Genomic DNA, 57,671 nt, shown 5'->3' on the forward strand with positions numbered 1-57,671 from the left:
CTTTTTGGTAGTGTCTAGTTGCGGTGGCTAGGGGCTCGTGGTCACAAGCCAATCCGTCCAGAAGGTCAAAAGAACGACCTTCTAGCCGGCTCGTCTTGTGCCTGTCGCCCCTGAACAAGCCGTCTCCGCTTTTCGTTTTACCAATTATCATCCTCAGATACTGGTTTATAAAGCTTAAAGTTGCCCGATGAATGGCGTTGGTTGGTTTTTTCGGTAATCCGCTCCTCGCAAGGCTTACACATATATGTGTGAATTGGCCGATTTCTCAAACGTTTAGCCAATGGTGAAAAGTCATCGATCGATTCTATTTTATCGCAAATAAAGCATTTCACTCTCATTCTGACACCTCAATTCTGTAATCAAGTCATGTTCTTTGCTACTCTATTTATTATATTATAATATACTAACAGTGAATGGTCGATAATGGTAATAGGTTAATACGTTAAAGTTGATGTAAAAATGGGAAAGTAGTAAGATGATGGTAAATAAGGAGGAATTGAAATGGTAAATCAAGTAGAAGCAAAACTGATTAAACCCCTTTATGATCAATTGCAAAGTGAACGTTTTTCCACTCTGGCGACAATTGATTTTGAAACTGGCGGGCCAAATGTCAGTGCGATTTCTTGGGTACTTGCTGCAAATCAAGACGCTATCTTGTTTGCTGTGGATAACCGTTCAAGAATTATCCAAAATATTAATCAAAACGGCAAAGTGGTACTTAATATTATCGCTAACGAGTCCACCTATTCAATTGCCGGAGAAGCAAGTGTCATTCAAGAAAAATTGGCGGATGTGCCTCTAAAGCTTGCTCTTGTGGAAATAAAGATTAATGAAGTAAGAGATGTCATGTTTTATGGCTCTAAAATTAGTGTCGAGCCACAATATGACAAAACCTATGATAAAGTCGCTGCGGCAAAATTGGACAATCAAGTGATGGATGCAATGCGAAACGCTGCAAGCACGCTATAAAAAAGAGACTATCCTTAGTAGGATAGTCTTATTTAGTCTAATCTTTGTGATGCTTAGACTGATCATCTTGTTCTTTTTCAAGTTGCTTGGAATCTTGTTTATCCATTTCCTTTTTCGGGTTTTCTGTTGCGTTTTTACCATTTTTCGCTCTTGGCTCAATCATGTCAGCTGGAACCTCAGGCATTAGTCGTCCGGAAATATCTGATAGCTCATTCATAATTCCGGAAATGGGGTTACCTGCGCGGACGTCTGCTGCCACTTCCTTTAAACGGGCTGTGAGGTCAGGGTCCGCAATGACAACAGCCTTTGCACCATGAGGGTCATTTTTTAAGCTTTCTGCTACTGAGTATTTGATTGACCCTACCTGAGAACGATCAATATTTTGATCCACATCAATACCTACAACCGCATAGTTCCCTATAACGACCGCCGTTGCATCACGAACGTTTGGTACACTCGTTGCAAGGTCGACTAGATGTTTGGAGACCTTTTGACCAGTCTCTCTATCAACATCCTGAATTGTACTATTTTTTACTTTAACTAAATTTTGTCTTTCGTCATTGGCAGCATTATTTTGTGCACCGCAGCCGACTAAGATAATGGCTATCACAATTAATGGAAATAAGCCTTTCATTTAATCAATCACTCCTCAACTTAGATTGAGTTAGTTAGTATCCATTAAGTCTACTCATGATTTTTTAAAAAATAATAACTAGTACCTCATACGATTATTGTGCAAAACTTCTTCTATCTTTATGCAGTGAAACATATATTTTATCAAAGTCCCATCTGACAAGCGGTTCGTTCGAGGATGAACGGGTAGAACAAGTAGAGCGGGAGGCGTGCGATTGAGTAAAATATATGTATTAGATACAAATGTCTTGTTACAAGATCCCTACTCCATTTTCTCTTTTGAAGATAATGAGGTTGTCATTCCAGCCGTCGTTCTAGAAGAAGTCGACTCCAAAAAGAGATATATGGATGAAATAGGAAGAAATGCAAGACAGGTTTCACGTCTAATTGACAGCTTAAGAGAATCAGGAAAGCTTCATGAAAAAATTCCCCTAGAAAATGGCGGAAACTTACGAATTGAGTTAAATCACCGTTCATTTCACCAATTACAGGAAATTTTTGTTGAAAAGACAAATGATAATCGCATATTGGCTGTTGCCAAAAATTTATTTTTAGAAGAACAAACAAAGGAAAATGGACGACCGGTCATACTTGTAAGTAAGGATACGCTCGTCCGAGTAAAAGCGGATGCAATTGGTCTTTTGGCCGAGGATTTTTTGAGTGACCGTGTAGTGGATTTAGACCATATTTATATGGGTTTTCTTGAAAGGTTTGTAGATGTGGCCATTATTAGTTCTTTTTATGAGAAAAATGAAATCTTAGTATCGGAAATATCTAATTATCCATACTACCCCCATCAGTTTGTAGTATTGAAGGATGCTTTAGGGGGATCGGCGTCTGCAGTAGGTGTTGTCGATCACCAAAGGAAAAAATTAAAAAAATTAGTCTTTGATCATGATCATGTTTGGGGTATCCGTCCTCGAAATGTCCAACAAACGATGGCAATTGAATTGCTATTGCGTAAAGATATATCATTGGTAACGTTGATAGGAAAAGCTGGAACTGGGAAAACCTTATTAGCGCTAGCATCAGGGTTATTACAAACCGAGGATTTGGGGTATTATAAGAAGCTTTTAGTGGCCAGGCCGATTGTTCCGGTTGGCAAAGACTTAGGCTTTTTACCGGGGGAAAAGCAGGAGAAGCTTAGACCTTGGATGCAACCAATTTACGATAATCTTGAGTATTTATTTAATGCTAAAAAACCTGGTGAATTAGATGCAATCTTAGCAGGAATGGGTTCAATTGAAGTCGAGGCACTTACTTATATTCGTGGTAGGAGTATCCCAGATCAATTTATCATAATTGACGAGGCTCAAAATTTAACGAAGCATGAAGTGAAAACGATTTTAACACGGGTTGGCGAGGGAAGTAAAATTGTTCTCATGGGAGACCCCGAGCAAATAGATCATCCGTATTTAGATGCCTACAACAATGGTCTTACATATGTTGTAGAAAAATTTAAAGATCAAAAAATAGCGGGGCACGTCAAACTAATCAAAGGCGAAAGAAGTAACCTCGCCCAATTAGCGGCGGATCTCCTATAGAGTTATTTAATGAAAAAAGGGGTCGTTTTGACCCCTTCTGAGCGGATTAGATTACCCGCATTTCTATAACATTTGTAATCGGCTTGTTCTGATTTGAGCCGTCGCCGTAATAAACGTGGATCGGACCATCTTCCCTTAGTGGTTTGCCATTAAGTGAAAAACCAAGCAAGAGTTTAAATGCCTCATCAATTGGGATTTCAACTTCACTATCACTTGTTTTTATGATTAGCGCTTTTGCATTTTCGCCTACTTCAGCATTTTTTAAAAAAGGCTTGAATGGAATAGCAAAAGTACCGTTCAGCAATTTTTCTTTTTCAAATAAAGGCTTTGTTGAACTAGTCGGAGGAATTGTAGCACCCTCTGTTATTTCACGGTCCCACTGTTTGGAAATATCTTTTTTATATTTTGCTAACTCATCGTCTTGTTCTTGATGATCTTCAAGAAAATACGTTGTTAGATCGACTTTTCGATCATCAAATATCCATACTCCTGGATCCATAGTAATTGAAAACTTAACGTTTCCTTTAATTTGTATGATGTTTTCCATAAAAAATGTCCTCCTCAGCTTGCAATCATTATTTAGTATAGCGATAATTCTGATAAATGTCATGGTAAAGCTACTTTTCAATTTGTTTGACGTTTTTATTATTGGAATGTTCATTAGCGTTTTTTGTTGCAATTTGTCCATTATAAATGTAAAATTTAAAGAAGTATACGTAATCGCTCGGAAACGGGGGGATCAATGTTGGCGTCAGAAATGGTCGTCGATCATCGAGAAAGAGCAAATGCCTTATTAAAGGCGGACGCTGATAAGATATTAAAGCTTATTAAGGTGCAAATGGACAACCTTACAATGCCTCAATGCCCTTTATATGAAGAGGTTTTAGATACACAAATGTTTGGATTGTCCCGTGAAATAGATTTTGCAGTCCGCTTGGGTCTTGTCGATGAAAAGATAGGAAAAGATATTTTAGAACAACTTGAACGAGAGCTTTCAGCCTTACATGAAGCCTCTCAAAAAAAATAGACAAATAAAACTCAAACAGACAGATTGTTTGGGTTTTTTTGTTCCGTTTTTTCGATTGGTGCAACTGGAGAAATTTTTTGAGTAAGCGCTTCCGCTTTTGAATAATTTTAGAATATTAAAATTTAAATAAAAATTTTGATGATAAAATTGATATTTAGTATAGGAACTCAGATGTTATTATGCTAAAATAATTCTATCTTTTCTTCCTCCATAAGCAGGATATCGAGTAGAATGATAGAATAACTAAAACAACCTAGAAGATGAGGAAGAGGTTGAATGCTGAAAAAAATCATAAAATCATATGATTATTCATTAATTATTGTGCTAGTGCTTTTGTCATTATTTGGTTTGGTCATGATTTATAGCTCGAGTATGGTGTCAGCTGTACAACGCTATGACGTTAGCAGCGATTTCTTTTATCAAAAGCAAAAGCTTCATTTAATTGCAGGCTTGTTTGTTTTTATCTTTATGGCCATATTTCCCTATAAAATCATGAAAAGCAATAAAATTCTAGGCATCATTGTTGTTGGCTCGCTTTTAGGACTCTCGGCCTTGTTTATTTTTGGACATGTTGCCGGTAACGCACAAAGCTGGTTTCAAGTTGGCAGCAGAAGTATTCAGCCATCTGAATTTGTAAAAATTGGCGTCATTATTTATTTATCGGCAGTATATGCCAAAAAACAATCCTATATTAACGAATTTAACCACGGCGTTGTACCACCAGTTATTTATCTCGTATTCGTCTGTGTATTGGTAGCAGTTCAACCGGATTTTGGTACAGCAGCAATTATTTTTGCAATAGCTGCTATGATAATAATTGCTTCTGGGATGAATATTAAAAATATCATGAAGCTAATCCTCATCGGTGCGTCGCTTGTTTTACCAATTGTGCTTATCTTTAACGACGAAATTTTTTCTGAAACGAGATTAAACAGATTTGCGGCATTTAACGATCCTTTTGCAGTTGAGGATGGTCCTGGTTATCAGCTTGTGAATTCCTTCTTGGCTTTAGGGTCCGGTGGAGTAAATGGCTTGGGGCTCGGACAGAGTGTACAAAAGCTAGGGTATTTACCAGAATCCCATACTGATTTTATCATGGCGGTTATTGCTGAAGAATTAGGAATTTGGGGGGTAGCTTTTGTTATATTATCATTAGGTTTTATTGTGTTAAAGGGAATTTACACTGCGCTAAAATGTAAGGATCCATTTGGTACACTTTTAGCGGTAGGAATTTCTAGCATGATAGGAATACAATCCTTTACCAATCTTGCTGGTATTTCGGGATTGATTCCATTAACTGGTGTCCCACTTCCGTTTGTAAGCTATGGAGGTTCATCTATTCTGCAGCTCTCATTTGCAATGGGGATTTTAGTCAATGTATCAATGTTCGTAAATTACGAACAAAAATATAAACAAAAGGAAAGTGAGAAACAGTCAGTTCTTTCAAAAAAGAAAATTACTGGATCAATCAATTTTCCTTCATGAGCGCGAGGGGTTAACCCCTTCGCGCTTTTGTAAAATACAGATAAATGGAGTGATTCGAAAAATGCAACGACGTATTACTAAAGTATTGGTTGCCAATCGTGGCGAGATTGCAATCAGGGTTTTTCGGGCTTGTAATGAGTTAAATATTCGAACTGTTGCGATTTATTCAAAAGAAGATTCGAGTACTTACCATCGTTATAAAGCGGATGAAGCTTATTTAATCGGCGAAGGTAAAAAACCGATTGATGCTTATTTGGACATCGAGGGAATCATTGCCATTGCTAAACATAGCGAGGTTGATGCGATTCATCCTGGTTATGGATTTTTATCTGAAAACATTGAATTCGCCCGCCGATGTGAGCAAGAAGGGATCATTTTCATCGGACCAGAATCTCGACATCTTGATATGTTTGGAGATAAGGTAAAAGCACGTTCTCAAGCTGAGCTTGCAAATATCCCGATTATCCCTGGAAGTGACGGCCCTGTAAAAGATGCAAATGAAGTGAGTGAATTTGCTGAGAAGCATGGCTTCCCAATTATTATTAAAGCAGCATTAGGTGGCGGCGGACGCGGAATGCGGATTGTCAATAATAAGGACGAGCTCGAGGAAGCGTATTCTCGTGCTAAATCGGAAGCAAAAGCCGCTTTTGGTAGTGACGAGGTTTATGTAGAAAAACTAATTCTAAATCCAAAGCATATTGAAGTACAAATTTTAGGTGACCAACATCAAAATATTGTTCATTTATATGAGCGTGACTGCTCGGTTCAAAGACGTCATCAAAAGGTTGTTGAAGTTGCACCAAGTGTTTCCGTATCGAATGATTTACGCGAAAGAATCTGTCAGGCTGCAGTCCAGTTGATGAAAAATGTTGATTACGTGAATGCCGGAACAGTGGAATTTTTAGTATCAGGTGATGATTTTTATTTTATCGAGGTCAATCCGCGAATCCAGGTTGAGCATACAGTTACAGAAATGGTCACTGGGGTCGATATTGTTATTTCGCAAATATTAATCGCCGAAGGTCATCCTTTACACGGTGAAGTGGTTGGTATTCCGACGCAGGCAGACATTAAAGTACATGGTTATGCCATTCAATCACGTGTTACAACTGAAGACCCGTTGAATAATTTTATGCCTGACACAGGAAAAATTATGGCATATCGTTCAGGTGGAGGATTTGGCGTTCGTTTGGATGCGGGTAATGCCTTTACAGGTTCGGTCATCACACCTTTCTATGATTCGTTATTAGTAAAAGTAACCACATTTGGTCCATCATTTGAATTAGCGGCCGCTAAAATGATCCGCAATTTAAGAGAATTCCGTATTCGTGGAATCAAAACAAACATTCCTTTCCTTGAGAATGTAGTTAAGCATCCAAAATTCCAAAAAGGTGAATATGATACTTCGTTTATTGATACAACACCAGAATTATTTGAATTCACACCAAGTAAAGACCGTGGAACGAAAATGCTTTCCTACATCGCTAATGTCACTGTTAATGGATTCCCAGGAATCGAAAAGAAAAAACAACCTGTGTTTGATAAACCAAGAATTCCAAAGTTAAATTATGATTTTGAATACCAGAATGGAACAAAACAAATTCTTGATGCCCACGGTCCAGAAGGACTAGTTAACTGGATTAAACAGCAAAATAATGTTTTGTTAACAGATACAACTTTCCGAGATGCACACCAATCGCTGTTGGCTACTCGAGTGAGATCAACAGATATTAAACATATCGCTGAGCCAACCGCAAAGCTTTTACCAGAGATGTTTTCATTTGAAATGTGGGGCGGTGCGACATTTGACGTGGCATACCGTTTCTTAAATGAAGATCCTTGGATTAGACTAAAGGAATTAAGAAAAGAAATCCCAAACGTTCTGTTCCAAATGCTACTACGTGCATCTAACGCAGTCGGTTATACCAACTATCCAGACAATGTGATTCGTGAATTTGTTAAGAAGTCTGCTGAAACCGGAATCGATGTGTTTAGAATATTCGATAGCTTAAACTGGGTTCGTGGAATGGAAGTAGCGATTGATGCTGTTCGTCAAAACGGCAAAATCGCCGAAGCGGCAATTTGTTATACAGGTGATATTGATGATCCAACAAGAACGAAATACAATCTACAATATTACAAAGATCTTGCTAAAGAATTAGAGCAACAAGGTGCTCATATTCTAGGTATTAAAGATATGGCTGGATTATTAAAACCGCAGGCAGCGTATCGGTTAGTTTCTGAGCTTAAAGAAACAATTGATATTCCAATTCATCTTCATACCCATGATACAAGCGGAAATGGAATTTACACATACGCTCGGGCGATAGAAGCTGGAGTCGATATCGTTGATGTAGCATTGAGTACAATGGCTGGCTTAACCTCTCAACCAAGCGCTAATACACTTTATTATGCACTTGAAGGAACAGAACGAAAGCCAATTGTAAACATCGAAGCCCTTGAACAGTTGTCACATTATTGGGAAGATGTTCGGAAATATTATGCTGACTTTGAGTCAGGTATGGTGGCACCACATACAGAGGTATACCAACACGAAATGCCTGGAGGCCAATATAGCAATCTTCAACAGCAAGCCAAGGGTGTAGGCCTCGGCGATAAATGGGACGATGTAAAACGCATGTACGCTCGTGTGAACCAATTATTCGGTGATGTCGTAAAGGTAACTCCATCATCAAAAATTGTTGGTGATATGGCGTTATTCATGGTTCAAAATGATTTATCGGAAGAGGATGTTTTAACAAAGGGTGCTGTCCTTGACTTCCCTGATTCAGTTGTAGAATTCTTCGAGGGGTATTTGGGGCAGCCGTATGGCGGATTCCCAGAAGAGCTTCAAAAGGTGATTCTAAAGGATAAAAAGCCACTTACTGTTCGTCCTGGTGAACTGCTTGAGCCCGTTGATTTTGAGGCTTTAAAGCAGAAGCTGTCAGGTGAGATTGGCAGAACAGCCACTGACTTTGATGTGCTTTCTTACGCATTATATCCGAAAGTTTTCGTGGATTACACGAAGAAATTGGATATGTTTGGGAATATTTCTGTTCTTGATACACCAACCTTCTTCTATGGACTTCGTCTCGGTGAGGAAATTGAAGTTGAAATTGAAAAAGGGAAAACGCTGATTGTAAAACTTATTTCAATTGGACAAGCTCAGGCTGATGGAACTAGAATTGTCTACTTTGAATTGAACGGGCAACCTCGTGAAATTGTTGTGAAGGATGACAGTATTAAAACGACGGTTGTTGCAAAAATTAAGGCAGATCCAAGCGATGAAAGCCATATCGCAGCAACTATGCCGGGTACGGTTATTAAAGTGGTTGTTGAAAAGGGTGAAAAGGTTAATCGTGGGGACCACCTCATTATTACAGAAGCAATGAAAATGGAAACGACCGTTCAAGCACCGTTTACCGGCGTTATCAAAGACATTTATGTAAAAAATGGAGAAGCGATCCAAACAGGTGACCTATTAATCGAGTTAGTTAAATAAATAAAAAAAGGTCTGAACCGCTGCATCTAGCGCTGGTTCAGACCTTTTTTTATAAGCTTGTTGTTTTACTATTTGTGAATGTAGAATTGGCTTCAAGCATCTGTGCGTTTTTCTTACTTCTCGATGTCAATAACAAGAAGTAACATAACAACCCAAATAAACAAGAAATAAAGAAAGCATGTGCAAGTGCGATATAAAGATTTAATTTTGTAAAAATAATAAGCGCTCCGGCAATTACTTGTAGGCAAACAAGAATAAATGAAATAATCCAACCCCAATATATTACCTTCTGATGCCGATAATGTTTAATCGCTAAAAAGGCGATATAGCCTATCCAAATAAAAATAAGACCTGCAAACAAACGGTGACCCATTTGGACCCATTCATTTAGATTAGTGGGAAGTAGTGCTGTTTCATTATTACAAAAAGGCCAATCAGAACAAACCAAGCTTGCTTTTTTATGACGTACAAGTGCTCCAGTGTAAACAACGATATAACTATAAATTGTGACACCAATTGTATGCATTTGCATCCGTTTGTCAATAATTAACTTTTCTGCATCAAATTTCTTATCTACTTCAAAAATAAGTAATGTCAGTAGTAAAACGGAAGCGAAAGAGATAAGAGAGATTCCGAAATGCAGTGCCAGTACAAAGCTGTTTTGTTGCCATACGACAGCGGCTGCACCAATTAAACCCTGTAGGACCAAAAAGAAAAATGAAAGAAATGAGAGGAATTTCGTTTCCCTAATATGACCTATTGCTTTCCACGTCCAGACAGAAAGAGCCAATACCATGATTCCAACCGATCCAGAAACTAGCCGATGAGCTAACTCAATAATAAGCTCAGGGGTTATATTTGTTGGAACAAATTCTCCATTACATAGCGGCCAAGAGCGTCCACAACCTAATCCAGATCCCGTTTTGGTTACTAGAGCTCCACCGATTAACACAAATAACATCCCGATTGTCGTTAAAACGGCCAAAGCTTTTAAAGACCTTTGCAAAAATATCACATCCTATAAAGTTTAAAAAAATGTCATAATTTCGTGTTGACGTGTATAATGAATGAAACAAATTTCGATAAAATCGATATGATGACTATTCGATAGTACACAATAAAGCATATTATTACAACTATTAGAATCTTTCTTTTATAATATAAATTATAACTTGTTATGCTTTCAATTAATATAATAATATTATTTGAAAAATTAGGTAAGATAGCTTGTGGTTGAAAAAAATAAGCCAAAAACTAACTAATAATTTTGATATTTTTGTTAACTTTCTGTAAAAAAAATAAAAAATGTTCAAAAAAACTTCACAAAAAACATCGAAAGTGTGATTTAATATACAGTGAGAATTGAAATAGTTTTGGTATAGGTGAATAATTAATATTATTATTAAGTTGTAAATAGTGTTAATTAAAACTCCCTATTATTGATAAAAATCCGCCCTAAACTTAAGGGAACAAAATTACGGGTTTCTACAGTTGAAGGGAAGAGGAGGAAGGAATCATGTCGAATCCAAAAGGCTTTGGTGGGGCTGCAATAGAACCTAGTCAAACAGAAATTCCGCATACATCAGTGTTAAAGGATTTCTTAGCATTGATTAAAATAGGTATCGTTAATTCAAATCTCATTACTACATTTACAGGAATTTGGCTGGCTCTTCATTTTACAGACCAACGTTTCCTTGATCATTTGGACATCGTCCTATTTACATTAATAGGGTCATCATTAATTATTGCCGGTTCTTGTGTTATCAATAATGTTTACGATCGTGATATCGATCATTTAATGCAAAGAACAAAAAATAGACCTACCGTAACAGGTAGAGTAAATCCATATTGGGTCATTGTCTTAGGATTAGCATTTATCGTAATTGGGCTATTATTTTTACTACTTACTACTGTGTCAGCTGCAATTATTGGATTAGTTGGTGTGATAAGCTATGTTGGACTTTATACTATGTGGTCTAAACGGCTTTATGTTTCAAATACAATTGTTGGAAGTATTTCTGGAGCAGTTCCGCCATTAATTGGCTGGGCAGCTGTAGATGCAAATCTAGATATTATTGCATGGATATTATTCTTTATTATGTTTGCTTGGCAACCTCCTCATTTCTATGCACTAGCAATGAGAAGAGTGGAGGAGTATCGCGCCGCAGGAATACCCATGCTCCCAGTGGTAAAAGGTTTTAAGACAACGAAAAAACATATTATCCTTTGGATTATTGCCTTAATGCCACTACCATTTTTCTTAACATCACTTGGTATCCCATTTTTAATTCTATCTACACTACTGAATGTAGGTTGGTTAGCTTTAGGAATTATTGGAAATAAAAAATTCGATGATATTAAATGGGCCAAGTTAATGTTTGTCTATTCGCTTCAATATTTAACAATCATGTTTGTAGCGATGGTCATTGTGACACTTATTTAATTTTGTAGGAAATCCTTTCCTTATTTAAAGGGGAAATAAGGAAAGGATTTATCCATATTTTTTTAGAAATTTTTATTTATTTTACGAAAGAGGGGTTTGGTAAAGCAATGAAAAGGCTCGCAAAGTGGCATCTCATTTCATTATTTTCCGTCTTAGTACTCATGCTTTCCGGCTGTGGCGAACCATTTTTGTCTGCGTTAACGCCGGCAGGTGAAGTTGCTGAAACGCAATACAACCTAATGAAGCTAAGTACGGGAATCATGGTAGGGGTAATTGTCGTTGTTACAATCATTTTCTTAATTGTAATGACTAGATTCCGACGTAAGGATGATCGCATTCCGAAGCAGGTTGAAGGTAGCCATACTTTGGAAATTTTGTGGACAGTTATCCCTATTGTCCTGTTGCTTATATTGGCAGTTCCGACTGTTGCAGCAACATTTAAGTTTGCTGATGTGGCTCAAATGGACAAGAAGAATGATGGTTCAGAAGGTAAACTAGTTGTTAATGTAAGAGCAAGTTTATACTGGTGGGAATTTGAATATCCTGATTTAGGTATTGTTACTGGACAAGAATTAGTCGTTCCAACTGATGAAAAGGTATATTTCAATTTAAAAGCATCTGATGTTAAACACTCATTCTGGATTCCTCCAGCTGGCGGAAAGATGGATACGAATGTTGATAACGTCAATAAGTTTTGGTTAAAGTTTGATGATAAAAAAGCGGATGAAGCTGGGAATTTATTCTACGGTAAATGTGCCGAACTATGTGGTCCGTCACATGCTTTAATGGATTTCAAAGTGAAAGCCGTTTCACGTGCAGAATTTGATCAATGGGTTAAAGATATGAAGAAAGTTAAAGAACCTGAAAAAGCAGATACTGCTTTAGCGCAAGAAGGTCAGGAAATCTTTAATAACAGCTGTATCGGCTGTCACGCTGTAACTCCATCCAATGCAACACCAGAAGCAGCTCGTATGGCACCGAACTTAACAAACTTTGGTGAACGTTCTCGTATTGCTGGTATTTTAGAACATGATGAAGAATCATTGAAAAAATGGATTAAAGACCCTGAAAGCTATAAGCCTGCAAACACGATGACTGGCACATATGGACAATTAACAGACGAGCAGATTGATGCTTTGGCTGCATACTTAATGGGCTTAAAGGTTCAGGATTAATAGGGGATCTTTGGTGAAAAAGGAGGTAAAACAGTGAGTACCTACGCTCAAAAAAAGGGGTTTGGAGCAACAGTTTGGGATTACTTAACAACTGTTGACCATAAGAAAATTGCGGTATTATATTTAATCGCCGGTGGACTTTTCTTTGTTATCGGTGGTCTTGAAGCAATGTTTATCCGCATCCAGCTAGCGGTTCCAAATAATGATTTTGTAAGTGCTGGATTATTCAATGAGTTATTAACAATGCATGGTACAACCATGATATTCCTGGCAGCGATGCCGTTGGTGTTTGCGTTTATGAATGCGGTTATGCCTTTGCAAATTGGGGCACGTGACGTCGCGTTCCCATTCTTAAATGCATTAGGATTTTGGTTATTTTTATTCGGTGGTATTTTCTTAAACTGCTCATGGTTCCTTGGTGGAGCACCTGATGCTGGTTGGACGTCATATGCGTCACTATCATTAGCTTCTGAAGGCCATGGTATTGATTTTTATGCATTAGGTTTGCAAATATCTGGTGCTGGGACAATCATCGGGGGTATTAACTTCCTTGTAACAATTATTACGATGAGAGCACCTGGTATGACATACATGCGTATGCCAATGTTCACTTGGACAACTTTTGTTACATCTGCTTTAATTCTATTTGCAATGCCACCATTAACAGTTGGTTTATTCTTATTGATTTTTGACCGTTTGTTTGGTGCAAATTTCTTTGATATTGCTAACGGTGGTAACACAATTATCTGGGAACATTTCTTCTGGATCTTCGGGCATCCTGAAGTTTACATTTTAATTTTACCTGCATTTGGTATTTTCTCAGAAATTATTCCAATTTTCTCAAGAAAGAGATTGTTCGGATATTCTTCAATGGTATTTGCGACTGTGTTAATCGGTTTCTTAGGCTTCATGGTTTGGGCTCACCATATGTTTACAACTGGTATGGGTCCAGTTGCGAACGCAATCTTTGCGGTTGCGACTATGGCTATCGCTGTACCAACAGGGATTAAGATCTTTAACTGGTTATTTACACTATGGGGTGGAAGCATCAAGTTTACAGCTGCTATGCATTATGCAGTGGCGTTTATTCCATCTTTCGTAGCTGGTGGGGTAACTGGGGTAATGCTTTCATCTGCAGCACAAGATTATCAATTCCATGATACTTACTTCGTAGTAGCTCACTTCCACTACGTAATCGTTGGTGGGGTTGTATTGGCATTATTAGGTGGAGCACACCTTTACTGGCCGAAAATGTTTGGAACTATTTTAAATGAAACATTAGGAAAAATTACTTTCTGGTTATTCTTAATCGGTTTCCACTTAACATTCTTTGTACAACATTTCTTAGGTTTAATGGGTATGCCTCGTCGTATCTTTACATTCCTTCCAGGGCAAGGACTTGAAACTGGAAACTTTGTAAGTACAATCGGTGCATTCTTGATGGCAGTAGCTGTTACATTATTATTAATAAACGTTGTGATTACAACTGTGAAAAACAAACGTGTTGGTAACGACCCATGGGGAGACGGACGTACGCTCGAATGGTCAATTCCATCTCCACCACCTTACTACAACTTCAAGCAACTTCCACTTGTTCGTGGTTTAGATGCTTACTGGATCGAAAAAATGAATGGTAAAACGGAAATGACTCCTGCAGAACCACTTGGAGATATCCATATGCCTAATAACTCATTCGTTCCATTTATGATTTCTTTCGGATTATTTGTAGCTGCTTTTGGTGCAATGTACCGTACAGATTATAGTTGGGGTCTTCCAGTACTAATTGCTGGATTCGTGATTACATTTGGTTCAATGTTCATCCGTTCAATTAAGGATGATCATGGATATCATATTCATAAAGAAGAATTAGAAAACGAAGATAAGGGGGTTAAGGCATAATGGCTGCTCATGAAACAAAAATGACGTTGGAAAACTGGCCTGCTTCGCCTGAAAAAGCCACCCTTGAAGGCAAAAATAAATTCCTAGGCTTTTGGTTCTTCCTTGGTGGAGAAACTGTGTTATTCGCATCACTATTTGCAACATATTTAGCGTTAAAAGATAAAGTACCTAGTGCAGACCACGCATTAGCAAAAGACTTATTTGAAATTCCGCTTACTTTAGCAGCAACAATGCTACTACTATTTAGCTCGTTGACAAGTGTATACGCTATGTATCATATGAAGAACTTTGAATTCAAAAAAATGCAGCTTTGGTTAGGAGTAACTGTACTATTAGGAGCTTCTTTCCTTGGACTAGAAATTTATGAATTTAATCATTATGTGCATGAGTTCCATCATACCTTTACAAGTAGCGCATTTGGTTCAGCTTTCTACACGCTAGTTGGCTTCCATGGCGGACACGTTGCATTTGGTTTAGGTTGGATTATCACATTAATGATTCGAAATTCTGGTAGAGGTTTAAGTCTTTATAACGCACCTAAGTTTTATTTAGCAAGCCTTTACTGGCACTTCATTGACGTTGTATGGATCTTTATCTTTTCTGTAGTATATTTAATGGGAATGGTGGGATAACTGATGGCAAATCAACAAAATTCAGCGAACCCTAGAGTTGACATTGAATATCGTCGCAAGAAAAATGCCGAGGAAATGAAGTACCAGGTTATTTCATTCGCATTAATGATCTTCTTAACTTTATTGGCCTTTGCAGCAGTTGCGTACGATGGTTTTTCAAGCTGGTTCACGGTTCCGTTTATTATTTTATTAGCCGTTGTTCAATTGATTTTTCAATTATATTACTTCATGCATATGAGTCATAAAGGTCACGAAGCACCATCACTATTCCTATACTCAGGAGCATTAATTGGTGCAATTACAGTTCTAGCTTTCGTAACAATCGTTTGGTGGTAATTTGAAATGTAAAAAAGAGGAAATCGGTTTTTATGCCGATTTCCTTTTTGAAATTATGTTAACGGCACTCCGAGATTAAGAACCTGTCAATTCCACTACTGACTGTGGATTAATAATTAGAGGTGAGATTTATGCCAGTACTTGATGTTTTTGGTTTTCGTGCTCTATGGAGTCCTTATTTTCTATTAGCCTTAATCGTAATGATGATTGGATTTTTCCTTATAACTGTAAAATTTCAACATCGATTTTCAAACAGTGAAAAGCTAACAAAAAAAGAAGCTTTTCTTTTCATAACCGCAATGGTGCTATTATATGTGATAAAAGGCTCCCCGCTAGATTTAATGGGACATTTAATGTTTTATGCACATATGATTCAGATGGCGATGCTATATTTGGTGGTAGCGCCCTTATTTGTTGTTGGAATCCCAAAATGGGTTTGGCGTAAGGTGTTAAACTTGCGTATCGTGAAACCTGTTTTTCATTTTTTTACAAGACCATTAATTGCTCTAATCCTATTTAATGGGATGTTTTCGTTTTATCATGTTCCGCTTATTTTTGATGTGATTAAAACAGATATGTGGATGCATGCAGGCTATACCTCGATATTATTTATCGTTTCTATTTTTATGTGGTGGCCGCTAGTAAACGAACTAGAAGAGTATCAAAACCTAAGTGGGCTCAAAAAGGTTGGATATATTTTTGCAGATGGGATATTGATTACACCTGCATGTGCATTAATTATTTTTGCAGAAGATCCAATGTATGCGACATTCTCTGATCCTAACTCATGGCTCCAGGCTTTACAGCTATGTGTCCCTACTACTACATTAGCCTCGCTTGATTTAAGTGGTCCTGAAATGTTCAATTCATTATCGTTGATTGATGACCAACAACTCGGTGGCGTTTTAATGAAGATTATTCAGGAGATTGTTTATGGAGTTGTATTGGCTCAGGTATTCTTTAGTTGGTACCGTAAGGATAAACAAGACAATGTAGACGAAGAAGGAAATCCAGCACTCTATCCAAACTTAGCTGAATACTAACAATAAGGCGCCTATAACAGGTGCCTTTATCTTTTTTTGTTCCTGTTTGTTATGGATAAAATGAAGTGATAATAGAGGAAACGAACAATTTGAATTTCGTAATGGAAACATTTTTCGTGTTGATAAATGAAGAAAAAAGTAGATATTCGTTGAAATATATAGAATATTACCATAAAATTGTTTAGTAATAGTTATTTTATTGGAGGGGTTATTAATGAATTCAGTGCCATGGTTACCTACAATTAGTACGTCGTTTATTGTACTTAGTGCGATTACTGTTGCAATTGGCTGGTTCCAAATCAAACAACGAAAACGCGATGCACACAGAAAAACAATGAGTTTAGCCGCTATTTTTGCAATTATTTTCTTTTTAATTTATGCAAGTAGAACCATTTTTATTGGGAATACAGCATTTGGTGGTCCTGATGATGTTAAGATTTACTATACTATCTTCCTAATTTTTCATATAACCTTAGCAACAATTGGTGCTGTTTTAGGAATTATTTCTCTTATTAGTGGCTATAAGAATAATCTATCATTACATAGAAAGCTTGGCCCAGTTACGAGTATTGTTTGGTTTTCTACAGGAATAACTGGTGTAGCAGTTTACTTATTACTATATGTTATTTATCAAGGTGGCGACACCACTTCAGTTATAAAGGCAATCTTAGGATTTTAATGAATATGTACAAAGTAAAAGAGCGGATGAAAATCCGCTCTTTTAAATTTTGGCTGTGTTAATGCACAATGTTGATTTTTGTAAGGTTGATCTTCGCTGCAGGCACGTAGACTCCTATGGGAGTAGCTGGCATGGGAGACCCCACAGGCGCAAAGCGCCGAGGAGGCTCCCAGTTAGCCCCATGGAAAGCGAAGTGTCTGCAGCGGAATTCAACATTCAAATTTAACACAGCTTAAATTTTAAAATTAATTTGGATAATACCTGCCTCTTTTGCTGAATAAAAGATCACAAGGATTAACGGTCCGATGATAATGCCATACAGACCAATAATTTTAAAGCCTAGATACATGACTACTAGTGTTGCAAGTGGGGAGAGACCAAACTTGCTTCCTAATAGCCTTGGTTTAATGATCTTTTTAACGGTAAGTATACAAACTACCAACAGAGCTAAAGCCAATCCAATTGCCATATCACTGGTAAGGATGTGAAAAATGGCCCATGGAGCCAATATAATAAAGGATCCAAAAATAGGAATGAAATCAAGAACCCAAATGATCAGTGTCATATAAAAGGCAATTTCCGGGGCAATGAACCGTAGTGAAATAAGCGTCAAAATGAAAACGATGATACTGATTAAAAATTGAGCTTTAATATAGTTGAAAATAATAAACGATAGTCTTGATGTCATATATTTTACTTTTCGAGAAGTCTTATCAGTTAAATGAGAATAGAAATTTTCCACCAATCTTGGCAAATCGATGAGAAAAAGAAAAAGTGAAACTAAATAAATAATAAAACTCACCAAATAACTTGGAATGTTTGTTAATATCGCTTTCAAATTATTAATGTTTACATAAGCGAGTATGCTGTCTTTAGCTGTTGTTAAAAACTGCTGTATTTGTGACGTGAATTGTTGAACTACAACTCGAGGTAAATCGCTCGCCATTGAAACTAATTTTGTTTCAGCTTTAAACCACATTTTTGAAAGGTCATTAACATACGTAGGTGACTTTTCGATCAGTTGAATAACCTCGGTAATAACCTTTGTGGTAATAAAGAAGCTGCATAAGGCTATAAAACAAATATATAGTATAAAAACGATAATGACGGATAGATGGCGCTTTCCCTTTAAAGCATTCGATATGAATGCAACAATTGGCTCAAGCAATAATGCAGTTATAAATGCTAATATTAGCGGGACGGAAACTGGGATAATTAGATAGGCCAGAAATGCCACAATTATTATGCCTAGTGCAATGAAAAGCTTTCGTTTATTTATGAATTTTATCAATGTTGTCCTCCTTTCCATTACTCAATGCTTGAATTGCTTTACCTTCCTACTTAGTTAAATTATAGTATGGAAACACAAAAATAACCAACTTAAATAAAAACAAAAAAACGTATGGAGTATCCATACGTTTTTGGAAAAACCAATTTATTTTGCGATTGCGCTAATTTGGCTCTTTAGTTCAGCTAAGGTTTTTTCACATTGAGAAACTAATGATGCCGGGAAGTCTTCACCTTCACCGTATTCTACACCATGTGGGAAATAATATTTACCAAGTAATGGTGTGATTAAACGAATTTCAGCTCTGTGAGCACCAACATCACCTTCAGCATAACCTTGAACACGAAGGTAAAAAACGCCTTCTTTTAATTCGAACTTTTTGTCGTATGTAACGCGGTCGTAATCCCATGTTGCTTCACGGACTAAACCTTGTGATAGCATAACCTCATCCAGACGTTTTAATTCGACTTTTGCATTTTCAAGACCAGTATTTTCAAATTTCATTTTTGTCCCTCCCCAGACTTTACAAAAACCGTTGCAAAGATAATTAACACGATATCCATGCAACTTTACTCATTCTAATAATAGTAGAAAAAGGATGAAGTTGCAATTTAAAAAAAGGGTATTTTACTATATTTTCTGATTTTATTTAGGGAGTTAGGAGAAACTATTGTGTATAGCAATCCAAGGAGGACTAGGAATGAAGCAGAGGATCGTAGCCATATTTTTTTTTAGTGCGTTTCTCACCTTTCTTTTCGTTCGCCCCAATCAATTATTTGCGATGTCAAAGTACAAGGTAAAGCCAGGCGATACGATGTGGAAAATTAGCTTACAGAACGAGGTTGATTTCAATGCATTATTACGTATAAATAAGCATATTGCCCACCCTGAACTCATCTATCCGGGGCAAACGATTTTCTTACCTGGTCAGGCAAATATAAAGCAGCAACTTCAAACTGACTATCAGAAAAAAATGCTGTTATTAATTAATAATGAGCGCCACAAATTAAACCTTAGCCCATTATCATTTCATCCTGAACTAAGTCAAATAGCTGAAATAAAATCAAAGGACATGTTGATTCATAAATATGTAGCGCATAAATCTCCTACTTACGGTAATCCTACTGATATGTTGGAAACATTCAATGTTCAAGTAAAGTCCATACAAGAAACTGTTGGTGCTGGGCCAAGTACCTCGCAAGAAATGTTCGAAACTTGGTTAAATTCTCAGGAGAATCGTCGTTATATTCTCTCGAAACAAGCAACAACTATTGGAGTTGGTTGTGCAAAGGGTGGCTTGCATCAGTATTATTGGACATTACTAATCGCTGATAATGAAAAGGAGTGAATCAAATGGGAACTATTAAGGATATTATGTCTACAAATGTGGAAACCTGTTCCTTGCTGGATAATGTTTTTGAAGTGGCAGTAAAAATGAAGGAATGGAATGTCGGTGCTATACCAATTGTCGACAATGACAAGCTTTGTGGAATGATAACAGACAGGGATATCGTTATCCGTGGTGTTGCAGAAAAACACCCTGGCTCTACGAAGGTCGAAGATATTATGAGTAAGGACATGATAACGATTAAATCAGATTGTTCAACGCAGAAGGCAGCAAAAATTATGGCGGACAACCAAATACGTCGTTTGCCTGTTGTCGAGGGAGACCGGTTAGTTGGGATTGTTTCGTTAGGTGATTTCGCAATCCATGAATTAACCGATGATCAAGCGAAGATTGCCTTGACGGAGATATCTGAACCAAGTCAATCGCAAGTTCAACATTAATATAAGATTCAAATGAGGATAGCGCCCCTGTTATCCTCGTTTTTTATTTTATTAAAATAATTTTTAGTTAGGTTTTTAACTAAATAGTTCATGTGTGAGCATCAAGTTACTGTATAATGATATTAATGCAATAATAATGGCTCAATTTCGTCATACAATACGAGAGAGAACGTCTAGAAGGGGGAACTAGACCTGGCTGCATTAATTAGGATTTTAATATTAGTAGTGATTGTATTATTGATAGGATATTATATTCTCGATGAAAACAATAATCAATCAGATATATTATATATGGAAGAAACGGCGCTTGAGGAATTAGACCAACCTAATGTATCGAGTCCCGAGGAGCAGGGGAGTGCGAAATTAAATCGTCCAGAAACAGGCTTGTCTGTTTATATGGGTAAACCAGTAGATACTATTAGAAATGAATTCGGGGAACCGAATCGAATTGACCCTTCTAGCTATGGCTATGAATGGTGGATTTACAATAAAAGCAGCAAACAATACATGCAGGTTGGCGTACAAAGCGGAAAGATTGTAACTATCTATGCGCTTGGAGAAAAAGTTGATATCCTACCGTTTAAAATCGGTGAAACAATCGAAGAAATCTTTTCAACTGTATTAATCCAAACTGATATTCATTTTAATTATGAAGGTACAACTTATAAATTTGAGCTTTCTGAAGAGGATATGAATTCTAGGCCGTTAATTCAAATGGGTGACATTTTTGTTCAGCTCAATATTGATGAATTTACTGGTACATTATCAAGTGTTAGGTACTTAGATGTTAGGACATTAATTGCCCAAAGACCATATGAACTAATGTATCGCGGTGTGTTAATCGAACCAAATCCTATCCAAGAGGAGGCGTGGGCTCAAATTGAGCTTAGCCATCAAAAGCAAATTTATGAAATTACTAATATCCTTCGCAAAAGATATAATGTTAGCCCATTGACTTGGGATGAAGAGGTCGCCAATGTAGCTTTACTTCATAGCAAAGACATGTATGATACCAATACGATTTCACACACCTCGGAACAATTTGGTGAACTAAATGATCGTCTGAATGCTGCCAATATTCCTTATAATAAAGCGGGAGAAATTATTGCGGCTAACTATATTGATGCACCAGCTGTAATGGAAGGCTGGTTGAATAGTGAACATCATCGTGAAACCTTTCTAGATGAACATTTCACGCACACTGGTATCGGAGTTTATCGAAAACATTACACCCAAAACCTCATTGAAAGAAAAGAGGAAAAATAGTTATTATTCCTCTAAATAAAAAACAAGGCGGATTGTCCACCTTGTTTTTTGTTTACTGTTTAGGAATAATAAAAAAGCTTCCGCTTGCTGTGGCAACTTTTTTGTTGTCAGGGCGATAAACGGTTGCCGTTAATACCATTGTTTTAGTACCTTGGTGTTCACAATGGGCAACACATCGTAGAGATTCTCCTATTCCAGGGGCGATATAATGAATATTCATTTGAGTTGTCACAGCCCCGAATCCTTCGGGTAGCAAGGAATTAGCTAGTGTCCCCATAGCCGAATCAATTAATGTGGCGGTCACACCACCGTGGACAATCCCTAATCCATTATTGACCATCGGGTTAAGCGGAATGGTTATTTCACAAGTTTGACCTGTAATTTTTCGCTCCATTTGCAATATTTTCCCGATGAAGCCTACATCCTTTGTATCCGCATTTTGATTAAGGAGACCGTGCAGTAGTTCCTTTACATTATCAAAATCCTTACTGTTTGCCACTTTAATGATTTCGTCAAGCAAATCGTGCATTTCTTTCATGTCATATACCTCTTTCAAAAAAATCTAGTTTCATTATACCACTATCCTGATGTGTATCGAGTTTTAAAAAATCGCTTAAATCCTCACCAATTTAGCCTTTAAACATATCGTATTATAGGCATTGTAATCAATTTGGGGTGGGAAAATTGGAAAATAATCAGCTTCATCCTTCTGTTGAAAGCTTCAAAAATTTTGTCAAAGGTAATCCAAAGCTCATTGATGCCGTAAAAAAAGGAACGTTTTCTTGGCAAGAATTATATGAAGATTGGTATTTGCTTGGTGAAGATGACCCCCGTTTTGCACCTTATCTTGCAAAGCACATTCAAAAAAGTACCGATAAAGATGAAACACCAAAACCAGTAGCTGAAGATGGATCAAAAAAGGATTGGGTTGGCCAATTTATTGAAACGGTTAAGAACATGGATGCACAACAGCTCAGTTTACATGTGAATCAATTAAGTCAAACACTCTCAGCTATCCAGGGGGTGCTTTCACAATTTCAAGGGAACCAATCGCCACCGCCACCGCAGACTAAAAACCAACCATCACACCCATTTCAATTTCGAAAGGATTAATGAAGGGGATTTACAATGAGACAGGAAATTATTGACTACTTAAATCAAAATGCTGAAATTCAAAAATTTGTACGTGAACAGCCAATATGGTATCGAAAGCTTTCGAGAAATCCACGGGACCTGCAAAAACTCGAAATTTCCTCATTGCATTATTATAAGAAAACGATACCACATCAAGTGGAAAAGTTTTCTCAAGGTGTGCAAATGGCATCAATGATGGTGAGTATGTTTCAAATGATGAATTCTCAGTGATAGAGACAAATTCGAGTGAAATCGAATGGTCTCTATTTTTTTGTAATTAAAAATCTTTACAAGGTAAACAATATTATCAAAAGGAGTGAGAGATGATGTGGAGAGAAAAAATGGTATTACTCTTAATAGTTATAGTGTTAGCAGGGTGTCAACGGGATATTCCTGAACCGGAATCAAAGCATGATAAAAGCACCGTAAAAATAGTAAAAGCAGCAGTTGCTAAAGATGTTATGGCATCTCCACAGTCATCCTCATTTGAGGTTCGGCATCAGATAAACGGGGAAAATGTACTTGTTGAGTGCAAGCTTCAGGATATTTCATTCCGGAAAAATCATCCAAATAAACAGGTCGGCAAAATGATTGTATCCATCGATGGAAAGAAAAAGGAGGAGGTGGATTCTCCTGTATTTATTATTAAAGGGTTAACACCTGGGAAGCATACGATTACATTACAGGTGGTTAACTTAGCCAATCAACCTTATCCCTTAAAGAAAGAGTTGGAGGTCGTCATTCTAAAGCAGTAAGCATGATTCGCTTTCCGTAATAATTCATGTTAGAATATGAAAACGGAGGTGAGCTCTTTGTATAATACTACTTTAGAAAAAATTCAACTCTTAGATAAAACCGACCAGCTTGCCGCGATGATTTTACAGTCAGAAGTTGCAGAGCATTATCGTCAATGCTTTTACAATATGCAAAATAATCACGAGTCACAGCGTAAAATAAAAGAATTTCTTAACCTTAAAGACCAATATGAGGAAGTTCAAAGGTTTGGAAAGTACCATCCAAATTATAAGCCTGTGAAGAGCAAGATTCGCGAGGTTAAACGTGAGATGGATCTTGACCCATATGTCGCTGCTTATAAAGTGGCAGAGAACGACCTTCAGGCGTTGCTCGATGAAATCAGTGTGATTATCGGTCATTCTGTATCAAAGAGCATAAAGGTTCCTACTGGGAATCCATATTTTGATACGCTCTCAGGCTGTGGTGGTGGCTGTGGAACGGGCGGAAGCTGTGGTTGTTCAACGAAGTAAGTCAACATTGCGATGAAGGCATTTTTTTGCTATTCTTATTTAAAAAGACATAAGGGGAATATTGCATGTTTGGTTCTCGTCAAGGAATTATCGTATGGCTATACTCTTTAAAACAGGCAAAAATGCTCAGAAAATTTGGCAATGTTCACTTTGTTTCAAAAAAATTAAAATATGTTGTTTTATACTGTAATCAAGAGGATGTAGATGATTTAACAGCAAAATTACAGGCATATTCTTTTGTAAAAAAAGTTGAACCGTCCTATAAGCCGTTTTTGCGGATGGAATTCGAAAACGCAAAGCCGGATAAAGCCAAGGAATACGATTATAAAATGGGTATATAAAAACAAGGTGAAGAATTTCTCACCTTGTTTTTTTGTGATTTTCGCTCCTAGGCAAGTCAACTATGCTATTCTAGCTACCAACTGGTTGACATTACAGGCAGATAACGGTTCATTCTGAGAATTCCAATTAGGTATTGGTAAAATAATTCCTTATCTGCGAATTCATTTGAAGGTTTAATTACTAACTCAATAATATCCTTATTTTGCGATTGGGCGGCTTCTACAAATAAATCATACCGCTTATTAGGCGTTACATGAGGGTTCGCTATGCCTTCTCTGCAAAAATAGATTGGTTGAAAGTCGCCTGATTTAGTCGGCTCTAAAATGACAGCTAGTGAGGTGACGTCCTTGCCATCTTTTACGGCGTGGAATGCGAGCATTCTGGCTAATCGGTGTTGATTGGCTTGGACGATTTCTAATAACTCAAATAAATCAGAATATCCTTCACCTAGCTCAATAAATCTCTGGATCATATTATTCCTCCAATTACTACTTATGTTCGATATTAATGTAACATGCTCTATCTGAAAACTGAAGGAAAACAATCAAATACAATTGCTAAAATAGGCAAAGAAAAAACCCTGCATATCCATGCAGGGTCCTTCTATATCCTTTTTAAAGGATAGAAGGCAAAGGGAGAGGAGAAACCGGAGGAAGAACTTATGGGGAAACGTAAGTCTTCTCCGCGGTTGGCAACAACATCCTCGATTAGATGCTGTTAATTACATTATTTCCACAATAAACGTCAATATACATCATTTTAGGATATTTATTATTGAGTAGAGAAATGCTGGGATTGGAATGAAAACCGATGTATGTTAGGATATAAAAAAATATCGAATATGAATAAGTAGTGGTGAATAAAGTGAGAGTTGTATCAGGTACCTGTAAAGGTAAAGCGCTAAAGGCAGTACCCGGAAATTCAACAAGACCAACGACAGACAAAGTAAAAGAAGCCATTTTTAACATGATTGGACCGTATTTTTCAGGTGGGCTTGGGTTAGATTTGTTTGCGGGCAGTGGGGGCTTAGGTATAGAAGCGCTTAGCAGAGGATTAGATCGGGTCATTTTTGTTGACAGAGATGGAAAAGCCATTCAAACTATAAAAGAAAATATTTCTGTATGCAATTTTGGGGAATATGCAGAAATATATCGAAATGATGCAAATAGAGCATTGAAAGCAGTAATTAAACGGGAGCTTAAGTTTGATATTATTTTCTTGGATCCACCATATAAAAAGCAGCAGTTGCTTGATATTTTAACAGAGTTGGAGCAAAAGGAAGTATTAACTGAAAACGGAGTTATCGTTTGTGAGCATGGCCATGATGTTGAATTACCAGCGCGGATTGGCAGATTAGAGAGAACAAAACGGGAGCAATATGGGATCATCAACATTACAATTTTTCAAAATGATTTAGTCGAATAGGGGGGGAACACTTTGCCGTGCATTGCAGTTTGTCCAGGGAGCTTTGACCCATTAACAAATGGACATTTAGACATTATTATTCGTGGTGCAAAAATTTTTGACGAAATTTATGTAAGTGTACTTAATAATTCCACGAAGACACCACTTTTTACAGTGGAGGAACGTTTAAGATTAATTAGAGAAGTGACGAAGGATATCCCCAATGTTAAGGTTGATGCCTTTGACGGTTTATTAGTTGATTACGCCAAAAGGGTTAATGCCAATTCAATCATCCGTGGTCTAAGGGCTGTGTCTGATTTTGAATATGAAATGCAAAATGCATCGATGAACCGTGTTTTAGACAATGATGTCGAAACGTTTTTCATTATGACCAATAACCAATACTCCTTTCTAAGCTCGAGTATTGTTAAAGAGGTTGCAAAATATGGTGGAGATATTCACGAGCTCGTGCCACCTATTGTAGCAAAGGAATTAAAACAAAAGTTTGCTTTTAGAAAAAAATAATGACAGAAAGGCTGAAACAATCATGTGGTGAGTGACCATATTGATTGTTTCAGCCTTATTTTATATATTTTTTTGCAAAAAGAACGATATAAGCCGATAGAGCCAGTAATGTAATGATTGGACCGATACTAATTAACCAATCAAAATATTGATATAAATAGCTGCCTTCATCAATGAAAAATACGGGGATGGCATTCGAAGGCTGTTCCGATTGGTAAAGCTGCTTATAAAGCGGATTCCAAAGTAAAAAAGTAAATATGCCTGCAAACATACCATGAAAGAATCGGGCGATGAAAAAAGGCTGAAAGCGTATATCAGTTTGTGCCAGTATGCTTGCGACTTGCGCCTGAACGCTTAATCCGCTAAAGGCGAGAATAAAGCTTGTAATGATTGCTTGCTGTAATAGTGTGGCATCTTGAACCTGACTTGTCAGTTGGCTACCTTGAGTTATTTCAAATAATCCAGATATAAACGGAATACTTAAAGCATCTGGTAGTGCAAATAGCCCAAACAGTATTTCGAGCATTTTTGCTAGATAGCTAGTGATTTGGAGATGAAATAGGATTTTATTGACGACGGAAAAAAGGATGATAAAACCACCTATCATTAACAAGGTTTGGATTGAAGACATCACCGCATCACCCAAAAGCTTTCCGATAGGCCGTTTATCTTTAAGTCGTGTTTGATGGAGCTGTGAAAAAGCTAGACGAAGCATTGACTGCTTCGTTTTTTTTACTTCAACCACTTCTTCTGATTTTCCATAAAACCTCATGAGGATTCCGACACATATATTACCCAAATAATGGGAGAGAGCGAGAATGACACCAAGCTTCGGATTATAAAAAAAGCCAACGGAAACAGCTCCAAAAATAAATAACGGATTGGATGAGTTTGTAAAGGAAACAAGTCTTTCAGCTTCCGTTCTAGTTAGCTGGCCTTCCTGCCTTAGTCGCGCTGTTAACTTTGCTCCAGCAGGATAGCCTGAAGCAAGTCCCATTGCCCAAACAAATCCCCCAACACCAGGTACTTTAAAAATCGGTCGCATCAACGGCTCAAGTAGGACGCCAATAAAGCGAACAACGCCAAAGCCAATTAACATTTCACTGATGATAAAAAATGGCAATAAGGAAGGAAAGACAATTTCCCACCACATATCTAGTCCTCGTATTGAGGCGTCAACTGATTCCTGGGGGAATGAAATAATCGATATGGCCATGATTGTTACAGTACTTGCAAGGAACAGAGTTTTAAGTTTTGAACGATTCACCACCATAGCCTCCTACAAGGATTATTACTGTGCAACCCAAATAAACAGTGATAAAATATTAAACATTATATGTTTTTTTAACCTTGTCCCGTCTAAAACAATATACTCATAGAAAAGTAATTTAGACCATAAGAATGAAACTGACATCTTTATTCAGTTTATTGAAAAGGAGGAAATCTTTTGCCTCGTCCGAAAATTGGTTTGGCACTCGGGTCGGGTGGAGCGCGGGGATTTGCCCATTTAGGGGTAATGAAGGTATTAAAGGAAGAGCGCATTCCCATCGATTTTTTATCTGGGAGCAGTATGGGAGCTTTAATTGCCTGCTTCTATGCAACAGGATTAGATATGGATCAGCTTTATAAAATTTCCAGCGCTTTTAAACGAAAATACTATCTTGATTTTACCGTACCAAAAATGGGATTTGTGGCAGGTAAACGAGTAAAGGATTTAATTAGAATCTTCACTCATGGTAAAAATATTGAAGAACTGAACATTCCAGTCGCAGTTGTCGCAACAGACCTTATGTCAGGAAAGAAGGTTGTATTTACAGAAGGGCCTATTGCTGATGCCGTTAGAGCCAGCATTTCCATACCAGGGATATTTGTACCTGAAAAAATCAATGGACGCTTACTCGTCGATGGTGGAGTTGTTGACCGAATCCCTGTTTCGGTTGTAAAGGATATGGGCGCAGAACTGGTGATAGCAGTGGATGTTAGCCATGTAAAGACGAATACTGAAATAACCTCCATTTATGATGTTATTATGCAGAGCATCGATATTATGCAAATGGAGCTCGTTGATCATCGTATGGTTGCTTCGGATATCATGATTCGCCCTCGTGTTGAAAAGTATAATTCCAGAGCTTTTACCAACATCGAGGAAATTATCAATATCGGGGAAGAAGCGGCAAGAAAACAGATTGATGAAATTAAAAAAAGGATTGAACAATGGAAGGGGACTTCAACCTAATGAGGAAATATCGTTCGCTCATTTTCCTCATCATTGCCGGACTTTTATTTGTTGCAAGCTCATTTTATTATTTGCCCTATTACGTTTCAAAACCGGGAATGGCGAAAGAGCTCGAACCAATAATTGAAGTAGAAAATGGTTATGATGAAGAAGGCAATTTTATGTTAACAACGATTCGGATGGGCAAAGCCAATATTTACGCCTATGCCATTGCAAAAATGAGTAAATATCAAGAAATCTATCCGGTTGAAGCGGTTAGAAGTAAAAACGAAAGCGATGAGGAATATAATGTTAGGCAGCTTCACATGATGGATGGATCAAAAACGAATGCCATAGAGGTAGCCTATAAAAAAGCCAATCTCCCTATCAATTATGAATTCAAGGGAGTTTATGTTTTAAATATCATTGAAGATATGCCTGCTGATGGAATGTTAAAGCCAGGTGATCGGATTATCAAAATTGATGGAAATCGATTTAATTCAATGGATAAATTTATTGATTACATCAATGGAAAAAAAGCTGGGGATAAGCTCTCGGTTACGTATGAGCGAAATGAAAAATCGAAAACTGTTTCAATTGAGATTGCGCAATTCCCGCAGGACAAGAATAAGGTGGGTATCGGGATTGGCCTTGTAGACGATAAAGAGATTGTCGTCGAACCCGAGGTCCACATCAACACTGAAGAAATTGGCGGTCCTTCTGCGGGGCTAATGTTTACGCTTGAAATTTATAATCAATTGACCAAATCCGATTTAACAAGAGGCTATCAAATTGCCGGAACAGGTACGATTGCCTCGGATGGAACAGTCGGCAGAATCGGCGGAATTGAACAAAAGGTCGTTGCTGCGGATAAAGCAGGTGCAGAAATCTTCCTTGCTCCAAATGAGAAGGGAGCAAAGGACTCAAATTATAAAATGGCGGTCAAAACCGCTAAAGACATTGATACAAAAATGAAAATCGTACCAATTGACAATTTTGACGATGCAGTTCAATACCTAGAGAAACTTAAGGAGAAAAAATAGGTGTTCTTAAGAAGGAGGGCGCGACTCTGAGCTTGCGTCCTCCTTTTCATATTTAATTTTTGGCTGTGTTAATGCACAATGTTGATTTTTGCCAGGTTGATCTTCGCTGCAGGCACGTAGACTCCTATGGGAGTAGCTGGCATGGGAGACCCCACAGGCGCAAAGCGCCGAGGAGGCTCCCAGTTAGCCCCATGAACCGCACGTGCCTGGAGCGGAAATCAACATTCAAATTTAGCACAGCTAAATTTAAAAGGAGCGATAACAAAACGGAACTGACATGATTTAAGTCAGTTCCGTTTGTTTTATATAAATCGGTGTTTCTTTATATTCTTGATCTTGGTTATGTGGCAGAACCATATTGTACAATTTAGCGGCTCGAATATCGAGGTTAATTTCGGTCCCATTATAAGCGGAAAGTTTTGAAATGACCGGAACAGATAACTGCTTTTTCATCTTGTTTAAATACTTTCGACCTGCTTCAGTCATTCCCAATAACCGCAAATAAGGAACAGGCTTGTCGGCAACGTTCATTTCATTCTTTTTAGTGTTGGTTAGAATATGCAAGCAAATTCGCTGCAGTCTAGTCCATGTATACCGTTTCGTTTTAATTTGAGTCATAAAATCAGCAAATGAATGAGCTTCACTGACATGAGCAATCAAGCGATTTTCAATTCCTTCTTCAATCTCATATATGTCCCTTAATTCATTAGGGCTGCTAGAAAGAAGTTTATATTTTAGAAATGGCCAATATCGCTCCCAGTCATGAAAAAGCCCAAAGTGTTGTTTGTATTCTTTTAATAAATCATAGGTTGTATTTGGCACATAGCTTGCTATTTCGGTTATTTCAGGTTGATTTTTGGAAAATAAAGCAGACCTAATACTCGTGGCGCTGGCGATCGTTTTTGAGGCAAAATGCTCATCATGATAGCCTGCGTTTTTACGTGGAACAGTTAACACTTGAATGGGTTGATCCAGCATTTTTGCTGCTTTTAAATATTGATAACCTAAAATATTATTTGGTTGTGACAAGTCAATCATATTTGCCTCGGGCTCTAAAGCTTGAAATGACATGGATAGTGCTTTTGGATAACTAACCCCTTCTTGCATATATTGATTGATTTTTGCCTGGAAGTCGGCCTCTCGCTTAACCAGGAAGTCATATGTATTGTGAAACGCGTCAATTTCTCCCGATTCACTACCAAAACAAATCGTTTGACAACCGGCAGCCTGAAGTAGGGAAACACCACCATAGGCAAAGAATTCAGCCTGTTGGGTCGCGTATTGATACGGAAGCTCAAACACAATATCTACCCCGGCCATCAATGCCATTTTGGCTCTCGTCCATTTTGAGACAAGGGCAGGTTCACCACGTTGTAGAAAGTTCCCGCTCATTGCTGCAATAACAATATTGGCTCCGCTTATCTTTTTGGATTCTGCTAAGTGTAGTGCATGTCCGTTATGAAACGGATTGTATTCAACAATTAGTCCGACAGCTTTCATTCACGCGCCTCCTTTTTTCTCATAACAATAATGAATCCAAACCATGTTTTCAAGTTTTTTTGATTATTTTAGCAATAATGGTTACAATGGTAAAATGAATAAAAAGAATGGATGCAATAAAAAGTAATATGCACTAAAACAAGCCACCTCCGGTTATCAAATGTCTAGCTGCGGTGGCTAGGGGCTCGGGGTCACAAGCCAATCCGTCCAGAAGGTCAAAAGAACGACCTTCTAGCCGGCTTGTCTTGTGCCTGTCGCCCCTGAACAAGCCACCTCCGCTTTTCAATCTGTAAAGATAATATATTGACATTTACGTTTGCGAAAGCTATAATTACTTTTGTTGCCTTGAGGTGATTCGATTTGAAATGGACAATTAGTCAGTTACAAAAATATCGAAACAAGGATCTTACTATTGATGAAACAATACAAATTGATGATTTGAGCAAAGTGGATCCATCGATTCGGGCTGTTTCACCAATGCATATAACAGGACGAGCGGATATTAGTTCGACTAGAGTGACTTTTCATTTTAAACTAAAAGGTCATTTGGTCCTTCCTTGTTCTCGGACGTTAGTTGATGTGAATTATCCAATTAGTGTTGAAACAACGGAAACCTTTCTTCTTAACGCTTCAGATTTTGAAACTGATGAGGAGATTCATCAAGTAAAGGGTGACGTGATTGACCTTATGCCAATCATTGAAGAACTGCTATTACTTGAGGTTCCATTGCAAGTTTTTTGCGAGGATGTAAAAACTGGCGAAGGTGCTCCTCAATCTGGGAAAGATTGGGAAGTAGTTCAAGAACAGGATCAGGTCAAAAAAGTTGATCCTCGTCTTGCAGGACTTGCTAAGTTTTTTGAGCAAAATGATTCATCTTCTGATTCATAGTCAGAGGAACCAAAACATGAACGTGAAGATCGAAAATATTTTGAACTTCATATCATCTTAATTGTCTTTAAGGAGGTGGGAATAATGGCTGTACCTTTTAGAAGAACTTCTAAAACTGCGAAAAGAAAGCGTCGTACTCATTTTAAATTACAAGTACCTGGTATGGTAGAATGCCCAAACTGCGGTGAATTAAAATTATCACACCGTGTATGTAAAGCTTGTGGAACATACAAAGGAAAAGAAGTTGTAAACGACTAATTTCCCTTAACGATAAAAAGCACAAGGAGTATTTGCTCCTTGTGCTTTTGTCATTTATTACGTAAAACGTGTCTACGTGCCCAACCCGGGCTTAAAAACACCAAAACGGTAACGTAAAGCGTGTCTACGTGCCCAATCCCGGCTCAAAACCAGCAAAACGGTAACGTATAACGTGTCTACGTGCCCAATCCGGGCTCGAAACCATCAAAACGGTCACGTAAAACGTGTTTACGTGCCCAACCAGGGCTCGAAAACAGCAAAACGGTCACGTAAAACGTGTCTACGTGCCCAATCCCGGCTCAAAACCATCAAAACGGTCACGTAAAACGTGTTTACGTGCCCAACCAGGGCTCGAAAACAGCAAAACGGTCACGTAAAACGTGTCTACGTGCCCAATCCGGGCTCGAAAACAGCAAAACGGTAACGTAAAGCGTGTCTACGTGCCCAATCCGGGATCAAAACCATCAAAACGGTCACGTAAAACGTGTTTACGTGCCCAACCAGGGCTCGAAAACAGCAAAACGGTAACGTAAAGCGTGTCTACGTGCCCAATCCGGGATCAAAACCATCAAAACGGTAACGTAAAACGTGTTTACGTGCCCAACCAGGGCTCGAAAACAGCAAAACGGTCACGTAAAACGTGTCTACGTGCCCAATCCGGGCTCAATAACTCAAATACGGTAACGTAAAGAATCCTATGTCTCAAATTTTTATTAAAAATAGAACTGATTTCCACCGAAAAGATAGAAATTTTTCGAAAAATAACTCAGTTTTTTTCTCGAAAACTAAAATTTTATAGTCAAACTTAAACATCTCCTCAAAAAATATGATATAACTCCTTTCCACCATGGCCATCTCCTAAATAATCATTCCGTTTTGCCTGCTGTTTTATAACATCAAGAAAAATTTTTTATTGTTTTTATACAAAAATGAAGCCTAAAGGATTGAAAAGTTGTCGAATTATTCCTACAATTGTAAGAAAGGCTTAAATTGGGGGATGGAAATGAATACTGCATACAAAATTGAAGAAATGCCACAGGGATTTCTACTATTTACAATTACTAGACCAGAAAAACGCAATGCTATTAACTATGATGTTTTAGAAGGACTTGAAATCGTCATTGAGCAAATGAAAGATCCTAAATACAAAGCACTAATGATTACCGGTGAAGGGGAAAAAGCGTTTTGTTCAGGCGGTGACTTGTCTGTTTTTCACACATTGAAAACTGAAGAACAGGCATATGGAATGCTTTCAAAAGCATCAAAAATCCTTGTTAAATTACTAATGCTTTCAAAACCAACGATTGCATTAATTAACGGAACGGCAATGGGAGGCGGCTGCGAACTAGCTACTGCATGTGATTTCCGTTTGGCTAAAGCAGGTGTAAAAGCGGGCTTCGTCCAAGGAACTCAAGCCATTACAACAGGCTGGGGTGGCGGAACGATGTTGTTCGAAAAAATCTCTGCCTCAAGTGCGATGAAGTTATTAATGGAAGCGAAAATGATGGAAGTGGAAAAACTAGAAGAACTAGGTTATATCGATGCTATATTTGAAGGAGATTTAATCGAAAATAGCCTTGAATACTTAAAAAATATTCTAGCGATTGAAGCAGGAGTTTTAGAGGCATACAAAACAATGCTAGTTCGAAAATGGACACAGTCTGACCTAGCTGCAAGAATTGAAGCGGAGGTTCGCACGAATTCTCGTCTATGGGAATCGGAAGCGCATCATTCAGTAGTAAATAAATTTTTGGCGAAAAAGTAAATTAGGTTTTACAGTCTATCTTTTCTAGTGAATGCATATGTATGAATAAAAACACTAGGAGGGATACGATGCCAACAACACGCCAAGATGCTTGGACGCAGGATGAGGATCTCTTACTCGCGGAGGTTATTCTTCGTCATATTCGTGATGGAGGTACACAACTGCAAGCGTTTGAGGAAGTAGGACGGCAATTATCACGGACCGCTGCAGCCTGTGGGTTTCGTTGGAATTCTTACGTAAGGAAGCAATATAAGTCTGGTATCGAACTTGCTAAGAAGCAGCGTAAAGAATTAAAAAAGCAAGCAGTTCCAGATTTTGATGATGATATAGAGACAATTGTTGAAGAGGCTAAGGCCCAAGTTCATTCTTTGTCTAGGCAAAAGGAAATCTCTTTTCCATTTGTTCTTGATTATATTAAAGAGCTTTATGAAAAAGCAAAAGAACACCGAGATTATTCTGAAAATCTTGATGGCTACAAGTCACAAATAAAATTACTTGAAAAAAAGATGAATGAATTATCGGCTGAAAATGAAAAACTTACAAAAGAGTTAAAAATGATTGAAGAGGATTACCGTGCTTTAATTGAAATTATGGAACGAGCTAGAAAAATGGTTGTTTTACAGGAAGAGGACCGACAGCAAAAAGTAAAATTTCAAATGGATAAAAACGGCAATCTTGAACGTGTTGAAAAATAAAAAGCGGATGAACATATCCGCTTTTTCCTTCTTTTAGCCCATTTGTTCTTCAAATCCTGCTGGGAACCATATTAGCGGGTTTTCGCCGAAATCACGGCTTGTGTCGTAATGTACAGGGGAGAAGCCCATCTTACCCCAAAAATCCACTGATTTCACGCGTGGGTTTGTTTTAATAGGCAAACGGAAGCTTTTTGCATAATTAACTAATGCTGTTCCTAAGCCTCTGCCTTGGTAATCTGATAAGACTTCAAGTTTCCATAGTTCAAGATAATTTTTTGGAGGGGAAAAATAACGATTATATTTTGCATCAACCTCGTATAAACTCATTCTGGCTACAAGCATGTCTGCCAAATAGATTCCATAAAACGGGGAAGCGCTATCATTTTCAATGATATTGGCTTGAAGGTCTTCCAGCATAGATAGCTCTTGTAAACCATATTCCTTAAACTTACGAAAATCCTCTAGTGTTTTGTAATTTACTTTTAATTTTTCCACCTTTACGTCCACTTAGTTTCCTCCTATTTAATTAGTCCAAAACCTGTGAAACAATACCAGCAATAATATTACTATTTTTCGTAATAATCCAATTATATACTAAAAAGTCAAAAAATTCTGCATTTTTAATATTCTCAATCGGAGTACCATGTTGCTTGTGGATTGGGTTTTCGTCAATATTCAGAATTTTTAGGTACTCTGCCAGAAAAAATCGGTTTAAAAAAGTTTATAGAATGTAAATGTTCAATTTCCCATTTTGTTGTTACAATTAAAACTATCATAGCTAAAAATGGGGTTATTGTTTATGAAAATTGGAATCATTGGTGGTGGCTCTATCGGGCTGCTATTTGCTTATTACTTAAATCGAGCAGCTTCTGTAACACTGTATACGAGAACCCAGGAGCAAGCTGATAAAATTAATCGAGAAGGACTATGTTTAAAATATCGCGATCATCTTCATCATACATATATTTCAGGAAAAACGGTTGATAGCTGGCAGGGGCAAGAGGATTTAACGATTATTACTGTTAAACAATATCAGCTTGAAGCTGTATTTGAAAAAATTCGCCAGCACTCTAATACAGAAGGACGATTATTATTTTTGCAAAATGGAATGGGCCATATCAAGCATCTAAAAGAAATCACGGATCGTGAGGTTTTCGTTGGCTCGGTTGAGCATGGTGCATACCGCAATAGTGAAAATATCGTTACCCATACTGGTGAGGGAGTTACAAGACTTGCGGTTATTAATGGCGATCGCTCATTTTTAGAGGGCTTTCAGATAAAAATGCCAGAGTCTTTTCCGTTTTTGATTGAAGATCATTATTATCAAATGCTCGTAAAAAAACTCATTGTTAATGCAATCATTAACCCATTAACTGCGGTTCTTAAGGTTCCAAACGGAGAGCTAATCACGAATCCTCATTACCATAAGAGTATGAAGAATCTGTTTCAGGAATTGATGAGCGTACTCGATGTTGAGCATCATGACAAGTTATTTAAACATGTACTAAATGTGTGTGAGAACACTTCAAGCAATCGCTCCTCGATGCTGAAGGATATCGAGAGTCATCAGCCGACAGAGATCGATGCAATATTAGGTTATGTGCTAGAAGAAGCAGAAAAAAAGGGAATTCAAGTTCCACTCATCGAAACATTTTATCACCTCATTAAAGGACTCAGTATTGGTAAAGGGGCGGAATAAATGTCGAGCCTTATAGCGAATGTGATTGCAGCAATCATTACAATCCCCTTATTAGGTTATATTGTCGTGTTTTCTATTAGTAAACGTATTATGAAGAATCATCGTAGAGCTTTTCATATGGCGATTGATTGGAGTACAGTATTTCTTATTTTTGCGGTTCACCATTTAATCATTGTCATTTGGGAACAGTCTTTTTTTTGGCTTCTTGCAATACTAATGATTATTGTGGCAAGTATTTTTGTTTTGCTTCATTGGAAAATGAAGAATGAAATATTGATTCTACCAATTTTAAAAGGTTTTTGGAGGATGAATTTTTTATTATTTTTTGTCGCGTATATATTTTTAATCACTTTTGGTTTGATTCAAAGATTGAGCAGTTAAAGACTATGGAATCATGATAAAGTAGGCATAGTTTTTTCCTTTTCTATTGTGAAAATGCTATACTCATTAAGGAATTATTATTGTTGTTTAGAAAGGAAGTACAAGTAAATGGAGATGTTAAATCTCTCGCTTCCGGCAAATAACCGGTTCGCAACAGAATATTTGGCGCAAACGCCTGATATAATGCAATTGTTTCATTATCAATATCAAAAGCATGCTGATTATATAGATCGAGTAAACGAGTTAGCAGGTAGGAGCTTTGATAGGGATGCTGTAGCCGAGCATATCAAACAATTTATGGCTCAATTTCCTTCTTCCAATGCTGTGGAGCATTCCTTGGCTAAGCTTAGACAGCCAAATAGTGTCGTTGTTATTGGCGGGCAACAAGCAGGTGTCCTAACAGGTCCGCTTTACTCAGTCCATAAAGTAATCTCAATTATTGCACTTGCAAAGCAAAAGGAAGCAGAGTTAGGTATCCCTGTTATTCCAATTTTTTGGATTGCTGGAGAGGATCATGATTATGCTGAAGTAAATCATATTTTTGCAGAAAACGATCAAAAAATCGAAAAAATTACTTATCCCCAAGTTGTATTAGAGAAAAAGATGGTGTCAGATATTATCCTTGATAAGGAACAATGTAATTTATGGGTTAAGAAGATTATCGAATCATTTGGTGAGACAGAACACACTAAGGAACTATTAGATTTTACTTCTAGGGCAATTGAGAAATCATCGTCAATGGTTGACTTTTTTGCGCAAATTATTATGGAAATGTTTAAGGATTTTGGCTTGTTAATTATTGATTCAGGAAATAAAGCGATTCGCAAGCTAGAGCAGGATTATTTTCAATCAATTATTAATCATAGTCAATCGTTAACACAAGCCGTACTATCTCAACAAGAAGTCATCAAACGTTTAGGTTTTTCCAACACGATCGAGATGAAAGAAAATGCTGCCAATCTTTTTTATTATGACGAGAACACAAACTCGCGAAACTTACTAGAGTACGATCAGGAAACGAAGATGTTCATCGATAAAAATTATTCCATCCAATTTTCCTTGGCTGAATTGCTGGAGATTGCCAATGAAAAACCACATTTATTAAGTAATAATGTGGTCACTCGGCCCTTGACCCAAGAGTGGCTTTTCCCAACCATTGCCTTTATCGCAGGTCCAGGTGAAATTGCTTATTGGAGTGAGCTTAAACAGGTTTTTGAAATGTTTCAAATAAAGCTCCCGCCGATTGTACCTAGACTTAATATTACCTTGCTTGAACGAACAATTGAGACTGATGCCATTGATTTAGGTCTTTCGATAGAGGAAGTGCTAAAAAATGGAGTTTCTTCATATAAGGATGAGTTTCTTCACTCCGTCAAGGATCCAGAGCTAGAACAGCACTTTTTGAAATTACGACAAGAGTTATCTGAGCATTACGAGGTTATTATTAAAAAAATTGAAGAGATTGATCGCGGCCTTGACCCATTAATTAAGAAAAATGAACAGCTTATCCAAAAGCAAATTAAGTTTTTAGAGGATAAGGTTCACGATTCAATTTATCAAAAGCATGTGGTTAAGTTGAGGAAAATTGATCGGGTTGGTAACGCGCTCAAACCAAATGGTGCACCTCAGGAGCGTATTCTTAATCCGTATTACTTCATTAATAAGTATGGCTTTGATTTGATTAAGCAATTGGTCGTACTTGATTATCAATTTGATGGGACGCATAAGCTCATTAAACTATAGGCTGTGTTAAATATGGATGTTGATTTCCGCTGCAGGCACTTCGCTTTCCATGGGGCTAACTGGGAGCCTCCTCGGCGCTTTGCGCCTGTGGGGTCTCCCATGCCAGCTACTCCTATAGGAGTCTTCGTGCCTTCCGCTTCAATCAACTTACCAAAAATCAACGCTATGCATTAACTCAACCAATTAATAAAAAGAGGACTAACTCTTAGGGAGTTAGTCCTTTTTTGTGAGGGTGGCTTTTGTTAAAAATCGACAATATTATGACGATGGTCTTGGGTATAAGAGCTTATTTTTAGTGAAAAAACAGTTAATTTAGAAAATCTTAGTTTTATTTGCTTTTTTATGGAGTTGTAGATTTCCAAAAAACATGAAAAAATCAGGGTTTTTTTAAGGTGAATCAATTTTTGTCGCAAGAAAACAATAAAAACACTGTGGAAAAACGCATTGATAAAGAAGGGATTCACTACCATGTAGAGAATACTAAAAATAAGTGGAGAAAAGTGGGGGGATGTGGTAAATTTAGATAGGAAAGTGGGGGTAGTGCATATGTTCATGGGTGAGTATCATCATAACGTTGACAACAAAGGCCGTTTGATAGTCCCTGCTAAGTTTCGTGATGATCTTGGCGAGAACTTTATTTTAACACGCGGACTCGATCAATGTTTATTTGGATACCCACTTAATGAATGGGAACTACTGGAAGAAAAGCTAAAAGGGCTTCCACTTACAAAAAAGGATGCTCGAGCTTTTACCCGATTTTTCTTTTCTGGTGCCACAGAATGTGAGCTAGATAAACAAGGTAGGATTAATATTTCCGCCCCATTGCTTCAATATGCAAACTTAGAAAAAGAATGTGTCGTTCTTGGAGTTTCTAATCGAATTGAAATTTGGAGCAAGGCACTTTGGGAAGAATACTTCTTAAAGTCCGAGGAGTCTTTTGCAGAAATTGCAGAAAATATGATCGGGTTTGATATTTAACCTCTCCAGAAGAGATTCATTAGAAAGGTGGAATGGAAATTTGATGTTTGAACACACAACAGTATTGCTGCACGAAGCAGTTGACGGATTAAACATACAACCAGATGGGATTTATGTAGACTGTACATTAGGCGGTGCTGGTCATAGTGAACTCATTCTTTCAAAGCTATCAGCTAAGGGAAGATTGTACGCCTTTGACCAGGATGAAATTGCAATTGCCCACGCCAAGGAAAAATTGGCAAAGTATGAAGATAGGCTAACTATTATTAAAAGTAATTTTTCCAACCTCAAAGAAGAGTTATTGACTTATGGTGTCACTCATGTTGATGGAGTTTTATACGATTTAGGAGTTTCATCCCCACAATTAGACACTCCTGAACGAGGCTTTAGCTATCATCATGATGCCCCTTTAGACATGCGAATGGACAAACAATCCACAATTTCAGCCTATGATGTAGTGAACTCATGGCGTTATGAAGATTTAGTCCGCATTTTCTTCCAATACGGTGAGGAAAAATTCTCTAAACAAATTGCCCGAAAAATTGAAGCGGCCCGTGAGCAGAGACCAATCGAAACTACGTTTGAATTGGTTGAGCTTATTAAAGAAGCCATTCCTGCACCGGCAAGGAGAAAAGGTGGACACCCCGCGAAAAGAATTTTCCAAGCAATTCGAATTGCAGTCAATGATGAACTAGGCGTATTTGAAAAATCTCTTCAGGATGCGATTTCGCTATTAAACCCTAGCGGTCGAATCAGCGTGATTACCTTCCATTCTTTAGAGGATCGGATTTGTAAGGTTGCATTCAAAAAAGCGAGTGACTTACCAAGTTTACCTCCTGGTTTACCGATGATTCCAAAAGAATTTGAACCGGAGCTCAAGCTTATTACGAGAAAGCCAATATTACCATCAGATGCTGAGCTTGAAGCAAATAATCGAGCTAGATCGGCAAAATTACGCATAGCAGAGAAAAATAAAAAATAATTATATACATTTCGGGAGGGAAGTAAATGAGTAACTTAGCCAAAAAGCTGCAGCAGGAGTCACAAAAAAGAACCATACAAAAAACAAAAACTGCGGTTGAGAGAAATGCTTTGTTTTCCCCTGGAGAAAAAATATTAGCCTTGCTGTTTGGAGCCTGTATTTGTATTGGTTCCGTTCAGATTGTCACAAATGCAGCTGAAATTTATCAAGTAAACAAGGGAATACAAGATGTGGAAGCGAAAATCCAAGAGCAGCAAAAGGTGAACGGTGATTTGACTGTTCAAGTGGCGGAATTAAGCACATATGAGCGGATTTGGGCAATCGCAACTAAAGAGTTGGGTTTACAATTAAACGACAATGTTAAGGTTGTGCAAGAATAATGCTTAGAAAACAACCCAATATGAATCGGGGAGCAGCGATATTATTTGTAATATTTTGCCTGCTCTTTTTTGTCTTACTTTTCCATTACATTACTATTCAAGTGTCTGGTGAAGCGAAGGGTGAATCTTTAGCAGCAAAAGCCCAACAGAAATATACAAAAGAAAGAGTCATCGAAGCCTCAAGAGGGACGATTTATGACCGGAATGAGGAAGCGATTGCCAAGGATACGACTTCCTATACAGTCGTTGCCATTTTGGATCCTAACATGACAAACGATCCGAAAAAGCCAAAGCATGTTGTTGATAAAAAAATGACTGCTGAAAAGCTTGCCAAGATACTTCCGATAAGTAAAAGCGACATTTTGGAAGCATTAAGCAAAAAGGGAAGATTTCAAGTAGAATTTGGGACAGCTGGCCGGGACATTTCTCATCAAATGAAGACAGATATAGAAGCCCTTAAGTTGCCCGGCATTACGTTTATTCGTGATAAAAAACGATTTTATCCAAATGGAGTGTTCGCCTCACATTTAGTTGGCTTCGTTGAGAAAAAAGAAAACAAAAATGGGTCTAGCACAACAGTTGGAACGTTAGGGGTTGAAAGTACATTAAATGATGTTTTGACTGGGAAAAATGGAACCTTGAACTATGAAAGCGACCTTTGGGGCTATCTACTACCAGATGGGGAAGAGAAAGTTATCCCTGCACAAAATGGGGACGATGTATTCCTAACGATTGATAAAAAAATTCAAACGTTTCTAGAAGATGCGATGAACAAGGTTGATGAAGAATATAGACCAAAAAAAATCATTGCTGTTGTGGCAGATCCTAAAACCGGTGAAATTTTGGCGATGGGACAACGTCCAACCTTTCATCCTAAAACAAGAGAAGGAATCGAAAATAGTTGGCATAATGAGGTAATTGAAAACTCTTTCGAACCTGGATCAACGATGAAAATTTTCACATTAGCTGCCGCAATTCAAGAAGGCGTTTTTAACCCGAATGAAGCCTACCAATCAGGATCTTATAAAGTAACACCGAATTCAAAGGCAATTCGAGACCATAACGGCAGTGGTTGGGGAACCATTTCATATCTTGAAGGAGTTCAACGATCATCAAACGTGGCATTTGCCAGAATTGCAAATGAAAAAATTGGATTTGAGCGATATCGTGAATATTTAACTAAATTTGGCTTTGACGAACCTACTGGAATAGATTTGCCAAATGAAACCTCTGGTAAAATTGTCTATCAGTATCCGATTGATAAAATCACGACATCTTTTGGACAAGGCTCAGCAATTACGCCAATTCAGCAAATTCAAGCAGCTACAGCAGTTGCTAATAATGGGAAAATGATGCAGCCATATGTCGTAAGTAAAATCGTAGATTCTAATACTGGTAAAATAATTAAAAGCGGTCAGCCGAAAGTAGCAGGAACACCTATTTCAGCTGAAACGGCTAAGGAAGTTCGTGACATATTAGAAACGGTCATTACCTCTCCAAAGGGGACGGGAAGTCGTTATAAAATTGACGGGTATAGTGTTGCTGGTAAAACGGGAACAGCCCAGATTCCGGGAGAGAGGGGTTATTTAACGGGAGCCTCAAACTACATCTTCTCTTTCCTAGGAATGGCACCAAAGGATGATCCAGAGCTGATTGTTTATGTTGCTGTGCAGCAGCCTGAATTAAAAAGCTATTTTGATGGGTCATTACCTGTCTCAATGATTTTTAATTCTGTTATGAAAAACAGCCTTCAATATTTAAATATTAAACCAGCGTCAATGGAAAAGGCCAAAACGAACAAATTGCCCGATTTAACAGCAACTTCGATTGACCATGCCTTGCAGGAGGTTAGTAAAAAGGGACTCGATGCAATTGTTATTGGTAATGGTGACACTGTTTTGGAGCAATATCCAGCTAAAAACACAGACGTTCTTGAAGGAGAAAAGGTGATTTTAAAAACAAATGGTGAGCTAATAATGCCTGATTTATCAGGTTGGTCTCGCCGTGAAGTGATGACACTTGCAAAAATGGCTGATTTAAAGCTAACCGTAACTGGAAATGGATTTGCGGTCGGACAAAATATTGCCCAGGGAACTCTTATAGCTAAAGATAGTTATTTAATTGTTGAGTGTAAAACACCTGCTGAAATCCAAAAGGATATGGAAGAGAAACAAAACAAAGACGAAAAAACGAATGAGGGAGAAGAAGAGGTTCATGATTGAGCCTCTTCGTTCTATTTAATGATGTACAAGCATATAAATGAACGAGCCTAATTTGGAATGGACGAATTCTCCAAGCCTATGCACGGTAGAGTCTTTGGTTAGAGATGAAGTCCGATTGAAGGAGAAGGGAGTTTCGTTCATAAATGCGTGTATCTCAAGTAACCGTTCGAAAAAGATTAGCTATCGCCCTTATTGTTGGTCTTGCCATCTTCTTAGTGATTGATTTAAGGCTCGGTTATGTTCAGTTTTTTTTAGGTGAAATATTGACGGATCGAGCAAAGGATTCGTGGAGTCGAAATATCCCATTTGAACCAAAACGAGGAGAAATTATTGATCGTAATGGAGTAGAGCTCGCTACTAATGTGAGTTCCCCTACTGTATATGTTGTCCCTCGTCAAATTGTTGACCCGGAAAAAACAGCAGAAACATTAGCCGCCGCCTTAAATATGTCCAAGGAGAAGGCGTATCAGCATATTACAAAAAAAACATCGATAGAGCGGATTCCCGAGGGGCGAAAAATATCTCACGAAAAAGCTAAGGAAATCCGTTCGCTAGGTTTAAAAGGAGTTTATATCGGCGAGGACTCAAAACGACATTATCCTTTCGGTACGTACTTGTCTCATGTATTAGGCTTTGCAGGTGCAGATAACCAAGGTTTAATGGGTTTAGAGCTTTTTTATGATAAAGAATTAAATGGAGAAAAGGGATCAGTAAAATTTTATGCAGATGCAAAAGGTAAGCGGATGAATGATATGGCGGATGACTATCAACCGCCTGAGGATGGTCTTGATTTAAAATTAACTATTGATACAAAAGTTCAAACCGTACTTGAACGGGAAATGGAAATAGCTGAAACAACCTACCAGCCAGAAGGGATTATTGCGATAGCGATGAATCCGAATACTGGAGAAATTCTCGGGATGTCAAGTCGGCCAAGCTTTGATCCTGCAAATTTTAAAAATGTTCCCCAGGAAATTTATAATCGTAATTTACCTGTTTGGAGTACGTACGAGCCAGGATCAACCTTTAAGATTATCACTTTAGCAGCAGCCTTACAAGAAGGTAAGGTGGATTTAGAGAAGGAACATTTTCATGATCCGGGGTTTGTTGAAGTTGGTGGTTCGCGGCTCAGATGTTGGAAGCGTGGCGGACATGGAGACCAGACTTTCCTTGAGGTTGTCCAAAACTCATGTAATCCGGGCTTTGTTGAATTAGGTCAAAGATTGGGGAAGGACACATTGTTTAAGTACATTAAGAATTTTGGTTTTGGTCAAAAATCAGGTATTGATTTACAAGGTGAAGGTACCGGGATTCTATTTAATTTGAAAAATGTCGGACCTGTTGAACTGGCGACAACGGCATTTGGTCAAGGGGTATCGGTAACGCCGATTCAACAGGTTGCAGCCATTTCCGCTGCAATCAACGGGGGAACACTTTATACTCCTTATATAGCCAAGGAATTAGTCGATCCTGAAACTGGAGAAATTGTTATGAAGAAAACGCCAGTCGCCAAACGAAACGTTATTTCCAAGGAAACGTCTGAGAAAGTAAGATATGCGCTTGAAAATGTTGTCGCGCAAGGATCGGGTGGTAAAGCGTTTGTTGATGGCTATCGTGTTGGTGGTAAAACGGGAACTGCACAAAAAGCGCAAAATGGACGCTATTTAGAAAATAATCATATTGTGTCCTTTATTGGCTTTGCCCCTGCTGACGACCCGCAAATTGTCGTGTATGTTGCGGTAGATAACCCAAAAGGTACAGTTCAATTTGGTAGCCAGGTATCTGCGCCTATTGTTGGGAATATTATGAAGGATGTTCTACCTGTGCTTGGGGTTGAGCCACGCAAGCAGCAAATTAATAAAAAACAAGCTTTTGGTGACGTTCCGATGATTGAGGTTCCAGATGTTGTTGGTTTTAAAAAGCACGAGCTTCGCGAATTGTTCATTAATTTGAAAATCGATTCAAATGGTGAAGGTGATACAGTTGTAAAACAATCGCCTCAGCCAGGCGTCAAAATAAAAGAAGGATCGACCATCAGGCTTTATTTTTCAAATGGTGAGTCCGACAAAAAAACTGATGATAAGCAAGAAAAGGAAAAGGCTTCCGAAAAATCAACAAAAGAAGCAAAGAAGAAAAACGCTAAAGATAAAAAAGAAGATTAACAAACAGATGAGGCGGCAAAAGGGTCATTCGCCGCCTCTTTTTTATTTATTCACCTTTTTTCAACCGAAAATTTCTTGTAGGTCGTGGCTTAATTAACCGTAATCGTGTAAAATAAAACCGCTATATTGTTAACAATGACTCTTTTTTACAAGAGCAATTCACAGTCAAATATTATACGCTAGCTTCAGCTTTTGGATGAGAGGATATGATACAAATGAAACTACATACATTGCTCCAGCATTTACATCAGCTGCAACTGTTTGATTTTCCAGATGTTGAGATTACTACAATCGAAAATGATAATCGCAAGGTTCAACAAGGCAGCTTGTTTGTGTGTATTAAAGGTTATACAGTGGATGGGCATCAGTTTGCTCATGCTGCAGTTCAAAATGGGGCAGTCGCAATACTAGCGGAAAAACCACTGGATTTACCTGTACCAGTTATTGTCGTGAAAAATACCGTGCGGGCCATGGCTGTACTAGGAGATGCCTTTTATCATCACCCTACACAAAGATTGCATTTAATTGGAATCACCGGAACGAATGGAAAAACAACAACCAGTCACTTAATTGAAAAAATCATGACGGATAACGGTAAAAAAACTGGTTTGATAGGCACCATGTATACTAAGATTGGCAACACGGTGTATGAGACGAAAAATACTACACCGGAAAGTCTGACGCTGCAAAAGTTATTTAAACAGATGGTTGATGAGCAGGTTGAAGTAGCGGTGATGGAGGTTTCCTCCCATGCATTAGACTTAGGCCGTGTTCATGGCTGTGATTATGATACTGCAGTGTTTACTAATTTAACGCAGGATCACCTTGATTATCACCAAACGATGGATGAATATAAACGAGCAAAAGGATTGCTATTTTCACAACTAGGAAATGCGTTTTCGGATAAAGCGCCAAAGTTTGCTATTTTAAATGTCGATGATGAAGCGGCTCAAGTTTACGAGAGATCAACAGCGGCACATATACTATCGTATGGAATTGATCATCCAGCTGATATCAGTGCACGGAACATTTCGATGAATGCAAGTGGGACGTCATTTGAATTAGTGACGCCACTTGGAACTGAAAAAATAACGATGAAGCTAGTTGGAAAGTTTAATATTTACAATGTGCTAGCAAGTATCGCAGTAGGACTTGTCTATGGTGTTCCGCTGCATCAAATTATTCAATCAATCGAAGCTGTCCAAGGGGTTTCCGGAAGAATGGAACTGGTTGACGAAGGGCAGTCTTACGCCGTAATTGTTGATTATGCACATACACCCGATAGCTTGGAAAATGTCCTGAAAACAATTAGACAATTTGCTAAAGAGAGGATATTTGTGATTGTAGGCTGTGGTGGTGACCGTGACCGTACAAAACGTCCGCTAATGGCAAAAATTGCGGTGCAATATGGAACTGATCCCATTTTTACTTCAGATAATCCTCGAAGTGAGGATCCACGAGAAATCCTTAATGACATGGAAGCTGGGGTCAACGGCGAACAATATCAGGTTATCGTTGATAGAAGAGAAGCGATTCATCATGCAATCAATGAGGCAAAGTCAGGTGATATCATATTAATTGCGGGTAAAGGACATGAAACTTATCAGCAAATCGGAAATCAAATTCTCTCCTTTGATGATCGTCTAGTGGCGAGAGAGGCTATAAAGGGGGAAGGTTAATGTATTTAGATTTTTCGATGATGATGCAAGTTTTTACAAAGGTAGTTGGACTGAATGATACAGAATTAAAGTTTCAGTCCATTTCTACAACAGGAAATATAGAACAGCCGAAAGGTTTATTTTTACCGGTCTTAGGAAATGGCGATGAATTGCTTAAAGCTATTAATCATGGTGCGATTGCGGCAGTTTGGGATGCAAGCATTCCTATTCCTAAGTATAAGCCGACATATTTTCCGTTCTTTTTAACGGACAATCTGCTGACGAATGTAGAAAGAATGCTAAGTTTATACAAAGAAAAAGTATTACAGGAAGAGGATGTAAAACAAATGTCCATTTTAGTAGACGTAGAACTTCTTAAAGAAAAAATCTCAACATATGATAATTCTAATCAGTTTAAGCAAATACTTCAGCACATGGAAGCGTTAGCGGCGTCAAGGAGGGGATAAAATGCTGGAGCAAGTTATATTTTTTACAATAATTATGGGTTTTTTAATCACTGTTCTTCTTTCTCCAGTATTTATTCCATTCTTGAGAAGATTGAAATTTGGACAAAGCATTCGCGAGGAAGGTCCAAAGTCGCATCAAAAGAAAACAGGAACACCAACGATGGGTGGAGTCATGATTCTCTTGTCAATCATTGTGACAACACTTGTTATGACAGGGAAATTTGCTGAGCCGACTGTCAAAACATATTTATTATTATTTGTTACTTTCGGATTTGGCTTATTAGGTTTTTTGGATGATTTTATTAAAGTTGTCATGAAGCGGAACTTAGGGCTTACTTCAAAGCAAAAAATGCTCGGACAAATCATTATTTCAGTCATTTTTTATATTGTATATAAACAAAATAACTTTTCGACAGAAGTGAATATTCCAATCATTGATTATTCCTTCGATTTAGGTTGGTTTTATATATTATTTGTAATTTTTTGGTTAGTTGGCTTTTCCAATGCCGTAAATTTAACTGATGGACTTGATGGTTTAGTTTCGGGAACAGCTGCGATTGCCTTTGGGGCTTTTGCTGTGTTGGCATGGAATCAATCGCAGTTTGAAATAGCTATATTTTCTGTTGCGGTCGTAGGGGCAGTTCTCGGCTTCTTAGTATTTAATGCCCATCCTGCTAAAGTATTCATGGGCGACACAGGTTCATTGGCGCTTGGTGGGGCCATTTGTACAATTGCGATTTTAACAAAACTGGAAATCTTGTTGATTATCATCGGTGGTGTTTTTGTTATTGAAACTCTATCGGTTATTCTTCAAGTCGCTTCATTTAAAACAACAGGAAAAAGAATTTTTCGCATGAGTCCCCTCCACCATCATTATGAATTAGTGGGTTGGTCAGAATGGCGTGTCGTTGTGACCTTCTGGACGGTTGGTTTACTGTTTGCTGTATTAGGAATCTATATTGAGGTGTGGTTATAAACATGAATAGACTTGAGAGCTATCGTCATAAGAAAGTACTAGTATTAGGTCTGGCAAAAAGTGGAGTAAGTGCCGCAGCACTTTTACACAAGCTAGGTGCCTTTGTGACCGTAAACGATATGAAACCCTTGTCAGAAAACCCTGAAGCTCAAGGTTTGCTAGAACAAGGAATTAAGGTAATATGTGGTGATCATCCGATAGAATTATTGGATGAAGGCTTTGAGTTAATCGTAAAAAACCCTGGAATCCCTTACCACAATCCGATGATTGTCGGAGCGATAGATCGCGAAATCCCGGTAATTACTGAGGTGGAACTGGCTTACCAAATTTCTGAAGCTCCGTTTATCGGGATTACAGGAACGAACGGAAAAACGACGACGACTACTCTAATTCATGAAATGTTACAAGAAGGTCAAAAGCACCCGCTTATAGCGGGTAACATCGGAACTGTTGCGTCTGGTGTTGCAGAGCTAGCTACGCAAGAGAATACGATTGTGATCGAATTATCTTCATTCCAGTTAATGGGGATTACAACTTTTAGACCGAGGATTGCTATCGTTACCAATCTTTATGATGCTCATCTTGATTATCATGGAACAAGAAAAGAATATTGGAGTGCGAAGGCGAATATTACGAAAAATCAAACAGAGGCAGATTACTTAATCGTAAATGGTGATCAAGTTCAATGTCAGGAGCTTGCTGAAGAATCTTCAGCAAAGGTTTTCTATTTTTCAACATCAAAGGTACTAGATGAAGGTGCCTATATTTCAAACGGCTGGGTCATGTGGGGACAAGAACAAGTGGTTCAATTAAAAGATATTGTTCTTCCTGGTGTACATAATTTAGAGAATATCCTATCTTCAGTTGCAGCTGCCAAGTTAAGCGGCGTATCAAATGAGGCTATTTTTCAAGTGTTAAGCACCTTTAAAGGCGTGAAGCATCGTTTACAATATATTGCAGAAGTAAAAGGCCGCAGATTTTATAATGATTCGAAAGCAACCAATATTTTAGCCACATCAAAAGCATTGTCAGCTTTTGATACACCAATTGTCCTGTTAGCAGGTGGATTGGATCGTGGAAATAGCTTTGATGAACTGATTCCATATTTGGAAAATGTTAAAGCGTTAGTTAGTTTTGGACAAACGGCAGTAAAGATTGAAGATGCAGCTATTAAGGCTGGAATAAAACAAATCAAACGGGTCGATAATGTGGAAAAGGCCGTTCCTGTTGCATTCGAGCTTTCCGAGCCTGGTGATGTTATTTTATTATCACCTGCATGCGCAAGTTGGGATCAATATAAAACTTTCGAGGTAAGAGGAGACATTTTTATTGAAGCGGTGCATAAGCTTTAATAAGAGTTTGTCCTCCTTAGACAATTCGGGAATCAGGCTCTAAACTCTCTGGTTGAGGTGTGTTACATTGCCGCAAAAAAAAACTACTCCTGATTTGTTGCTGATGATCATTACATTTACATTGCTTGCAGTTGGACTGATTATGGTCTACAGTGCCAGTGCCGTCTGGGCAGATTATAAATTTAATGATTCGTTTTTCTTTGCAAAAAGACAATTGTTGTTTGCTGGTGTTGGGATTTTTGCGATGTTTTTTATTATGAACATTGATTATTGGACCTGGAGAACATGGGCAAAGGTTTTAATTATTACTTGCTTCGTCTTGTTGATTCTTGTGCTTATTCCAGGAATCGGTAATGTCCGAAACGGCTCGCGGAGCTGGATTGGAGTTGGAGCTTTTTCGATTCAGCCATCAGAATTTATGAAGCTTGCAATGATTGCGTTTTTAGCGAAATTCCTATCCGAACGCCAAAAGCTTATCACCTCCTTTAGACTTGGGCTGGTTCCATCGTTGGCACTTGTGTTTACCGCTTTTGCGATGATAATGCTACAGCCAGATTTAGGAACAGGAACAGTAATGGTTGGAACTTGCGTAGTCATGATTTTCATTGCTGGAGCGCGAGTCAGCCACTTCGCTGGATTAGGATTATTGGGAGTTGCAGGATTTGTTGCCTTAATTATTTCAGCTCCTTATCGAATGAAACGGATTACTTCCTTCCTTGATCCATGGTCAGACCCGCTTGGAAGTGGATTCCAAATCATTCAATCGCTTTATGCGATTGGGCCAGGTGGATTGTTTGGTTTAGGTCTTGGACAAAGTCGACAAAAATTCTTCTATCTTCCCGAGCCACAAACGGATTTTATTTTCGCTATACTAGCCGAAGAACTTGGTTTTATAGGTGGATCATTCGTGTTATTGCTATTTGCGCTTTTATTATGGAGGGGAATAAGGATTGCTTTAGGTGCACCTGACCTTTACGGTAGCTTTTTAGCCGTCGGAATTATCGCGATGATTGCGATACAGGTTATGATAAATATCGGTGTTGTCACAGGATTAATGCCTGTTACAGGAATTACACTCCCATTTTTAAGCTACGGAGGTTCATCGTTAACATTAATGTTAATGGCGATTGGCGTACTCTTAAATATTAGCCGCTATGCAAGACTATAACGGGACCCTGTTCTAACAGGGTTTCTTTCATTTGTATTACAATTATATTATCTTTTTATTGAAATATTAAAAATAGCTGTTTTTATAGTAAAATTAGAAAATGACCATAAATAGACATTTATTATATCAAGCTCTGGCGCAATTTCGCGCTTTAAGCTTTTCTAAATTAGAGGTGGAAAAATGAAAATTGTTGTGAGTGGTGGAGGAACCGGAGGGCATATCTATCCTGCATTAGCGTTAATCCGTGAAATCAATAAGAATGTGAAAAATGCACAATTTTTATATATAGGAACAAAGCAAGGGTTAGAAAGTAAATTAGTACCTATGGAACAAATACCGTTTGAATCCATTCACATTACGGGGTTTAAACGAAAGCTATCATTCGAGAATGTCAAAACGATCTTTCGTTTTCTTAAGGGAGTCCGAGATAGTAAGAAGCTCCTGAAAAAGTTTAAACCGGATGTGGTCATTGGCACAGGTGGTTATGTGTGTGGTCCAGTTGTCTATGCAGCTGCAAAACTAGGGATACCAACTATTATTCATGAACAAAACAGCGTCCCCGGATTAACGAATAAGTTTTTAAGTCGTTATGTCGACCGCGTCGCGATTTGCTTTGAGGAGGCTAGACAGTTTTTTCCAGAGAATAAAGTTGTGTTAACTGGGAATCCCCGTGCCTCTGAAGTTTTAGGCCAGGATGGGGCGGTAGGAAGAGAATCAGTAGGATTATCACTCGACTTGCCAGCTGTGTTAATTTTTGGGGGAAGCCGCGGAGCTAGACCAATTAATGAGGCAGTATTGAAGTCACTCTCACAATTAGCCATAAAACCATACCAGGTTTTATACGTAACGGGAGATGTTCATTACGATAAGGTACTACAAGAAGCAGAAATTTCCGGCAACCCTGATAATGTCATTATTAAGCCCTTTATTCATAACATGCCACAAGTATTAGCCGGGATTGATTTGACAGTTTCAAGGGCAGGTGCGACGACACTCGCTGAGCTAACCTCACTAGGAGTGCCGAGCATCTTAATTCCGAGTCCTTATGTGACGAATAATCATCAAGAGAAAAATGCACGGGCACTCAGCGACCATGGTGCTGCTGAGCTACTATTAGAGACAGAATTGAATTCAACAAAGCTGATTAAAACCATCGATGATATCCTACTCGCTGAGCATAAGCTTGACGATATGAAGCATGCAGCTAAAAGATTAGGTATTCCTGACGCCGCTGACCGACTGTACGAAGTAATGAAGGAAATTACCAAACGTTAGCAAAAATAGTGCCCAGAATATCCCTTAAGCATAAACTAAATTACACCGAACCTAAGGAATGAAAGGGAGGTTGTTAAATATGAATTCGTTTTTAAATGAATTGACTGCCTTACAAATTGGCAAGGTTAAAGAAAATGAGATGCTAAGCGCTCATACGACGATGAAGATTGGTGGACCTGCGGAGATTTTTATCGAGCCTTCGTCCATTGAAAATTTACAAAAAACAATCCAACTAATACGCAAATATAATATCCCATGGCGGGCAATTGGCAGAGGTTCTAATTTGCTAGTTTCAGATCAAGGTATTGAAGGTGTTGTCATTAAATTGGGATCCGGTCTGGATCAACTAGAAGTGAACGGTGATTCCGTAAAGGTTGGCGGCGGTTTTTCACTTGTAAGCTTTGCGACGATAATATGTAAACGAGGCTTATCGGGATTGGAGTTTGCCGGGGGAATTCCAGGTTCTGTGGGTGGGGCTGTGTATATGAATGCTGGCGCCCACGGAAGCGATATTTCCAAGATTTTAACAAAGGCCCATATTCTTTTTCCAGATGGGACGATGGAATGGCTCACAAACGAGGAGATGGCTTTCTCTTATCGTACATCAGTTCTTCAAAAGAAACGCCCTGGAATTGTTGTAGAGGCAGTATTTAAGCTAAAGCCAGGGGAAAAAGAAGTCATCGTGAGTGAAATGCAAAAAAATAAAGATTATCGCAAGAAAACTCAGCCGTGGAATTATCCTTGTGCAGGAAGTATTTTTCGAAACCCGCTGCCAAATTATGCTGGCCAATTGATTGAGAAGGCCGGGTTAAAAGGCTTTATTATGGGTGGGGCAAAGGTTAGTGAAATGCATGGGAATTTTATTGTTAACAATGGAAATGCGACTGCTCAAGATGTCTTGGATTTAATCCAATATATTAAAGATAAAATTTTCGAGCTTTATCATGTCAGAATGGAAACAGAAGTTGAAATAATCGGGAAAAACTTACAGAAATGATGCCGTTAGAATCCCATATTATGTTATAATACTTTAATAGGACATAGAATGGTCTTGCTAAATAACGGCATGTTTTCGTGCCGTTGTTTTTCGCTTATAAAGTATAATCAACTACCTTTAAGAGGTGAAATATGTGGATAAAGGGAAAATTGTCTCCCTTGAAGATCGAATTCCAAAGCTCAAGGAACAGCGTAGGAGAAAAGCGAATAAACGATTAACGATCCTTTTATTTTTTTTCTTTTTGCTTATGAGCTGTATTATTTATTTTCAATCTCCTTTAAGTCATGTAAGAAACATATATGTTAAAGGTAATGAGGTTTATTCTTCAGAAGATATCGAGGAACTTTCAGGGTTGACGAAAAAAACAAATATTTGGAAGGTCAATGAAAAACTTGTCGAAGATAACTTGCGTAAGTTACCTGAGATAAAGGCCGTATCAGTACAAGTTCAATTGCCTTCATCTGTGACGATAAAATTAGAAGAGCATAAACAAATTGCCTATATCAATAAGGGTGATCACTATTCACCTGTTTTAGAAAATGGAGAAATCTTACCTGCTATGCAGCGTGGGGCTTTTCCAGTGCAGGCACCGATATTAGTCGGTTTTTCAAAAGGCAAGGTATTGAATAAGATGATTGACGGACTTGAAAACCTACCCTCTGGAATTGTAAACTCCATTTCTGAGATACAGTATTCACCTAAAGAGACTGATGAATATAGCGTCAAGTTATTTATGAATGATGGTTATGAGGTTCACGCAACCTTGAGAAGCTTCCAGAAAAAAATGGCTCACTATCCATCCATCATAAGTCAATTAAATCCTGAAGAAAAGGGAATCATCGACCTAGAGGTTGGTTCCTACTTTAAAGCTTTTAAACAGGAAGGAACTGAAGAAGTTGAAGATGCCGGTGAAGCTGAAGGGTAAGCATGTCATACTTTCTTTAGTCTGCTTAGTATTAGGATTTATGATTGCTTATTCATATCAAAGAACCCAAATCGAAAATGAACAGGCAAAAATTCCGGACAAGCAGTGGCAAAGAAATTTAGATTTACGGAATCAATTAATTCAGCAAGAGGAAATGAACCGAAAGCTGCAACAGGAATTGACAAAAAAACAGCAGCAGGTTTTAAAAATAGAAAAAGAATTGTCATCAGAAGCACAGGTGTTTTTTAACTTAGCTGAAGACACCGAAAAATACCGGATGTTTCTCGGTAAGGTAAAGGTTAAGGGGAAAGGCGTGGAAGTGACATTATCGGATGGTGATTACAATCCGAAGGAAGAAAATGTCAATAATTATATTGTTCATGAACAACATGTATTTAAGGTTATTAATGAATTATATATTTCCGGGGCATCAGCAGTAGCGATTAACGGACAAAGGTTATCTTCTAATTCCTATATCGTTTGTAATGGTCCTGTTATCACCGTTGATGGGACTCAACAACCTGCACCGTTCGTCATCTCAGCAATTGGTGATTCAGACGTGTTGAGTGCAGCTCTAAATTTAACTGGTGGAATTAAAGACCAATTAGTTAATGATAATATTGTCGTTAAAATTGAAAAGAAGGAAACTGTTGTATTAGAGCCGATTTTAGGCAGCTAATCAACAGGAGATATCAATTATGAAATATTTAAATTTTACTGCAATAGCCGTAATTATAGGTCTTATGCTGGCAATCCAATTTCAGACTATCAAAGAACCAGTCGAACGTGATACTCGTGATACTTGGCAGTTACAAGAGGATTTATTAAAAGAAAAAGAAGTCTACTCAAAGCTTCTTCAAGAAATCCGTTCCAACGAAGAAAAACTCGCCAAATATGAAACTGAACGAAACCACAGCAAAGAACTTGTATTGCGTGAAACACTGGAGGAATTGAAAACACAGGTTGGTTTAACGGAGGTTACTGGTCCGGGGATTATTCTTGTCATTGAACAAGCCTATGAGGATCCTTCTTTCGGTGGGGATGTTCCAGAGATTTCTCCTGAATCGCTGCAACGTTTAGTGAATGAACTAAATATGAATGGTGCTATGTATATTTCTATCGAAGGAAACCGACTTATCAATACTTCTGTCATTCGTGATATTAATGGAGTGACAAAAGTAGATGGCCGATCACTTAAAGATTTTCCAATTGAAATAAAAGTTATTGCCGAAAACAAAAAAAATACTGAAAAACTATATAACAGAATGCAAGCCTCACAAGCTGCAGAGGAATTGTATAAGTTTGACAGTTTGCGGGTGAATGTCTCTAAGCCAACAAATGATATTACGATACCAGCATATGAAGATAGCATAAGAATAAAGAATATGGAACCAGTGGAATCTGAAAAAGGAGGCAGTAAATAAGATGTGGCTTCCGATCCTGGGGTTGATAGTCGGAGTGATTCTTGGACTGCTTACCGATATCCGAATCCCTGATGAATACGCGAATTATTTATCCATAGCTGTACTCGCAGCACTTGATACTTTGTTTGGTGGAATTAGGGCACATTTGCAAAACATTTATGATGAAAAAGTTTTTGTGTCCGGATTTTTTTTCAATATACTTTTAGCTGCAAGTTTGGCTTTTCTGGGTGTACATCTTGGTGTAGACTTGTATTTAGCAGCAGTTTTTGCTTTTGGTGTCAGACTGTTCCAAAATATTGCCGTCATTAGGCGAATATTATTGACAAAATGGTCAACACCACGAGAAAAAATAGAAAAAAATTGAATTATAAAAAAGGGAATAATTATGTTGTGACGAATAATTCTATAATATATTCTGTTTCAACTGAAAAATTTGTTGTTCAATAACAGAAATTGCGAAAAGGAGGTGCCAATGAATGAACAGCAATGAAATATATGTAAGTCTTGACATCGGTACATCCAGTGTAAAAGTTATCATTGGTGATATGGTCAACGACTCCTTAAATATTATTGGTGTTGGCAATGTGAAGTCCGAGGGTTTAAGAAAGGGCTCCATTGTGGATATAGATGATACCGTTCATTCAATAAAACGTGCGATTGAACAGGCAGAGCGAATGATCGGCATGGAAATTAGACAAGTAATCGTAGGTGTTACCGGTAACCATGTTTCATTGCAGCCATGCCATGGTGTAGTGGCTGTATCAAGTGATAATCGTGAAATATCTGATGTGGATGTGGCACGTGTCATTGAAGCAGCACAAGTAATCTCAATTCCGCCAGAAAGAGAAATCATTGACGTTATTCCAAAACAATTTATCGTAGACGGACTTGATGAAATTACTGACCCTCGTGGAATGATTGGGGTCCGCCTTGAAATGGAAGGGACAATTATTACCGGATCAAAAACGATCCTACATAATACACTTCGTTGTGTTGAACGTGCGGGATTGGATATTCTGGATATTACTCTCCACCCTTTGGCAGCAGGTTCCTTTGCTTTATCAAAAGACGAAAAAAGTTTAGGTGTAGCATTAGTTGACATTGGTGGTGGTTCTACAACCATTGCGATTTTCGAAAATGGTTATCTCCAAGCAACAAGTGTTCTCCCAGTTGGTGGCGACCATATTACGAAAGATATTTCGGTAGGTCTTCGTACTACAACCGAGGATGCTGAGAAAATTAAAATTAAATATGGTCATGCATTTTATGATCATGCATCTGAAGAGGAAGTTTTCAGTGTACCAACCATTGGCAGTGATCAACAGCAGCAATTTAACCAAGTTGAATTATCCGATATCATTGAAGCTCGAATGGAAGAAATATATGAGTTAGTTCAAGCTGAAATCAGAAGATTAGGTTTTTCTGACCTTCCCGGGGGAATAGTATTAACCGGAGGAGTAGCGAATATGCAAGGTGTTTTGGAACTGGCCCAGGCTATTTTTCAAAATAGAGTAAGAATGGCAATACCTGATTATATTGGTGTTCGTGAACCACAATATACGACCGCTGTTGGTTTAATCCAATTCGCCTATAAAAATGCTAGATTAAAAGGAAGAAAGCACGACCGAGAGGGTCATGATATAATGGAAAAGCGTGTTCAAAAGCAGCCGCAACCGAAATCAAAGCCAGAAAAGCAACAATCAGAGGAAAAAATGTCAACTAGAATGAAAAAGTTCCTTGGGTACTTTTTTGAGTAAACGGCTATCACGAATACGACGAATTAGGAGGATTTGTCATGTTGGAGTTTGATACAAATTTAGATCAACTAGCTACAATAAAAGTCATCGGCGTTGGTGGCGGCGGAAACAATGCGGTAAATCGAATGATTGAGCATGGTGTTCAAGGTGTTGACTTTATTGCAGTTAATACTGATGCTCAAGCATTAAATTTATCAAAAGCAGAAATCAAAATGCAAATTGGTGGAAAATTGACTCGTGGACTAGGAGCGGGTGCTAATCCTGAAGTTGGGAAAAAAGCAGCCGAAGAAAGTCGCGAACAAATAGAAGAAGCTTTAAAAGGTGCTGATATGGTCTTTGTTACTGCCGGTATGGGTGGTGGAACAGGAACAGGTGCAGCACC

General features: G+C 38.0%; 59 protein-coding genes and 1 pseudogene (1 of these 60 running past the window's edge). 49 read left to right on the top strand and 11 right to left on the bottom strand.

Annotated elements, in window-relative coordinates:
* Nucleotides 1-137: 137 nt before the first annotated feature.
* Nucleotides 138-338 carry a YlaI family protein gene (locus FXW34_RS00590; RefSeq protein ID WP_147531848.1) on the bottom strand — a complete coding sequence of 67 codons (201 nt, stop codon included), beginning with the start codon at nt 336-338 and terminating at the stop codon, nt 138-140.
* 163 nt (nt 339-501) lie between these two features.
* On the opposite strand from FXW34_RS00590, the gene FXW34_RS00595 reads away from it, so the two are divergent.
* Nucleotides 502-969, top strand: a complete 468-nt coding sequence (locus FXW34_RS00595; protein WP_147531850.1) for a pyridoxamine 5'-phosphate oxidase family protein — start codon at nt 502-504, stop codon at nt 967-969.
* Nucleotides 970-1,006: 37 nt separating this feature from the next.
* Here FXW34_RS00595 and FXW34_RS00600 read toward each other — a convergent pair whose 3' ends face one another.
* Complete coding sequence (locus tag FXW34_RS00600) at nt 1,007-1,603, bottom strand: YhcN/YlaJ family sporulation lipoprotein (protein ID WP_147531853.1); 597 nt, start codon at nt 1,601-1,603, stop codon at nt 1,007-1,009.
* Between the two features lie 214 nt (nt 1,604-1,817).
* Here FXW34_RS00600 and FXW34_RS00605 point away from each other — a divergent pair, with 214 nt between their 5' ends.
* Nucleotides 1,818-3,146 (top strand): PhoH family protein, encoded by a 1,329-nt coding sequence (locus FXW34_RS00605; protein ID WP_147531855.1) that lies wholly within the window; start codon nt 1,818-1,820, stop codon nt 3,144-3,146.
* Between the two features lie 46 nt (nt 3,147-3,192).
* Here the strand turns inward: FXW34_RS00605 and FXW34_RS00610 are convergent, their stop codons facing one another.
* The gene (locus tag FXW34_RS00610) at nt 3,193-3,693 is read right to left on the bottom strand and encodes a peptidyl-prolyl cis-trans isomerase (RefSeq protein WP_147531857.1); all 501 of its coding nucleotides are present in this window, start codon (nt 3,691-3,693) and stop codon (nt 3,193-3,195) included.
* A 198-nt stretch (nt 3,694-3,891) separates the two neighbouring features.
* Here FXW34_RS00610 and FXW34_RS00615 point away from each other — a divergent pair, with 198 nt between their 5' ends.
* The 3 genes from FXW34_RS00615 to pyc all read left to right on the top strand — a co-directional run bounded on the left by FXW34_RS00615 (nt 3,892) and on the right by pyc (nt 9,160).
* The gene (locus FXW34_RS00615) at nt 3,892-4,173 is read left to right on the top strand and encodes an Fpa/YlaN family protein (RefSeq protein ID WP_147531859.1); all 282 of its coding nucleotides are present in this window, start codon (nt 3,892-3,894) and stop codon (nt 4,171-4,173) included.
* Between the two features lie 276 nt (nt 4,174-4,449).
* The gene (locus FXW34_RS00620; RefSeq protein ID WP_147531861.1) at nt 4,450-5,658 is read left to right on the top strand and encodes an FtsW/RodA/SpoVE family cell cycle protein; all 1,209 of its coding nucleotides are present in this window, start codon (nt 4,450-4,452) and stop codon (nt 5,656-5,658) included.
* A gap of 61 nt (nt 5,659-5,719) precedes the next feature.
* Nucleotides 5,720-9,160, top strand: a complete 3,441-nt coding sequence (gene pyc / locus FXW34_RS00625; RefSeq protein ID WP_147531863.1) for a pyruvate carboxylase — start codon at nt 5,720-5,722, stop codon at nt 9,158-9,160.
* 49 nt (nt 9,161-9,209) lie between these two features.
* Here the strand turns inward: pyc and FXW34_RS00630 are convergent, their stop codons facing one another.
* Complete coding sequence (locus FXW34_RS00630; RefSeq protein ID WP_147531866.1) at nt 9,210-10,166, bottom strand: COX15/CtaA family protein; 957 nt, start codon at nt 10,164-10,166, stop codon at nt 9,210-9,212.
* Between the two features lie 510 nt (nt 10,167-10,676).
* Here FXW34_RS00630 and cyoE point away from each other — a divergent pair.
* From cyoE to FXW34_RS00665, 7 genes are all read left to right on the top strand, one after another.
* Complete coding sequence (cyoE, locus tag FXW34_RS00635) at nt 10,677-11,603, top strand: heme o synthase (RefSeq protein WP_147531868.1); 927 nt, start codon at nt 10,677-10,679, stop codon at nt 11,601-11,603.
* A gap of 107 nt (nt 11,604-11,710) precedes the next feature.
* Nucleotides 11,711-12,778, top strand: a complete 1,068-nt coding sequence (gene coxB, locus FXW34_RS00640) for a cytochrome c oxidase subunit II (protein WP_147531870.1) — start codon at nt 11,711-11,713, stop codon at nt 12,776-12,778.
* A 33-nt stretch (nt 12,779-12,811) separates the two neighbouring features.
* Nucleotides 12,812-14,677 carry a cytochrome c oxidase subunit I gene (ctaD, locus tag FXW34_RS00645; RefSeq protein WP_147531872.1) on the top strand — a complete coding sequence of 622 codons (1,866 nt, stop codon included), beginning with the start codon at nt 12,812-12,814 and terminating at the stop codon, nt 14,675-14,677.
* Nucleotides 14,677-15,309 carry a cytochrome c oxidase subunit 3 gene (locus tag FXW34_RS00650; RefSeq protein ID WP_147531874.1) on the top strand — a complete coding sequence of 211 codons (633 nt, stop codon included), beginning with the start codon at nt 14,677-14,679 and terminating at the stop codon, nt 15,307-15,309. The genes ctaD and FXW34_RS00650 overlap by 1 nt, the downstream gene beginning before the upstream one ends.
* Before the next feature lie 3 nt (nt 15,310-15,312).
* Nucleotides 15,313-15,645, top strand: coding sequence for a cytochrome c oxidase subunit IVB (ctaF, locus tag FXW34_RS00655; RefSeq protein WP_147531876.1), 333 nt, complete (start codon nt 15,313-15,315; stop codon nt 15,643-15,645).
* 131 nt (nt 15,646-15,776) lie between these two features.
* Nucleotides 15,777-16,688, top strand: a complete 912-nt coding sequence (gene ctaG, locus FXW34_RS00660; protein ID WP_147531878.1) for a cytochrome c oxidase assembly factor CtaG — start codon at nt 15,777-15,779, stop codon at nt 16,686-16,688.
* Between the two features lie 214 nt (nt 16,689-16,902).
* A complete protein-coding gene (locus FXW34_RS00665; RefSeq protein ID WP_147531880.1) occupies nt 16,903-17,367 on the top strand; it encodes a DUF420 domain-containing protein in 465 nt (154 codons plus the stop codon).
* 232 nt (nt 17,368-17,599) lie between these two features.
* On the opposite strand, the gene ytvI is transcribed toward FXW34_RS00665, so the two are convergent.
* Entirely contained in the window at nt 17,600-18,658 is a 1,059-nt protein-coding gene (ytvI, locus tag FXW34_RS00670; protein ID WP_246140790.1) for a sporulation integral membrane protein YtvI, read from the bottom strand.
* A gap of 144 nt (nt 18,659-18,802) precedes the next feature.
* Nucleotides 18,803-19,159, bottom strand: coding sequence for a YugN family protein (locus tag FXW34_RS00675; RefSeq protein ID WP_147531884.1), 357 nt, complete (start codon nt 19,157-19,159; stop codon nt 18,803-18,805).
* 196 nt (nt 19,160-19,355) lie between these two features.
* Here FXW34_RS00675 and FXW34_RS00680 point away from each other — a divergent pair, with 196 nt between their 5' ends.
* The 3 genes from FXW34_RS00680 (at nt 19,356) to FXW34_RS00690 (ending at nt 21,709) form a co-directional block, all read left to right on the top strand.
* The gene (locus tag FXW34_RS00680) at nt 19,356-20,003 is read left to right on the top strand and encodes a CAP domain-containing protein (protein ID WP_147531885.1); all 648 of its coding nucleotides are present in this window, start codon (nt 19,356-19,358) and stop codon (nt 20,001-20,003) included.
* 5 nt (nt 20,004-20,008) lie between these two features.
* The gene (locus tag FXW34_RS00685) at nt 20,009-20,443 is read left to right on the top strand and encodes a CBS domain-containing protein (RefSeq protein WP_147531887.1); all 435 of its coding nucleotides are present in this window, start codon (nt 20,009-20,011) and stop codon (nt 20,441-20,443) included.
* Nucleotides 20,444-20,668: 225 nt separating this feature from the next.
* Nucleotides 20,669-21,709 (top strand): CAP domain-containing protein, encoded by a 1,041-nt coding sequence (locus FXW34_RS00690; RefSeq protein ID WP_246140792.1) that lies wholly within the window; start codon nt 20,669-20,671, stop codon nt 21,707-21,709.
* 52 nt (nt 21,710-21,761) lie between these two features.
* Here FXW34_RS00690 and FXW34_RS00695 read toward each other — a convergent pair whose 3' ends face one another.
* Nucleotides 21,762-22,247 (bottom strand): PaaI family thioesterase, encoded by a 486-nt coding sequence (locus FXW34_RS00695; RefSeq protein ID WP_147531888.1) that lies wholly within the window; start codon nt 22,245-22,247, stop codon nt 21,762-21,764.
* A 137-nt stretch (nt 22,248-22,384) separates the two neighbouring features.
* On the opposite strand from FXW34_RS00695, the gene FXW34_RS00700 reads away from it, so the two are divergent.
* From FXW34_RS00700 to FXW34_RS00720, 5 genes are all read left to right on the top strand, one after another.
* Nucleotides 22,385-22,822, top strand: coding sequence for a YlbD family protein (locus FXW34_RS00700; protein ID WP_246140793.1), 438 nt, complete (start codon nt 22,385-22,387; stop codon nt 22,820-22,822).
* 15 nt (nt 22,823-22,837) lie between these two features.
* Complete coding sequence (locus tag FXW34_RS00705; protein ID WP_147531890.1) at nt 22,838-23,074, top strand: YlbE-like family protein; 237 nt, start codon at nt 22,838-22,840, stop codon at nt 23,072-23,074.
* Nucleotides 23,075-23,169: 95 nt separating this feature from the next.
* The gene (locus tag FXW34_RS00710) at nt 23,170-23,598 is read left to right on the top strand and encodes a hypothetical protein (RefSeq protein WP_147531891.1); all 429 of its coding nucleotides are present in this window, start codon (nt 23,170-23,172) and stop codon (nt 23,596-23,598) included.
* A 36-nt stretch (nt 23,599-23,634) separates the two neighbouring features.
* Nucleotides 23,635-24,108, top strand: a complete 474-nt coding sequence (locus tag FXW34_RS00715; RefSeq protein WP_147531892.1) for a YlbF/YmcA family competence regulator — start codon at nt 23,635-23,637, stop codon at nt 24,106-24,108.
* 65 nt (nt 24,109-24,173) lie between these two features.
* Nucleotides 24,174-24,449 carry a YlbG family protein gene (locus FXW34_RS00720; protein WP_147531893.1) on the top strand — a complete coding sequence of 92 codons (276 nt, stop codon included), beginning with the start codon at nt 24,174-24,176 and terminating at the stop codon, nt 24,447-24,449.
* Between the two features lie 74 nt (nt 24,450-24,523).
* Here the strand turns inward: FXW34_RS00720 and FXW34_RS00725 are convergent, their stop codons facing one another.
* Nucleotides 24,524-24,922, bottom strand: coding sequence for a DUF7147 family protein (locus FXW34_RS00725; RefSeq protein ID WP_147531894.1), 399 nt, complete (start codon nt 24,920-24,922; stop codon nt 24,524-24,526).
* A 392-nt stretch (nt 24,923-25,314) separates the two neighbouring features.
* Between FXW34_RS00725 and rsmD the strand changes: the two genes are divergently transcribed.
* Both rsmD and coaD read left to right on the top strand, forming a co-directional pair.
* Complete coding sequence (rsmD, locus tag FXW34_RS00730) at nt 25,315-25,875, top strand: 16S rRNA (guanine(966)-N(2))-methyltransferase RsmD (protein WP_147531895.1); 561 nt, start codon at nt 25,315-25,317, stop codon at nt 25,873-25,875.
* A 12-nt stretch (nt 25,876-25,887) separates the two neighbouring features.
* Nucleotides 25,888-26,379 (top strand): pantetheine-phosphate adenylyltransferase, encoded by a 492-nt coding sequence (gene coaD / locus FXW34_RS00735; RefSeq protein WP_147531896.1) that lies wholly within the window; start codon nt 25,888-25,890, stop codon nt 26,377-26,379.
* Between the two features lie 55 nt (nt 26,380-26,434).
* Here coaD and ylbJ read toward each other — a convergent pair whose 3' ends face one another.
* Complete coding sequence (gene ylbJ, locus FXW34_RS00740) at nt 26,435-27,646, bottom strand: sporulation integral membrane protein YlbJ (protein WP_147531897.1); 1,212 nt, start codon at nt 27,644-27,646, stop codon at nt 26,435-26,437.
* 180 nt (nt 27,647-27,826) lie between these two features.
* Here ylbJ and FXW34_RS00745 point away from each other — a divergent pair, with 180 nt between their 5' ends.
* Nucleotides 27,827-28,615 carry a patatin-like phospholipase family protein gene (locus FXW34_RS00745; protein ID WP_147531899.1) on the top strand — a complete coding sequence of 263 codons (789 nt, stop codon included), beginning with the start codon at nt 27,827-27,829 and terminating at the stop codon, nt 28,613-28,615.
* Nucleotides 28,615-29,637 carry a SepM family pheromone-processing serine protease gene (locus FXW34_RS00750; RefSeq protein WP_147531901.1) on the top strand — a complete coding sequence of 341 codons (1,023 nt, stop codon included), beginning with the start codon at nt 28,615-28,617 and terminating at the stop codon, nt 29,635-29,637. The genes FXW34_RS00745 and FXW34_RS00750 overlap by 1 nt, the downstream gene beginning before the upstream one ends.
* A 282-nt stretch (nt 29,638-29,919) precedes the next feature.
* Here the strand turns inward: FXW34_RS00750 and FXW34_RS00755 are convergent, their stop codons facing one another.
* Nucleotides 29,920-31,137 carry a nucleotidyltransferase gene (locus FXW34_RS00755; RefSeq protein ID WP_147531903.1) on the bottom strand — a complete coding sequence of 406 codons (1,218 nt, stop codon included), beginning with the start codon at nt 31,135-31,137 and terminating at the stop codon, nt 29,920-29,922.
* A 360-nt stretch (nt 31,138-31,497) separates the two neighbouring features.
* Between FXW34_RS00755 and FXW34_RS00760 the strand changes: the two genes are divergently transcribed.
* From FXW34_RS00760 to FXW34_RS00775, 4 genes are all read left to right on the top strand, one after another.
* Nucleotides 31,498-32,025, top strand: a complete 528-nt coding sequence (locus FXW34_RS00760; protein WP_147531905.1) for a YceD family protein — start codon at nt 31,498-31,500, stop codon at nt 32,023-32,025.
* Nucleotides 32,026-32,109: 84 nt separating this feature from the next.
* Nucleotides 32,110-32,283: a 50S ribosomal protein L32 gene (gene rpmF, locus FXW34_RS00765; protein WP_147531907.1), complete on the top strand. Its 174-nt coding sequence runs from the start codon at nt 32,110-32,112 to the stop codon at nt 32,281-32,283.
* Between the two features lie 1,003 nt (nt 32,284-33,286).
* Nucleotides 33,287-34,048, top strand: a complete 762-nt coding sequence (locus FXW34_RS00770) for an enoyl-CoA hydratase/isomerase family protein (protein ID WP_147531909.1) — start codon at nt 33,287-33,289, stop codon at nt 34,046-34,048.
* 68 nt (nt 34,049-34,116) lie between these two features.
* On the top strand, nt 34,117-34,743 hold the full coding sequence (locus FXW34_RS00775) for an RsfA family transcriptional regulator (RefSeq protein ID WP_147531911.1): 627 nt from the start codon (nt 34,117-34,119) through the stop codon (nt 34,741-34,743).
* Nucleotides 34,744-34,776: 33 nt separating this feature from the next.
* Here the strand turns inward: FXW34_RS00775 and FXW34_RS00780 are convergent, their stop codons facing one another.
* Nucleotides 34,777-35,250, bottom strand: coding sequence for an N-acetyltransferase (locus FXW34_RS00780; RefSeq protein WP_147531913.1), 474 nt, complete (start codon nt 35,248-35,250; stop codon nt 34,777-34,779).
* Between the two features lie 292 nt (nt 35,251-35,542).
* On the opposite strand from FXW34_RS00780, the gene FXW34_RS00785 reads away from it, so the two are divergent.
* The 21 genes and pseudogenes from FXW34_RS00785 to ftsZ form a co-directional block, all read left to right on the top strand.
* The gene (locus FXW34_RS00785; RefSeq protein WP_147531915.1) at nt 35,543-36,442 is read left to right on the top strand and encodes a 2-dehydropantoate 2-reductase; all 900 of its coding nucleotides are present in this window, start codon (nt 35,543-35,545) and stop codon (nt 36,440-36,442) included.
* Nucleotides 36,443-36,823: a DUF3397 domain-containing protein gene (locus FXW34_RS00790; protein ID WP_147531917.1), complete on the top strand. Its 381-nt coding sequence runs from the start codon at nt 36,443-36,445 to the stop codon at nt 36,821-36,823. It begins immediately after the preceding gene.
* A 108-nt stretch (nt 36,824-36,931) separates the two neighbouring features.
* Nucleotides 36,932-38,566 (top strand): bacillithiol biosynthesis cysteine-adding enzyme BshC, encoded by a 1,635-nt coding sequence (gene bshC, locus FXW34_RS00795; protein WP_147531919.1) that lies wholly within the window; start codon nt 36,932-36,934, stop codon nt 38,564-38,566.
* A gap of 546 nt (nt 38,567-39,112) precedes the next feature.
* Nucleotides 39,113-39,544: a division/cell wall cluster transcriptional repressor MraZ gene (mraZ, locus tag FXW34_RS00800; RefSeq protein WP_147531921.1), complete on the top strand. Its 432-nt coding sequence runs from the start codon at nt 39,113-39,115 to the stop codon at nt 39,542-39,544.
* A gap of 43 nt (nt 39,545-39,587) precedes the next feature.
* Nucleotides 39,588-40,526 carry a 16S rRNA (cytosine(1402)-N(4))-methyltransferase RsmH gene (gene rsmH / locus FXW34_RS00805; RefSeq protein ID WP_147532328.1) on the top strand — a complete coding sequence of 313 codons (939 nt, stop codon included), beginning with the start codon at nt 39,588-39,590 and terminating at the stop codon, nt 40,524-40,526.
* 26 nt (nt 40,527-40,552) lie between these two features.
* Nucleotides 40,553-40,906, top strand: a complete 354-nt coding sequence (gene ftsL / locus FXW34_RS00810; RefSeq protein WP_147531923.1) for a cell division protein FtsL — start codon at nt 40,553-40,555, stop codon at nt 40,904-40,906.
* Nucleotides 40,906-43,128 (top strand): penicillin-binding protein, encoded by a 2,223-nt coding sequence (locus FXW34_RS00815; RefSeq protein ID WP_147531925.1) that lies wholly within the window; start codon nt 40,906-40,908, stop codon nt 43,126-43,128. The genes ftsL and FXW34_RS00815 overlap by 1 nt, the downstream gene beginning before the upstream one ends.
* A 143-nt stretch (nt 43,129-43,271) precedes the next feature.
* A pseudogene (locus tag FXW34_RS00820) lies at nt 43,272-45,182 on the top strand (stage V sporulation protein D); the annotation flags it as partial.
* 323 nt (nt 45,183-45,505) lie between these two features.
* Nucleotides 45,506-46,969, top strand: coding sequence for a UDP-N-acetylmuramoyl-L-alanyl-D-glutamate--2,6-diaminopimelate ligase (locus FXW34_RS00825; RefSeq protein ID WP_147532329.1), 1,464 nt, complete (start codon nt 45,506-45,508; stop codon nt 46,967-46,969).
* The gene (locus FXW34_RS00830) at nt 46,969-47,415 is read left to right on the top strand and encodes a hypothetical protein (RefSeq protein ID WP_147531929.1); all 447 of its coding nucleotides are present in this window, start codon (nt 46,969-46,971) and stop codon (nt 47,413-47,415) included. Before FXW34_RS00825 ends, FXW34_RS00830 begins: the two co-directional genes overlap by 1 nt.
* A 1-nt stretch (nt 47,416) precedes the next feature.
* A complete protein-coding gene (gene mraY, locus FXW34_RS00835; RefSeq protein ID WP_147531931.1) occupies nt 47,417-48,391 on the top strand; it encodes a phospho-N-acetylmuramoyl-pentapeptide-transferase in 975 nt (324 codons plus the stop codon).
* 2 nt (nt 48,392-48,393) lie between these two features.
* Nucleotides 48,394-49,743, top strand: a complete 1,350-nt coding sequence (gene murD / locus FXW34_RS00840) for a UDP-N-acetylmuramoyl-L-alanine--D-glutamate ligase (RefSeq protein WP_147531933.1) — start codon at nt 48,394-48,396, stop codon at nt 49,741-49,743.
* A 67-nt stretch (nt 49,744-49,810) separates the two neighbouring features.
* Nucleotides 49,811-50,911, top strand: coding sequence for a stage V sporulation protein E (spoVE, locus tag FXW34_RS00845; protein ID WP_147531935.1), 1,101 nt, complete (start codon nt 49,811-49,813; stop codon nt 50,909-50,911).
* A 180-nt stretch (nt 50,912-51,091) separates the two neighbouring features.
* Nucleotides 51,092-52,186 (top strand): undecaprenyldiphospho-muramoylpentapeptide beta-N-acetylglucosaminyltransferase, encoded by a 1,095-nt coding sequence (gene murG, locus FXW34_RS00850; protein ID WP_147531937.1) that lies wholly within the window; start codon nt 51,092-51,094, stop codon nt 52,184-52,186.
* A 79-nt stretch (nt 52,187-52,265) separates the two neighbouring features.
* Nucleotides 52,266-53,183, top strand: a complete 918-nt coding sequence (gene murB, locus FXW34_RS00855) for a UDP-N-acetylmuramate dehydrogenase (RefSeq protein WP_147531939.1) — start codon at nt 52,266-52,268, stop codon at nt 53,181-53,183.
* A gap of 133 nt (nt 53,184-53,316) precedes the next feature.
* Nucleotides 53,317-54,108 (top strand): cell division protein FtsQ/DivIB, encoded by a 792-nt coding sequence (locus FXW34_RS00860; RefSeq protein WP_147531941.1) that lies wholly within the window; start codon nt 53,317-53,319, stop codon nt 54,106-54,108.
* Complete coding sequence (locus FXW34_RS00865) at nt 54,086-54,787, top strand: DUF881 domain-containing protein (protein WP_147531943.1); 702 nt, start codon at nt 54,086-54,088, stop codon at nt 54,785-54,787. Before FXW34_RS00860 ends, FXW34_RS00865 begins: the two co-directional genes overlap by 23 nt.
* Nucleotides 54,788-54,806: 19 nt before the next feature.
* On the top strand, nt 54,807-55,532 hold the full coding sequence (locus FXW34_RS00870; RefSeq protein ID WP_187118792.1) for a DUF881 domain-containing protein: 726 nt from the start codon (nt 54,807-54,809) through the stop codon (nt 55,530-55,532).
* Nucleotide 55,533: 1 nt separating this feature from the next.
* Complete coding sequence (locus tag FXW34_RS00875; RefSeq protein ID WP_147531947.1) at nt 55,534-55,896, top strand: small basic family protein; 363 nt, start codon at nt 55,534-55,536, stop codon at nt 55,894-55,896.
* Between the two features lie 112 nt (nt 55,897-56,008).
* Nucleotides 56,009-57,289 (top strand): cell division protein FtsA, encoded by a 1,281-nt coding sequence (gene ftsA / locus FXW34_RS00880; protein ID WP_147531949.1) that lies wholly within the window; start codon nt 56,009-56,011, stop codon nt 57,287-57,289.
* 38 nt (nt 57,290-57,327) lie between these two features.
* On the top strand, nt 57,328-57,671 hold the start of the coding sequence (gene ftsZ, locus FXW34_RS00885) for a cell division protein FtsZ (RefSeq protein ID WP_147531951.1). It continues 796 nt past the right edge of the window; only the first 344 of its 1,140 coding nucleotides appear in the window; its start codon is at nt 57,328-57,330; its stop codon lies off the right edge, out of view.

It is taken from the genome of Bacillus marasmi (genome assembly GCF_902168435.1).
Classification (GTDB): domain Bacteria; phylum Bacillota; class Bacilli; order Bacillales; family Cytobacillaceae; genus Bacillus_BU; species Bacillus_BU marasmi.

What these genes read in the sequence shown, in the direction of transcription:
- ctaG (WP_147531878.1), top strand. Translation starts at nt 15,777, where the DNA reads ATGCCAGTACTTGATGTTTTTGGTTTTCGTGCTCTATGGAGTCCTTAT.
- pyc (WP_147531863.1), top strand. Translation starts at nt 5,720, where the DNA reads ATGCAACGACGTATTACTAAAGTATTGGTTGCCAATCGTGGCGAGATT.
- mraY (WP_147531931.1), top strand. Translation starts at nt 47,417, where the DNA reads ATGCTGGAGCAAGTTATATTTTTTACAATAATTATGGGTTTTTTAATC.
- FXW34_RS00825 (WP_147532329.1), top strand. Translation starts at nt 45,506, where the DNA reads ATGAAACTACATACATTGCTCCAGCATTTACATCAGCTGCAACTGTTT.
- FXW34_RS00815 (WP_147531925.1), top strand. Translation starts at nt 40,906, where the DNA reads ATGCTTAGAAAACAACCCAATATGAATCGGGGAGCAGCGATATTATTT.
- ftsL (WP_147531923.1), top strand. Translation starts at nt 40,553, where the DNA reads ATGAGTAACTTAGCCAAAAAGCTGCAGCAGGAGTCACAAAAAAGAACC.
- coxB (WP_147531870.1), top strand. Translation starts at nt 11,711, where the DNA reads ATGAAAAGGCTCGCAAAGTGGCATCTCATTTCATTATTTTCCGTCTTA.
- FXW34_RS00755 (WP_147531903.1), bottom strand. Translation starts at nt 31,137, where the DNA reads ATGAAAGCTGTCGGACTAATTGTTGAATACAATCCGTTTCATAACGGA.
- rpmF (WP_147531907.1), top strand. Translation starts at nt 32,110, where the DNA reads ATGGCTGTACCTTTTAGAAGAACTTCTAAAACTGCGAAAAGAAAGCGT.
- FXW34_RS00750 (WP_147531901.1), top strand. Translation starts at nt 28,615, where the DNA reads ATGAGGAAATATCGTTCGCTCATTTTCCTCATCATTGCCGGACTTTTA.
- murD (WP_147531933.1), top strand. Translation starts at nt 48,394, where the DNA reads ATGAATAGACTTGAGAGCTATCGTCATAAGAAAGTACTAGTATTAGGT.
- FXW34_RS00715 (WP_147531892.1), top strand. Translation starts at nt 23,635, where the DNA reads ATGAAAACGGAGGTGAGCTCTTTGTATAATACTACTTTAGAAAAAATT.
- FXW34_RS00675 (WP_147531884.1), bottom strand. Translation starts at nt 19,159, where the DNA reads ATGAAATTTGAAAATACTGGTCTTGAAAATGCAAAAGTCGAATTAAAA.
- FXW34_RS00665 (WP_147531880.1), top strand. Translation starts at nt 16,903, where the DNA reads ATGAATTCAGTGCCATGGTTACCTACAATTAGTACGTCGTTTATTGTA.
- FXW34_RS00725 (WP_147531894.1), bottom strand. Translation starts at nt 24,922, where the DNA reads ATGATCCAGAGATTTATTGAGCTAGGTGAAGGATATTCTGATTTATTT.
- mraZ (WP_147531921.1), top strand. Translation starts at nt 39,113, where the DNA reads ATGTTCATGGGTGAGTATCATCATAACGTTGACAACAAAGGCCGTTTG.
- FXW34_RS00830 (WP_147531929.1), top strand. Translation starts at nt 46,969, where the DNA reads ATGTATTTAGATTTTTCGATGATGATGCAAGTTTTTACAAAGGTAGTT.
- FXW34_RS00590 (WP_147531848.1), bottom strand. Translation starts at nt 338, where the DNA reads ATGAGAGTGAAATGCTTTATTTGCGATAAAATAGAATCGATCGATGAC.
- FXW34_RS00710 (WP_147531891.1), top strand. Translation starts at nt 23,170, where the DNA reads ATGTGGAGAGAAAAAATGGTATTACTCTTAATAGTTATAGTGTTAGCA.
- murG (WP_147531937.1), top strand. Translation starts at nt 51,092, where the DNA reads ATGAAAATTGTTGTGAGTGGTGGAGGAACCGGAGGGCATATCTATCCT.
- FXW34_RS00595 (WP_147531850.1), top strand. Translation starts at nt 502, where the DNA reads ATGGTAAATCAAGTAGAAGCAAAACTGATTAAACCCCTTTATGATCAA.
- FXW34_RS00865 (WP_147531943.1), top strand. Translation starts at nt 54,086, where the DNA reads ATGCCGGTGAAGCTGAAGGGTAAGCATGTCATACTTTCTTTAGTCTGC.
- FXW34_RS00600 (WP_147531853.1), bottom strand. Translation starts at nt 1,603, where the DNA reads ATGAAAGGCTTATTTCCATTAATTGTGATAGCCATTATCTTAGTCGGC.
- FXW34_RS00650 (WP_147531874.1), top strand. Translation starts at nt 14,677, where the DNA reads ATGGCTGCTCATGAAACAAAAATGACGTTGGAAAACTGGCCTGCTTCG.
- FXW34_RS00875 (WP_147531947.1), top strand. Translation starts at nt 55,534, where the DNA reads ATGTGGCTTCCGATCCTGGGGTTGATAGTCGGAGTGATTCTTGGACTG.
- FXW34_RS00775 (WP_147531911.1), top strand. Translation starts at nt 34,117, where the DNA reads ATGCCAACAACACGCCAAGATGCTTGGACGCAGGATGAGGATCTCTTA.
- FXW34_RS00870 (WP_187118792.1), top strand. Translation starts at nt 54,807, where the DNA reads ATGAAATATTTAAATTTTACTGCAATAGCCGTAATTATAGGTCTTATG.
- FXW34_RS00785 (WP_147531915.1), top strand. Translation starts at nt 35,543, where the DNA reads ATGAAAATTGGAATCATTGGTGGTGGCTCTATCGGGCTGCTATTTGCT.
- FXW34_RS00620 (WP_147531861.1), top strand. Translation starts at nt 4,450, where the DNA reads ATGCTGAAAAAAATCATAAAATCATATGATTATTCATTAATTATTGTG.
- FXW34_RS00610 (WP_147531857.1), bottom strand. Translation starts at nt 3,693, where the DNA reads ATGGAAAACATCATACAAATTAAAGGAAACGTTAAGTTTTCAATTACT.
- murB (WP_147531939.1), top strand. Translation starts at nt 52,266, where the DNA reads ATGAATTCGTTTTTAAATGAATTGACTGCCTTACAAATTGGCAAGGTT.
- ftsA (WP_147531949.1), top strand. Translation starts at nt 56,009, where the DNA reads ATGAACAGCAATGAAATATATGTAAGTCTTGACATCGGTACATCCAGT.
- ctaF (WP_147531876.1), top strand. Translation starts at nt 15,313, where the DNA reads ATGGCAAATCAACAAAATTCAGCGAACCCTAGAGTTGACATTGAATAT.
- FXW34_RS00680 (WP_147531885.1), top strand. Translation starts at nt 19,356, where the DNA reads ATGAAGCAGAGGATCGTAGCCATATTTTTTTTTAGTGCGTTTCTCACC.
- FXW34_RS00770 (WP_147531909.1), top strand. Translation starts at nt 33,287, where the DNA reads ATGAATACTGCATACAAAATTGAAGAAATGCCACAGGGATTTCTACTA.
- cyoE (WP_147531868.1), top strand. Translation starts at nt 10,677, where the DNA reads ATGTCGAATCCAAAAGGCTTTGGTGGGGCTGCAATAGAACCTAGTCAA.
- FXW34_RS00695 (WP_147531888.1), bottom strand. Translation starts at nt 22,247, where the DNA reads ATGAAAGAAATGCACGATTTGCTTGACGAAATCATTAAAGTGGCAAAC.
- FXW34_RS00790 (WP_147531917.1), top strand. Translation starts at nt 36,443, where the DNA reads ATGTCGAGCCTTATAGCGAATGTGATTGCAGCAATCATTACAATCCCC.
- bshC (WP_147531919.1), top strand. Translation starts at nt 36,932, where the DNA reads ATGGAGATGTTAAATCTCTCGCTTCCGGCAAATAACCGGTTCGCAACA.
- FXW34_RS00685 (WP_147531887.1), top strand. Translation starts at nt 20,009, where the DNA reads ATGGGAACTATTAAGGATATTATGTCTACAAATGTGGAAACCTGTTCC.
- rsmH (WP_147532328.1), top strand. Translation starts at nt 39,588, where the DNA reads ATGTTTGAACACACAACAGTATTGCTGCACGAAGCAGTTGACGGATTA.
- FXW34_RS00705 (WP_147531890.1), top strand. Translation starts at nt 22,838, where the DNA reads ATGAGACAGGAAATTATTGACTACTTAAATCAAAATGCTGAAATTCAA.
- FXW34_RS00720 (WP_147531893.1), top strand. Translation starts at nt 24,174, where the DNA reads ATGTTTGGTTCTCGTCAAGGAATTATCGTATGGCTATACTCTTTAAAA.